Below are 50,992 nucleotides of genomic sequence, written 5' to 3'. Positions count from 1 at the left end.
TGATAGCTTCAGCACCGAAAGAACATAGATCAATCAATGATTCTATTGTGTTGCAGGGAAACATAAGCTCTCTCCATTAAACAGAAATCCTAAATTAAAAACTGGACCTATTGTGGGGGGCTTGACAAAGTCGATTTGAGGTTATACAATTTCCAGATCCTAAAGAAGAAACACTTCTGGAATATGCTAATCAACTTTTGAGGAGAGCAAAAAGCAATAGTATTGATCCAAAAAAAATAAAAGCACTTACGAGTTTTCGAGAGGTTGACAGATTTGTCTCTTTAGAAAAAAACAAGTAAAGCGTAGACAATATTTAAACACTACAATAATTTTTAGTCGTAAAAAACGGAAGGTTATCATGAAAAAAATAACTCTACTTACACGAATTGTCATATTTTGCACGCTATGTAATCTTTCTCAATCTGTCCAAAGATTGGATGAACATGATGTTTTAGGTGCCAGATATTTTGTTGGACTATCTTACGATACTGCTAAGTTTGAGAATAATCCATTTTATAATGAATATGGTTTTAGACAGCATGATCCATTTGGTGTTTATGTTGACGCGTCTTATCTGCGTCAACATAAAACAACTCATTCAATACCTTCGGAATTAATTGTTCAGTATAAAGATAGTCAATTTAGAGAGGGTCTTTAAGGTCTGATAAATGAATAAACTTGCGGGTTGGAATGTAGAGTTGCGCCAATTAAACCGGAATGTACCGCAGAGCTTAGATTCTAAATTATTTCAAAAAGGAAACAATATTGTGCGAGTAATAAAAAATATATTTTTAGGGTTAATAAGTGTTGTATTTATGATATCTGAAACCTATTCAGGTCGATATGATAATTTGGAGGGAATACTTTCACTTTCCAAAAATGATATTAATCACAAGATGTTTGAGATGAGAAGAAAAGATAAAGCGGAAGAAGAACAATGGAAAAATAAAATAAGATATAAAGATCACCATAAATACATGGTTGAGTTGGCTGGCACCAGATACCAAAGTGAATATTCTAGTGAAAGAGACTTTGTTGTGAGTGCATTAAATGGAAATTTAGAAGAATGTGTATCGCTTCTGGATAGGGGCATAGATATAAATGCAAATAATAATGTGGGGAATGCTATTGGAGTGGCAGCAAGAAATAATCATCTTGAATTATGTAAAGTCTTAATTAGGCGCGGCGCGAATATAGACATATTTAATATTGAGGGTGAAACGCCGCTAATGTTGGCTGCAAAATTTGGTAATGTTGAAATTTTAGAACTGTTAATTATGAATGGTGCTAGCATTCATTTGACAAGACCCGGGGTTAATTTAACATTTATCGATTACCTTACAAAAGAAGTCTGCGATAATAATTCAAAAATGATTAACTTATTAGAACGATATGGATTAAGAAAAACTGAGATTGAAAAAGCAAAACCTTCAGGTCTAATAACAGCTAAAGAAATAAATACAATTTTCGTTGATACGTCTCCTCTTACTGCGCCCAAATCTAACAAGAGCTATAATGATAGTACTTTCTCGCCTGGGTGTACAATGCAATAAGCATTCCCACAGTAGTTCTAATGAGAAAGAAGTGTTAAGCCTCCAGTAGGGGGCTTTTTTGAATTGGTCTTCCCAATTAATGGAGAGAACTTTTTGTTCCCTACAACGGCCAACCTCATTGAATAAACTCAAGCCTCTTGAGGCTAATGAAATTACTTTAAGAGCAGATGGTTTTTAATTTAAAGAGCTTTGAGACCTGACCTCATTGGAATAGCAGCAACAGATCTTGATTAAAGTCTTACCTTCTGTCAGGGTATAAAATGTCTCAACGTTCAACAATTCATCTCGCAAAAAATTCTTTAAATCGTTCGGTAATTCCAACTTCCCAACAGACTTTTGCAACTATCTTTCTATTGCCAAGAAAAATCTCAATTTCTATAAAATGTCCCATAATTTGATTGGTCTCAAGTTTCTTTCGATATATCTTGCCTACTTTTTGATATAGATCCTACCTCATTTTCTTGACCTGCTAAGAAGTCAGGACAGTATCTTACTGATGACTGGCATAACTCTAAGAACCAAAGAACATACGTGCATTTTCTAAAATATGATCAAACTGCTCCGAACATTCATAGTCTTTCTTGACATATCCCTTATCATCGAGCTTAACATTTTCTATAAAGCTACCGCCCAAGAAAGCTTGGTAATCTTCCCCGTTTTTTCCTCCAATATTTGTTTTAGGAAAAAGATTAAGGAAATTTCGGCCAACTAAGCCAGTTGGAGTTTTGAATTCATTGCCAGGAGCAATTAATATACTATTATTATAACCAAGCCCCTTTGAGTCTTTATCCTGATTACAAAGAAGCATATAATGGCCGAGAGTTGGTGCATACCTATTTTCTTCTCCCGTTAATCTTCCTGCCAGAGCTCCAGCACAGTTAAAAACGATTTTTGAAGAAATTTCGTCAAAGGAGTTAATGTGCTGTTGCTTAATAACAATTTGATGTCTATTTAGTTGTTTATGAAGAAGAGATTGAAAATGAGCAGTATTGACAAACATTCCATCTTTATAACAGTACATATTGTGAGATTTATCCGTATCTTCAATTTGCAACCTTACTTCAAACCCCGGAGACATAAGGTCATTTTCTACATAAGTTTCTAGGGCTGGGCTTTTACCCCCAACACGATAAATAGGTAATCTTCTAACTGTCTCATCGGTATCCTCTATAAAAGGGTGTGTGCCACTGGTACATTGGGAAAATCTTTTAAAAGATTTAATGCAGAATTCTTTATATCTAAGAGATTCCGGATGCTGGCTATCAATGGAAGCTGCAATAAATCCACCCGCATTTGGTGTCGCTGAGGCAGTCATTTCGTCTGTTATCATGATTATATTTTTATAACCACGCGTTTTTAAGTGCAACGCTGATAAACTTCCAATTAGTCCTGATCCGACTATCGCAATTTCAGTTTCCTTGCCATGCTTAAGAAAACTACCCATCTCTTTTTCTAAGCGTTCGATTTGATATTCTACCGCCCCCTCTCCTATTGTAATCCCTGATCCCCCAAAACCACTTGTCGTAATTACAAGCTGGCCACCATGAGATTTAAATCCTAGATCATATGGTTCTTTATGCCCTGGACGAACACAAATTCCTTTCTTTTGTATCCTATCTACATCTAAGCAGGGCGCCTTATAATAGTGCGTAACTATTTTACTTTCTTCTTCCTCCGCTAGAATGAGGGAATTTGAATAAAAAGTTACAATTAATGTAATGAAAAATTTTAATGGTCGTTTGTGTATAAAGGATTTTAAATTAATCATGGCACTCTCCTGAAGTTGAATTTATCAAAACGGTTAAAAAACTGTCATTGGCTATTATTGATTAACTCGAGCTCTTTGTTAACAACCTTTAAGCGCGAATTCATCCAAGCAATTTTGGGATGAGTCTTTTGATAGTATTTTTGATGATTTTCAAGACTATGTTCAATTAAGGCTTTTGCTTTTTCGTAATTTTTTAAATGCAAATAAATATTACCCAGTTGTGCCGAGACCCATGAAAGTCTTATATTATCCTGTTTGAATATATTTTTATGAAGCTGGACACTTTCTTCAAGTAAAATTCGGGCTTTTTCATGATACCCCATTTTGCTATACGTGTTTGCCAAGTGCATCATAACCCAGGGAATTCCAACATGATTATTGGGAAGACATTTCTTATAAATTGCGAGGCTTTTCTCCAGTTGACTTTTGGATATTTCAAGCTTACCTATTTCTCGATTAACGATGCCTAGATGGGCAAGAACCCAAGAAATTTCAATATGATTTTCTGGAAGATGTTTCTTGAGAAGAACAAGGCTTTTTTCTAACAAATCACCTGCTTTATCATAATTGCCAATATTGTAATTAAGAATGCCTAGGTGCGCTAAAGGCCAAGACTTTCCAACATAGTCGTCGGGAGAATATTGATCATAAATTTTGAGACTTTGTTCAAGAAGTACTTTAGCTTTCTCATAGTATCCAAGTTTTCTATAAACATTTCCCAGGTGACAAGAAGTGCGGGCTATATAATTGTAATTATCTGAAAAGTGCAGTTTAGAAATTCTAAGAGCCCTTTCTAACAATTTCTTCGATGTATAGTAATCTCCCGTAATTCTGTATACTGCTCCTAAATGTATTAATGCCAAAGGAACGGCAGGATGGTTTTCAGGAAAATTCTGTTCCAAAATATCTAGACTTTTTTGGTGAAATTCTATTGATTTTGTATGTTCACCAAGAATTGCATAAAGACTTCCTAAGTTTGTTAATGTACTAGCTATATCATTGAAATTTTGTGGTAAATACTTTTCATAAATTGCAAGGCTTTCTTCTAATAATTTTTTAGATTCTTCATATTTACCTAAAATCTTATAAAAATTACCTAAAGAATTTAAGGCCATTGAAAATAATTTATAGTCTTTTGGGAGATGTTTTTTGGATATAACAACACTTCTTTCAAAATAATCTTTAGCTTTCTCATAATTTCCTAAGTTAAAATACACACTACCCAAATATATTGATAACCTTACAATTCTAGAGTGATTAATATTTTGTAAATTATTAAAATATTCAATATTATTTTCTAAATAATTTTTTGCAATAACAAATTTGTTTTCATAATAATATATTATACCTAACTCACTAGTAATGATGTGCTTATACTCATCGTTGATAAGATTTGTAAAACTTAAAAAAACATTAATGTGACTTACAAAATATTTTAGCTTTAAAAATTCTTCTTTATCTACAGCATCAATTATATAATAGGCAAAGATTCTTGTAATGCGCTTCAATAATTCGTTTCTTTTTTCTAGAGGTAGTGCATCTAAAAGATAGGGTAAAATAATCGCTTGCGTGCTTCGATGGAGAGAAAATGTATTATTCTGCGATGATAAACTATCCTCACCAGTCAGCAGTGAATATTTTTTTAAATGATAGATAAAATTATCAACAATAGTTTTTTCTTTACATCTGTGCAATAAGTCTCTTGGAATATTTTGAGAGCCTATAAGGCTTATAAAGAGCAATAACTCAGAAAAATCTTTGTTGGCATTAGTCAATTTTTTTAATGAAGTTGCAATAATATTATAACGAGTTTTCGTATAGTTGGTTGAGTCTTTAAGAACATTTTCCTGCATTTCTAAAAACTCATTATTACTTGTCTTCAAGAGCATTAAGTACTCTTCATAAGAAGTGCTAGTTGCTTTTAAATAATGGGCTGCCAAAGAAACATCTAGAGGAAAAGAGGGTATATTATTTAAAAACTTCTCTATCTCCCCTTTGTTAGAAAGAGAGGAGGAAGGCCCAGAACTATGATTCATAATTTTTAAAAAAAAATTTAATTTTTCCGACGGTTCTAGCTCCCCTACCTGTATGGCTAATTGTATCTGGCTATTATTTTGAATATGACTGTCTCTTGTGGTCAGAATCACTTTTCCATTTCCCCACACATTTGGGTCCGAGGGAAAATATTTTTGAATATCGCTAAATTTTTCTACGTTATCAAAGATCAACAACCAACCTGTTCGTAACTTCAGAGAATCTTTTACCAATTGAATTATTTTCTTATCTTTTTCCGCTGCCATTTTAATACCTTGAAGCTCGCGCATTACCTTTTTTTCTTCATCCGTTTTTAAAAGAGCATAAGCAAAATTTTCAAATGAATTCCTAAGACTTTCTTGAGTTTCAGCATTTATTTCCCAAACAATAGGTGATTTTTGAGAGCGTGCATATTGACGAGCAAGTGTTGTCTTCCCTGAACCACCGGGTCCGATAATAGCAATAGTTTGGATTTCAGGTGTATCCTTAAAACTGTTTGAAATTTCAGCAATAAGATCGGTTCTATTCAAAAATGTGGGTTTAGAAGGGATAGGTAAGTCAGACCGAACGGAAGCTTCCCGGATTGGCGACCTCTTTATGGAAAAAATACTCCCCCCCAAAAAAGTAGTTGAAAGAATAATGAGTAGAAGGGAAGTTAGAAACCTAAGTTGCCATTTTCTTTGATAAAGAATATTAAGAAATTCAGTTTTAAGATTCCCAAAATATGATTTTGTATTTTGGATTGGCAGATAAGACTGAGTTGAGTTTGATACAATAGATTCACCAGTTTCGCCGTTATGACGCTGAATCTTTACTAGAAAGTCTTCAAAATCATTCTCTGGAAGAAGGTGCATTAGGATTTTGATGAAAGAATGATAATAGGTGCTTCCATTTCCCAATGAAACTGTGGAAAATGTTTCTGAAAAATAAAAGGGTGTAAGAGCATTTTTTGTATTCTCTTTTAAAAATATGAGAGAATCAGAATTTTCGCATTCTTCAAAAGTGAGTGAAGATATCAGCAAGTTATTCTCTACTTGTTTGTTTTTAAGCTCAGTCTGAAGGGCTTTGGGAATTACATACCGATGGTGCTTTTCTGAGCTCTTACTCGTTTCTTCCATAAAGGAGTCTAAAGAGCATGAGCCCTTTAGGCTTTGAACCGTGACTAACATACCTGCGAGTTTTAGATGCGTTTCGAATTGCTGTACAAGTGCTGAGCACTCATCATTTCCTTGCCAATAATAAATTGTAAAAGAAGGGGGTTTTTGGCGAATTTGAGCTGAAATGTCATTTAGCTTTTTCTCGAAGACGCTCCGGATCATCAGAAACTGACTTCGACGAACCTCGATATAGCAATTTGGCGGATCGATTAGGAAAACTTGTTAATATGTTTGAGTCTATGGGCCAATTAACTCAAGCTCTTAATGTTGTTATCACGAAGCAAACTGACATGACAGATACAATCTTTCAAAATGTTAGGGACGAAGCAGAAGGTGACAATGAGAATCACTTAAATCGGAACCCTCGTGTTATGGAGCTCGTTCGTTTCTTGGCAAACCATGGACCGACAAGTGTCTCCTTTTTTCCGAAACCTCTTCAGGTAGGTGCCTACCAAAATCCCAACTGTTTCCAAAGAATATTTAGGAATTTGGGTCATGCCACTCCTGTTAACACCCCAACTATTAGAGTTTCTGTGTCGCCTCAAGCTCGAGAAATTGTTAGCACTTTAGGTCAAAGGTTCAATACCTCTTTGACAGACTATATCAGAAATCAACAAGCACAACTGATTATCGACCACTGTACTCAAAGAATTAGCCATTTCCCTCTAGGGCCTATTGCGACATTGAGGGCGGAATTTGCTAATCTCCTTGGACAACTTCAAACTGTCACTCAGCTTGCTACTCCTGATAATCCAATGGATTTTGCGAATCGTTTGAACAGCATTCTCCATGTGGACAATCTGTCCCACAGAATCTGCACTCTGAAATTCTTAAGAGATATTAACAATGCAGTCACCTATGATACTGCAGCTTGGGCTGAGGCTCTTAGAGTAACGATTCAAAATATTACTTCTCTCACAGTAGCACCCCAATGTGAGTACGGTAATGGTACTCTCTTATTAAAAGGGAATTTACTAGGCTCGAGTGATGTTAATCGAGCACTAGTTGCAAGGATCAACCAACATGATACACGACCAATTCTTGCCTTAAGGGTATTTAGTTTGAACACTCTGCTGATTGACGAAAACTTGACGCTTCCAGGAACTTTGGTAGCTTTAATCTCGCCTCACACTCGAGTCTTTGGGCAAAGAATCATAAACCTTTGTGGCGCACATGGTGCTAATGGTCAGGATGGGGGACCCGGCCTTCCAGGTACGCCAGCTAGTCACGGACAACATGGAGGCCATTTATTTGGGTTTTCTAGTGTTTACGAAAACATTAATGGTCTTTCTGTTCTTACCACGGGTGGTAATGGAGGACGTGGCGGTAATGGTGGCAATGGTGCAGATGGTATTCCAGGGATTGATGGAAATTTGGCTAAAGTAACTGAGAATAGGAGTGTTCGTTATCAATCTGGCAAATACCCGGAGATAGATGAATTTTGGGAATATCATGATCAGGGAACCGATGGAACTCCTGGCCAAAATTCTGGGCAAGGAGGGAGAGGTGGATTAGCTGGGAAAAATGGCACAGTTCTCATTGACGGTCAATGGAACAATGCAATTCAAAATGCTGTTGCTACCGAGGGGGATAATGGAATTACCGGTGTAGCAGGTATGGGGGGGAAACATGGACAGCATTGCACTGGCACTAAGAAAGAAAATAGCTGGAAACCCAGAAGGGGTGATTGGCAAAAAAACGGTGAGCATTATACAGTAGTAAGAGCCCATCTTCCCCGAAATCCAGCATCTGCTCCAAACGGGATTAATCCGCAAGGCTTCAATGATGTCGGTCAATCAAATCAACTTCTCCAAATCCCTCTCAACGGGGATGCTTTAAGGCAGGAATATAGCGATTTCTACAATGCGCAAGGAGCGGCAAATCCATTTGTTCGATCATTCCCTAATCTTCAATAGGAGAATGGATACGGAGCCTTATAGAAGCAAGATCGGGGGTAATCCAATGAGGGGCAAAACTTTTCTTATAGAATACCAACGACTTAAAGAGCGGCTTTGTGTTTAGAGCATATTAACAACCAGGAAAGTATGAGAATAATTTTACAAAAGGAAAATAGAAGATGAAAAAAAAATCACTAATCACATTAACTCTTTTGGGTGGAATTTTAACATCCTACCCACAAAGCATTTTAGCAGCAGAAAGAGCTGTTGATCCCGCTGCCCTGGAGGCTTCTGTGAATCGAGTCCAACAAAGAGTCCAAGACTTTGCTGAAGTTCATCCAGACGCAATCTGCTCAGTCGTGGTTATCGGAGCACCTAGAATTGGCAAAACTTCTCTACACCATCTTCTAGCGAACAAACCGATTATAGCAGAACAGGCAAATCCCAGAGAGTTAAGACTCCATGTTGATGCAAATAATCTATTGCCGGGTTTTAGAATCAGTCATACAGGTGAGCGGGGTACTTTAGAACCTTGTATGTGGTATGATCCACAAAATAGGCTCAAACTTTTCGATTTTCCAGGAAATAATGATCCAGAAGGACCTCAACAAGTTATTCTGAATGCTATTTTTGCTCATCAATTAATTCAGAATCAAGCAAATGCAAAAGTATTATTTGCTCTGGCTGAAAATGACCTTGATGGACCAGGGTATGAGAACCTTTCCGAAAAATTCGGGAGATTAGTTGATATGTTTGAATCAATGGATCAGTTGAAACAAGGGCTTAATGTTGTCATCACTAAACACACAAATTTACCAGAAACAATTTTCCAAGAAGTTTTACAGGAAGCGGATGCAAACCATCGTAATCTTCTAAACACCAATCGAGATGGAAAAGTCATCAATCTTATAAGATTCCTTGCGGCTAATGGCGCAACTCGAGTTTCGTTTTTCTCCAAACCAACTCAATTAGGAGCTTATGACCGACCAGCAGATCGCCTGCGGATTCTAAATAATCTGATTGCAAACACCAATCCGATTGCTTATCCCAGAGTGAACATTGCCGTTACACCCCAAGCGCGGGAGCTTGTTGGAAATTTAGGGTTAAGGCTTAATGCATCTCTTGCAGAGTATATAAGAATAGAAGAAGTAAGATTGATAACAAATCATTGTATGCAAGAGATAATCAATCTAGCCCCAAACGACATCACCGCTTTAAGAACAGCAATGGGAAATATTGCAGGACAACTCAATACGATTGTTCAACAAATTTCCCCCGATAACCCTTTGAATTTTAGCAATCAACTCAATGGACTACTCCAAGCAGATCGTATTACCGCTAGGATTAATACGATTACCTTTCTAAAAAGGATTAACGATGCAGTTAACTATGATACTCAAGCTTGGGGAGCGGCACTTAACGGTGGAATTCAGCAAGTGACTTCCTTAAGTGCTGCCCCTGCAGCTAATGTTCAAGGAATTCTTCCTTCCTATGAATATGGGAATGGCATTCTAACATTAAGAGGTACGATTCTGGGAACAAGCGACGTCAATAGAGCTGTAGCCCAATTGAGAGCTAGCGGAAATAATAATCCCATCAACACGTTGAAAGTTTATAGTTTCAACACCCTTCTAATTGATGCAGACCTTAGATTCCCGGGAACACTAACATGTTTATTGTCTCCTCACTTACGCGTAGTCGGCCCAGCAAGAATCCTTAATCTATCAGGAGCCCATGGCACAGTTGGAGATAATGGAGCTATGGGAGTTCTTGGCGTTAATGGGGGCGTAGGTCAACCCGGATTACCTGGAACTCATGGTCAACATGGAGGCCATTTTTATGGAAAAGCCCATACATATGAGAATATTAATGCTCTTACGGTTAATACCATGGGGGGCAATGGAGGACGTGGGGGCAATGGTGGCAATGGTGCAAACGGTATCGCAGGGAATGATGGGGTTTTATTAACAATCACAAATACATCTCAAGATAATGGTGAATACTCACTTGGGAATAACCAGTCAAGAAGATTCTGGGAAACCCACCAATTTTATGGAGACAAAGGAACCGACGGAACTCCTGGGCAAAATTCTGGGCAAGGAGGGAGAGGTGGATTAGCTGGGAAAAATGGCACAGTTCTCATTGACGGTCAGTGGAATAACCCGATTCAAAATGCTGTTGCTCAAGCAGGGGGTAATGGAGATCCCGGTATAGTAGGTGTGGGAGGGACACATGGAAGGCATTGTCAGGGAGAGGTTGTTATTGGCACAGAACAATACACACTTTTCAAGAATCAGACTTTGCATATAGGCCCTACTAAACCAGTTGAGAAAACTATAACAAATAGGGGCTATATTGCTCGAGATCCGGAACGGGCTTCCTCTGGGATTGTTCCACCTGGTTTAAATGATGCCGGTCAATTAAATCAACTTCTACAAATCCCTCTCAACGGGGATGCTTTAAAGCAGGAATATAGAGATGCCTACAATGCACAAACTGCTGCGAACCCATTTGTTCGATCATTCCCTAATCTATGAGGGATTGATTGAGAAAGAATAGACATTATGAATGACTCAGGAGGAATAAATCTCCTGAGTCTAAATAAACACTAGGAAAACCGGGATCTTCAGATTTATTTTCCTTATCTGTTCGATCGTGAACAAATGAACAAAATTGTATAATTTAAGGAGAAGGCCAATGGTATTAGAGAAAAGAATTCAAATGCAAGACAAATTTAGATTTTTTCAAGTAAAGGCTAAACTTCTAATTTTTACTGCATTGATAGGGGCAAATATTCACTCAATCAAGGGTGTAGAACCCGACGCTAATGAATGGGTAAAAAGGATACAACATCTCGCGAGTGAAAGATATACGCCAGATGCTGAGGAGCCTCAAGTTCGCTATCAGCACCAAGTGGAATTTGGCGTTTCTCACAATGACGTAGATCATGTCACCACCATTACGGCCTCTAAATACTATGTTAACGGCGATCAGCAAAAAGTACCTGTCGTTGAACAAAATGGGAAAAAACAGGAATCATTTCGTCATGCAGTCGTACCAAGTTCTGTAAAAACCTATTTCAGTCCCCAAAAAAGATATTTTGATGGAGCGCAATTATATAAAACAAATACCGTCTGTAAAGATTTTGTATACCCCGTTCAAATTCTTGATATTGATGGCCTTGAAGATTGGCATGGATACTCATCAAAAGAGTTGGCACACGGAGACGTTCTCACAACAATGATCTTATCCCCTGACACGGAAGAACTTGGTGAATATTATGACACATCTCCTTGTCAAACACACCTCCTACCAAGTTCTTACCTCTATAGTGATGGGAAAGTATTCTATCTGACTCGAGTTTATAGTGAACAATGGCATCCTATTGATAAGTTCGGACTTCCATCAAGAAGAACAAACCCATTACAGGTTCAATATGTTCTAAAAACACACAAAACACTAAAATTATCGGATGGATATAAAATCAAGGACTTTGATGGGGATTTCTTAGATGAAGGTTTTTATTCGATTGAAACTAAAGAACTTGTTCGAAAAGATGGAAATAGAAAGTTTAAATACTCCTTTGAAAATACGAACTCTGGTTCTGTAGAACTTCTGCCGCCTGTTTCTGTTGCTTGCAGTTCTGCTGAAGAAAGGCAGGATTTATACCAAGAACTCATAAATAGTAATTTTCTTTCACCATATCTTACTTCTCTAACATTTCTTGGGGACAGCACTCCCACAAGAGATCCAAATGAGTTTGTGAAGCTTGTTTCCCTTACAAAGAAATTTCCCAACCTAAGCTCTGTGGAAGTCTTAGGGCGGAATTTGATGGCCGATAGTCAATTGTTGTTAGCTCTGTCTGATGCTCCTGTGAAGAATCCAAGCCTTCTGACATTGATTAGGAGTTGCCAACAAGATACTCAGTATCTGGAAACACTTGTGAATAGTGGTAGAATTTCAACACTTTCAGCAGATAATCAAGTTATATCATTATCTGCCCTTGGAAATTTTGCTATTTATCTGACCACAGTTCACTTACCAAATTGTAAGGGGCTAATAGACAGTTTGTTTTCAACTCTAATTCAAGGACAATTGCGAGATGTCAATTTGGAAGGTTGTAGCAATATTACCAACGCTTCTGTGTTGAACCTTTCCGATAAAAATCCAGCATTAGAGGCTCTAAATCTCTCAACAACAGGTATTGTGGAGTTTTGCAAGAAAGAGGGGGGGAGATCTTCTGCAGTAACGTTTAGAAAGCTCACAATGTTAACGCTTAATGATATGGGTTCGCTTCTCGAAATTAGTCTAGAAGCGCCCTTACTCACCGAGCTCTCGGCAGACAATTCAATAAGGTTGGATAGATTAACATTGAGGAGTGCAGCTAACCTTCAAAAATTATCTTGTCAAAACACCCAAATTTTGGCCGCAGACCTTTATCGAATTTTTGATCTTAAGAAGGGAATATTCAGCCTTAACGTCGGGGGATGTTCGACAATTAGGGGGATGGATAGGAAAGTGCTTGAAACATTTTCAGATGAATACACCGAGAAGAAGTTTTATGCCAACGAAGCTGGAGTTAATGATGATCAGGTATGTGCCCTGGCGCTTAATACAAAACTCACAAATATTTCGCTATCCAACAATCCTGGAATTACGATCAGAGGCGTAATCGCTCTAGGACAGAATCGCACGTTAAAGTCTCTATATTTAGATAGAATGAGTTTTCATGAGACAGTTTTTCTCACCTTACTTGATGGTCTTAATAACAATTTAACCCTCACGGTTTTGAGTCTTGGAATAAAGGATGGGAATATTAGCGTTGGAACCAAAGCTCGACTTGAAGCTCTTAAAAGGCAAAATTTCAAGCTCATTGTGAATTAAAATGGCATTTAGAAAAGAGGAAAATAAAATGGATATGTCAATTCCACTAAAGCAAATCCTTATGGGTAAGTTGAAGGCATTCTCTTATCGTGTTCTGGTTTATTTTCTTTCTTTCCTTCAAGTCATGTATGCCATGCCTGTTGATGCGATGGAAGCGATGGTTAAAGAAGGAACGATTTTGGTATCCCCAAAAAACGCTCTTGCTGCTGAATCTGGTCTTTCCATCCTTCAGGTTAGTCCCAACAAAGAGGGGTTGTATTCTTTAGCCTTGGATCCTGATTTGTGGAAAGCTGACAGAGCACTCGTTCTTTTAGATGGAGAAAAGCCTATTGGGATGGTGAGTTCTGAGAAGGGTCATCTTCAATTTATTGGTGGTAAAGCCCCCATCGTTCTGGATGGCCGGTTTTCATCGCAATCAGAACTAGACAAAGAAAATCAACCGGGAGTAGAAGAAAGCGCAATCTTGAGCGCTTTGTCAGAGCAAATTAGCTCTCATGCCTACGGACCGCTGACTGTTGTGACAAAGGGGTTTTTAAAAGTCTTAGGGGGGATTTTTTCGCAAGAAGCCACCTTTGATGCCGAAAGCCTTTCCTTAGATGGAAATATCGCCTCCCACGCTCCCTGGAAAGGATGGAGTCGTAAAGGGGATCTTACTCTCGAAGGATCATTTCGAGGACTATCGGATTTATTGTTAAAAGGTAAACGCATTAATAACAATCAATCTACATGGGCACAGTCGATTCATTTAGATTTTCAAGAAGGACACAATGGACAGAAAGGAGATTTTAAAGCCGAACAAGATGTTCTTTTAGGCGTTTCGCTCTTTGAAGCCGCACCAGAAGATAAGCCAGGGTTTCGGTCTTTTACGAACCAAGGGGCCATGAGATCAAAAAGATTAGTTCAATTGATGGGAGATCATTTTGAAGGTGATAAGAATTCCCGAATATTTGCGGGTGTCTTACATCGTTTCCAAGGAGGAAAATATTCCAATTTGGGAAATCTCTACACTCCAAATATTTCGCTTATTCAATGTAACTCTGCCTATTTTGGCAATGAATTTGTCTTTGAGGGAGATCGATTCTTTACGACGACAAAAATGAGACTTGAAACAGATGCTGTACAGGGCAGATCGGCTGCAAAAATCACGGCGGCTTCTAAAGTCATGCTCGATAGTCAATCAACCTTGGTTCATAAAGGAAATATAAATGTACGAAAGGTTCCTGAGTCACAGCTTCCCTATAATCAATATGATGTTGGCCCTACCTTAGAAACATCTGAACAACCAAAACCGCAATCATCTCTGCCCTATCAAATTAACGAATATAAGAAAAAAATGGAGTTACTCAGCCTATTAAAGGGAAATGGGGTATTCTTGAGTGCTCCGAGCCTTCGTCAAGAAGGAAAAGTTTCATCTTATACAGGCGAAATGAAATTTCATGGCAAAAACATACTCGTTTCTGGTTCGACTCAGCTCGTTGACCATTTTCAACAAAACAAAATTGATATTCAAGGGGTTGATGCTGTATTAAACGGAATCTTAAAAGGTGGATACCTGACCTCAATCAATCTTGAAAATCATTTACAGTTAAACGTGCAAGAGTTGAGTACCAAACATTTGCATGCTCAAAGCAATACGGCATCCTTAAGTGGATCTGTGGTGGCTGACAGAGCCAATATCGAAACCAGGACAATATTAACTCAAGAACCGTCAAGTCGCTTCACGGTAAAAGATGCCTTATTAAGAAGCGGGAAGTTCCTAACATCTGACGGAATTAATACGATTGAGAATTGTTTGACCCTTCAAGCTCCTGAACTTCTTCATATGGGGCTTACTCAAGCTTTGCAGTTTTTTCTTTTGGGTGAAAACGTGAATTTATCTGGGGAGGTGCTGGTTAAACTGATCAAAGCCCAAGCGGAGAGTACGTTTTCTCATCATGCTCAAACAACGGCATCACATGCACAGTTTGAGGGTAAAACTGTCGGCCTCCATAAGACTATTAATGCGGATTCACTCGTTTCAACCGCAAGGGATTCCTTGCAAACGGATGCAACAATACAGAATGCCAGAGAAGTAAGTCTAAGCGGTGAAAATTCCGTAAGAGTTGGGGGGAGCCAGGAACACTGTGGAGCGGTGGACATCAGGACAAAAGGACAAGGATTACTTACTGGTGTGATTCAAAGTCGTTCGCTTCATGTTCAAGGGCAAGACTTAGGTGCATCCGGTCATAATGATATTTCTGAACATTTAAGCATGGTAGCTCATAGAAACCTTGATGTTTCATCAGATGATACAGCCACTATCCTTCAATATTCTGCTGGAAGGAATACTTCTCTGTCTGGCAACAAGACGGGTGGTAGTTTAGTGTCTGTTTCTCAAGGTTCAGCAAATATAGCTGCTAACGTAAATCTTACTGGCAACGCTTTTTTTCAAGGAAACGAATCATTAGCAGTTACTGACCGCCTTAAAGTAGGTGAAACGGTATATCTGAATTCCAATGGTGCAGTTTCAACATCTGCAATAATTAAAGCTCATAACCTTGGAATTCAGGGTTTTGATGCAAAGATGACCGGGGAAAACAATATAGCAGCTGCTTTGGAAGTAAATGTCCGACACGACCTTGAGAATACTGGAGCAGACAAGGCTAAGCATCAACACTATTCTGCTGGCAATACTATGGACCTTGCAGGTCCCAAGGAGGGATCAACTTTTGTAGCTATTGCTCAAAATCGTTTGAAGTCAGAGGCGGATCTCAAGACAATAGACTTGACGCTTTTACGGGGTGTTAATGAAGCGTCAATAGGAGGTGAAATCAAGTCTCAAGGCAATAGCCACATTGAATCAAATGGCTTAGCTAGTGTTACGGCAAATGTGACAAGTAACAACCATAGTGTGCAGGCAAAAGATGTAAGACAATCAGGGAATGCAGAAGTTGCCAATCTGTTAAGGGTGGACGCCAGTGGAGAATTAGAAGCCATTGGAAATGATCAGGCAAAAACCATCCAATATACGGCTGAAAGTCAGATGGCGCTTGCTGGAGATAAAAAAGGAGAGAATTTAACCGCGGTAACCCCAGGTCATCTAAAATCAACAGCTAATGTTGAAATGACAGACAAACTCCATATGGAGGGAGCAAAATCACTGAATGTTGGTGAAAAGGCCATAGCGTTAGAAAAGACAACATTTAAAACAGGCGGCTTAGCCAATATTTCTGCAGATATTCAAACAAAAAATATTGGTGTTGCAGCCGAAAGCGCTGATTTGTCTTGGAAAGCAACCGCAGAGAGAACAACCGTTGTTGCAAATCAAAATATTGACCATTCAGGAGATACAAATTCAAAAGACATTGATCTTAGCGGCAAAACTGCGAATTTAGGGGGAGTCGTTAATAGTGATGGCACCCTAGCAGCTCAATGTGATGATATCGCGACTACCTGGAATGCAGATCTGAATAAGCTTACAGTTGATGGAAATAATTTAGCCCTCGGAGGAGAAACTAGGGCAAAAGAAGCTCTTCTCCATTCGCAAGATACATTGCACCTTAAAGATTCCGTAAATATTCAAGATCTAAAAGCTCGTGCGAAGCACCTTGTTCAAGATGGAGAATTGGGTGGGAAGAAAGCATTCCTTGTTATAGATGAATCGACAAAGTTTCGAGGTGATGCGGCTTTTACCGAAAGCCTAGTTAATAAAGCAAAGAGTATAAGCCTTGAAGATGCCCAACTTAAGGCACCTGTCTTGGGACTCCTTGCAGACCAAATGGCTGCCAAGAATAGTTCGCTAACAGCAGATGTGGCTTCAATTGAAGTAAAAGAGGGGAAGCCCGATCTTAGAGACCTGACTATAAAAGCTAATGAACAGTTCAACCTAAGGGCTCCAGAAGCCCAGATTGATCCCAGCAAAATAACCGCTGGTTTGATCAAACTTCACTTAGCCAAGTATGAAAATGGCATTGAGAGCGTCAAAAGACTGATCGATGAATTGGTGCACTGTGACAGCGTTTGTATAGATGCTCGTGATTTAACATTAAACTTGAATCTACCGACCGTTTGGCATCGAAATGTTGCCTTAGCACTTTATAAAGTTGCCATCAACGCATCATTAAAAAGTTCTGGTTCCATTGAGGTTGTATCAGAAACGGGAATTGATGTTTCGGATTCCATAATGGGAAAAAATATTCATCTTCAAGCACTTAAAGAAAATATTAACCTTGATCGAGCGCTTTTAGAAGCGTTTGAAGATGTTTATCTCACAGCCAATGAGGGGGACGTCAACGCTGAGGGCAGCCTTATTAGAGGAAGAACTGGAAATGTTGCTATTGAAGCTGGTAAAGATGTTCTCTTAACTTCTTTAGTGGATCGAGAAGGAGAATCTCAGAATTACAGAGACAAAAAAATCCAAGCTGGCGCTGAAGTTGGAAAAAAACTGGACATACTTGCTGGTAGAAACATTCGATTTACAGCAGTTAAAACGAGATCTGGAACGGAAACTTCATTAAATGCAGGTCAACATACCGTTGACGCTTCTCTTCCTCTTGAATCTCAAGAAATAAGCGAGACAAAGTCGAAAAAAAAGAACACCAACACGCGGGATAAAAAAGTTGAGCACGAAGTGTCTTGCCACGAAACAGGTGGTGCTTTTACTTCTGTGGCTGGAGGATACCAGGATCTCCATGCTCCAAAAGTTAACGCAGAAGAAACTGTATTAATTAAAGGGGGACAAGGGGTAGTAATTCATGATGTTAACAATACTCATGAACACGAATCATCCTCCAAGAAAAAGGGCAATGGGCTAAAGAGCACGAAGAAGACAAATACAAGTAGCATTGACTCTCGATCTCAAGGGGCGAATCTGTCGAGCAAAGTATCAGTAGATATTGATTCTGGTGGGGATATTGCCGTTACAAATCTTGCAAGTCACACTCCCAAAACAACTCTTGCAGCCCTTACGGGGATTGTTAAAATTCTTCAAGGAACGAATCACTCCTCTTCGTCTTCAATGAGTTCGAGTAAAAGCGTTGCTTGGCAAAAACAACAATCTCGTGTGGAAGAGCATCGAACCTTTGCGGCATCTAAATTTGACGGAAAACTTGAGATCAAAGCGAGAGAGACTATCGTTCAATCTGTTCAAGGCCAAACTCTAGATTTTCTGAAACAATTGGATAATCATAACGGAAAATTAACCTATGATATTCTGGAAGAGTTTCATCACGTTAAATCTCAAAAAACTCAAGGTCCGACGCAGGCACTTGCAGCTGTTGTTGCCTTGGCTGTGAGTATTTGCACAGCAGGAGCAGGTTCTGCCTTAGGGGGCATGATAACCACAGCTGGTGGCTTAACTACCACAAGCGCAGCAGGAGTGGTTACTTTAACAACTACTGGAACTGTTGTTTCAAGCATGACAGCTGCCGCTTTTACCTCTGTGTGTTCACAAGCTGCTCTTGCCCTATTAAGCAATGAAGGGAATGTACTTAAAGCTGCAAAAAGCCTTGCAAGCAGCGATACTTTGAAATCGATGGGCATTTCTGTTATGACTGCCGGTTTAACGGCAGGTATTGGAGATAAGTTGGGCATTGAAACAAGTGCTTCCAAACTAGCAGCCATTACAAAGGTAGATATGAGTGCCGGCATTACAGCACACTTAAGAGCAAACCTTTTGAAAGGTGCTATTAGTGGCGGTATGGGTATTGCTCTGGGGGGTGAAAATCTGGATGAAGCCCTGATGCAAGGTCTTCGGGGTTTGGCAGCTGGTGTAATTGGGGGAGTAGGTGCCAATAAACTTGGTGAAGCTTATAATATCAATACGCAAGACATAGATGCTGTTTCTCATAAGCTTCTTCATGCTTTTTTAGGAGGTGTGACCGGAGGAATATTAGCCAAAGACATTGCAAAAGGGGCTCTTGCAGGAGCTATTGGAGCGCTTGTTGCCGAAACTGTAGCCGATCTTCTTGCACCAGATAAACCATCATTGATTAAGAAAATTGAAGCCGCCCGAAAGGCAAAAGGCTCTGACTTGAGTTATCAAGAAGTAGAAAGTATTTCTAGGCCAGAGTTGGATGTTTACGCCAATAAGGCAGATATTGCTGCAGATTTGAGTAAAATAATAGCTGCCACAAGTGCCTTACTAACAAAACAAGATGTTAATATTGCTATTGGTACAGCGACCAATGCAATTGAGAATAATTTTTTGCCTGCTGTATTTTGGGTTGGAATGACTGCATGGAAGATATATAGCGTATACGGAATATGTGAAAGGCTTGTTGAGGCATGTGAAAACAATGACAAGGAAGCAGCTGCAAAGATTATCTTGCTGGATGTAATCCCTACTGTATTAGCGGGAACAAAAATTGGACCGGCTTTTGACGCAATTGGCGTTGCCGACGAAATTTATGCATCTTATCAACAAAACGGCATAGAAGGTGCTGTTATGTCCCTTATGGTCAACGGAACCAGAATGATACAAGGAAAAGGAGTAAAAGGTAATAAGGCAAACCACAATATTCCTCAAAAACCAGGAGCGGACAAACACGGAATTCCACCAAAATCAGAAAATATTGAAGCTCTAGATTTAGCAGGGACAACCAAACAACTTTCTAAAGAATCCTCTTTGACAATTCGCCCAGGTCAAGAGTGGAAGTTAAAAATTCAAGGAAATGCCCAAAAAACAAAAACACCAGGCCATGCCCTTGAGTCGGCAAAGCAAGCGATTAGGGATGCTAAGGATCCTGAGATTGGTGCCGTATATCTCAATAACGGTTACCATAAGGCTTTGAGAGCACATGGAATTGATACAAAATTAGAAAGCAACCGACTTCCTGATGTACTAGCTGTCTCAAAAGATGGTAAAAAAATGAGAGCGACAGAGATACAGTCCAAGAGTGATATTGAAGACGTATTAAGGGGAAGAAATTTAAAAGTTCGTGATCAATTAAAACCAAATGATGTAACATTGGAAGTAGATGTTAAGAAAATTCCTACATGGGATTATAAAAAAGGAATGCCAAAATAATGATTGGATGTTTGGCTCTATATGATTTTGATGTGACTCAGTTTAAGATTAAAGAGTGGGTTGCGTATGGGGAAGAGTGGATGGCCAAAAATGGGTACCCACCTAATACCATAGGTTTTTCGCCACAAACTAAATATGTTCTTTTTAATAACGGAAAGCAAAGGCTAGAAAAAGAAGGATATGAAAGAGAAACTATTTCTTTTAATGGGGGGGGAGAACCAAAAACAAGTTATAATTGGATGCTAATGGCCTATTTTTCCATTGATCATAGAACGACATATTTATGCTTTGATGAAGACACAATTCCCTTTTCTTATGGAGTGTTAGAACAATTACTCGTTGATCTTTGTCAATTATGCTCCCCAAAGTATGGGATTGGATTTATGCGTGATGAAAAACATGGCCCAGATGCGTATGCAATTGGCTTCTCTCAGGGTTTAAAACTTGCTTATGAGAATCCAGAACACGGTAAAGAAAGAGAGCGAATTTCCAAGTGGCTTGATGTTTATAGAGGTAAAGAAGGTTATCAAACCGGTGACCTACGCGATATCTATCCCTTTAATGTCCTCAGTCAGGCGCATTTGAATAGACTGATCAATGGTCATCGATTCCAAGATTGGGTGCAAGCCTCAACAGAACGTGGTCAATTGAAACAAATTTCTGAGACGGTTTCGACTTGGTGGGTGGAACCAGAAAATATCCCCTATGTTCGCGAGGTCTTGGCGCCAAGTGGTATGATTTTGTGTCTTTAGATTTAGCTTCTCCTTTTGTATCCATATAACAGGTAATATCTTCGAACCGCCGGCCCCATAGTTGCGGCCGCCTCCTTGTTTGGGGATCAGCAACCAAATTATCAAGCTGTTAGGGCACGGTCATGCATGGACCTGCCGCACAAGTCAAGAAGTATTTTTTGATGTAGTATAAAGCATCAGTCATGCATCCGGCCTTTTTTATAGAGGTGTTATTGATTCTCTTGGAACTAATGGATATTCGAACCTTCTGTATCCCTTCATATAAGCGGCTTTACATATAAGCCCTTATATTCGCGAATTCTGCAAAAGGGATTGACTCTTCCCCATCAGGTTATATTCTTTCGTGCTCACCTGGTAGGTATTCCTTTAACTCTCCTGTTTATTAACACTTTCTTTTACACTTGTTTGAGGCAATTGCCTTCTTCAAAGCTGTCTTCTTGTAGTTATCTTGGTAACAATATCCCGAGGATAATAAAGCCAATACAATCCGAGTCATCTTATTGGCAAAGGCAACAATACTTTTATTGTGGCCTCAACGATCAGCAACATTTTTGGATCATGTCAACAAAGGCGATAAGCTTTCTTGTTTTTTATGCTTAAGAGTTTTCAAAACAGAGTGAGCTCCAGGAATAAGAAGAGACTGCAAATACCTTTCTTCTCGCTTACTTATTCTTCCCAGCTGTACTTTAACCGGTAGAGTATTATTGAGAGACTAAATCTAGCCAAGCTGCTAATGCCTGCCATGATTAGAAGCACTTATATCGCCAACTTTTCCAATGAATGCTTTTGCTTTGGCGCTGAGTTTACCTAAGGAGGTGAGAAAGTGGCTTACCCAAGTTGGGGTGAAAGATAACTTACATAACACCGGAAAGTTCTTGGGAAAGTGGTATAATGAACGATTTAACGATTCATTACGGGATGAATTATTGAATGGTGAGATATTCTATACCCTGAGAGAGGCTAAGATATTAATCGAAAACTGGCATTACCATTACAATGAGGTCAGGCCACATAAATCACTGAATTATAAACCACCTGCCCCAAAGTGATCACTTCAGTCTCAAAAGACCAGAATTTATTCAATGGTTCTGGCCAGTTGCAAAGTACTATAAGCTCACTCCGTTAACAGGAAAGACTAATTTAAAAAATGGACCACTTGCTGGGGGCTTGACAGAAGCCTGCACATTATAAACGGAGGTTTTATAAAAAGAGGATAGTTCAGGGGGCTTTGAGGAAAAATGATTGAGAAAATTTTCATCTAAACCTCTTTCAGTTTCACATCTAAAAATGGAAGGAAATTGTATTCTAGATATTTATGCATTCCCTGTGGAATTTCGCCTAATGCCGACAATTTGCCGACAATTTGTTTGGGACTGAAAAAGTTATTTCCATGAAATCCGCTGTTTGATTGGTGGGCGCTGCAGGATTCGAACCTGCGACCCGCTGATTAAGAGTCAGCTGCTCTACCAACTGAGCTAAGCGCCCCCCCTTGTGAAATAGCAGAAACGAAACGCCTTTGTCGACAAAAAAAGACCCCTCTTTCAAGTTTTTACACGAACTCTATCAAAGGTAGGTATCTGAAGCCTAAAAACAAAAACAAAAAAAGGGGAATGTCCAAATTTTTTTAATCTATCATCTGGGTATGAAAACCCTTTTCTCGCAAGGCTTCAATAATAATTTTGGCATGTTCCTGGTCACGAGTTTCAACAACGGCATCCAGTTCTGCCATCTTGACAGTTATGTGGTTAAAGAGGCGCTGATGACTGATCTCAAAAATATTACTTCCCGTATCGCCAATAATTTTGGATATCTGGCCCAATACTCCCGGCGCGTCATTAATATCAATTTTTAGGCGTACAAGATTGCCATGACGCACAAGCCCCCGAAGAAGCAGAGACGATAGGATGCGAGAATCAATATTGCCCCCGCAAATTACAATACCAACTTTCTTGCCCGCAAAAGTGGGAGCATAGGCCATTAACGCGGCAACACCTGCAGCACCCGCTCCTTCCACAGTAAGTTTGGAATGGATTAAAAGATCTTCAATAGCCGCCTCAATTTGGTCTTCGGTGACAATCAAAATATCGGATAAATATTTCTTTAAAATCTCTCGGGTGATGATCCCGGGAGATTTCACAGCGATGCCTTCCGCAAGGGGAGAGGAAAAAAGCTCTAGAGCTGGAAACTTACGAGTGGGATAGAGGATTTGTGCCATCGCGGGACAATAGGCAGATTGCACGCCAATAATCTCAATTTTTGGATTCAAAGTTTTAGCGGCTATGGCCATCCCAGACGCCAATCCCCCTCCCCCTATCGGAATAACCAAGACATCTAAATTTGGAACTTCAGCCAACATTTCGAGGGCAACCGTCCCTTGTCCTATAATAATATCCGGATCATCATAAGGGTGAATCAGGGTGAGCCCTTCTCGTTTGGCAAGATCGGCTGCAAAAGTTCCAGCCGCGGTTAAATTTTCACCCTCAAGTATAAGGGTGCACCCCAGACTTCTGGTGCTTTCAACTTTAGCAAAAGGTGTACTTTTAGGCATGACAATCGTGGCCGCTATCCCCATAGATCGAGCAAAATATGCCACACCTTGAGCGTGGTTCCCTGCTGACATGGCAATCACCCCTTTTTGCCTTTGATCAGCTGAAAGTTGCGATAATTTGATAAATGCCCCTCGCACTTTAAAAGAAGACAGGAATTGCAAATTCTCTAACTTTAAGAACACACTCGCGCCTGTCTTCTCACTCAACCATGGCGAAAAGAGAGTCGGCGTCAATAAAACCACATCCTTTAAAGCTTTTGCAGCTTGCTGAATATGGGACAGGGTAATTTCTGTGGCCATTATTAAAGGGCTTTGAGAAGACGATCAGCGCTGCTTTTATCACATATGCCAGTACTATCTTCAATATTAAGTACCGTTACAACACCATCTTTCACAAGCATGCTATAGCGTTTCGATCGCAAGCCCAATCCGGCTCCTGACCCGTCAAATTCAAGCCCAACGGCCTTGGTAAACTGACCATCCCAATCTGCCAATAAGGCCATATCTGGATGTGAATTTGTTGAATCACCCCAAGCTTTCATAACAAAGGGATCATTGACAGAAAGACAGACAACCTCGATACCTTTCGATTTAAACTGATCCATAACTTTATTAAATCCCGGCAAGTGAATTGTCGAGCAAACAGGCGTAAAGGCCCCTGGAACAGCGAATATTGCAATGGTTTTCCCTTTGCATAAGTTTTCCATATTAACATCTTGGAAACCATCACTTGTGACTTGTTTTATTGTTGAATTGGGAATAGGATTACCGACTTTAATGGTCATGAAAGAAACTCCTCATTAGTATTTTATCAAGTTTAGCATATCCTCCTTGAGCTACGAAGGAAAGGGCCACGTTAATCGTATGGAAAGGAATTGGGGGGTAAACTATAAAGAAGGTAGACTAACAGAAAGACAATCGATCGTGGCAACAGAGCAGGCCCCCTATTTCTTAAAAGACAACTACGATTTAACGGGCAAGCTATTGATTGCTATGCCTTTCTTGCCAGATCCACGCTTTTCTCATGCCGTGATTTACATTTGTGGACATGATGCTCAAGGGGCTATGGGGCTTATTGTTAATAAAGGCCTGCCTGCGGTCACCTTTGAAGAATTGCTGACTCAAATGGAAGTCAAAATCACAGAAATAAATAATTCTGTTCCCATTCATTATGGCGGTCCTGTAGAAGTGGGTCGAGGATTTGTCCTCCATACCAGTGATTATGTTAGTGAATCAACCGTTCTCATTGAAAATGGCTTTGCAATGACAGCAACGTTAGATATTTTACGCGCCATGGCCATAAATGAGGGTCCCCGACAAACCCTTCTCGCTTTAGGTTACGTGGGGTGGAGTTCAGGACAACTGGAACATGAAATTCAAGAAAATGGCTGGTTAACAATCGATGCAACTGCAAGCCTCATATTTGATACCGATCTTGACAATAAATGGCGTCAAGCCTTGGCAAGTTTAGGTATTGATCCCGCAGGTTTATCTTTCGAGATTGGTCACGCCTAACCCCCTATTCCCCCCTTGACCACGATTTTATTTTATATAAGATCGAGGAAATAAGGAGAAGCGCCATAACACCTCATAATTATTTTGATCTAGACGTCCAACTGGAGTCATCCACCATTCTTGTGCAGAATCTCCCCCTCTGTCAGGTTCGATTAAAAGATGATTGTCGATTTCCCTGGATTGTTCTCATACCACGTCGTTCAAATCTGGTAGAAATATTTGACCTAACCCCAGAAGATCAGAGTTTATTGTGGGGTGAAATTGTGCAAGTGAGTGAACACATGAAGCAACATCTTCATGCCCATAAAATAAATATAGAAATCTTAGGAAATCGGGTTCGTCAACTTCACATTCACATTATTGCCCGATATGAAAATGATGATGCCTGGCCCAACTCTGTTTTAAATTATGGAACGCCAGAACCCTATCTCGAACACAAAATGATCCAACGAATTCAAGACCTTACTTGTGATTAACTCATATTATTTTGTTAATTATATTTACTTACAAAATGGAAACAAGAAAGTCGTTATTAATATATATGAGCTGTAAAAAAAAGCTAAACAACTTAAAACTGAAAAAATAACCGCAAAATGCATCCAACATTCGTACGGTTTATTTGTATTATTTTGCTTATTTAAAAGAATAGTTCTATATAAAAAATAGGCGCAAAAATTACTCATAAACGCTAGAAATAAACCAATTATGTAATTGATTATAGGCCAAAAAACTATGTAATAGCATTTCTCAAAAATTTTAATATTACTTAGAATTGCAACTATTGCCCCACCGTTTGAAAGATATAGAAACTTTAAACCCAAAAGAGAGAAATCATTAGTTGCTAACAACCATTCTTTATTATCAATACTCATTTCAATTCCTATACAAAGTGATAAAAATTATTATAAAGTAATAAAATTAATAATTTGTATATGAGGAATTATTAAAGAAGTTTTGGGAAAACAGAAGTTCTAATTATTCTCTAATAGATCGAATGACGCTTTGATTAGGCTTTTGGTATAGGGGCTGGTGGGCTTTGTGAAAAGTTTTTCGGTTTCTTGAAGTTCGACAACTTGTCCCGCTTTCATCACGAGGATGCGATGGCTCATTGCCCGCACAACCTTCAGATCATGACTTATAAATAAATACGCCAATTGATAGCGCTTTTGTAAATCCCGAAGAAGCGCGATAATTTCGGCTTGAATAGATCGGTCAAGCGCAGAGGTGGGTTCATCCAAAATAAGTAGTTTTGGTTTTAAAATAAGGGCACGTGCAATGGCAATACGCTGACGCTGACCTCCTGAAAATTCATGGGGATATCGATGGCTTGCCTCTGGCGACAATCCAACTTCTTGAAGAATAGATTGAACTTGATTTTCAATTTCCAATTTTCCAATTTGCTTTTGATGAATCTCTAATCCTTCCGCAACAATTTGACCAACAGATAATCGCGGATTCAAAGAACTGAAGGGGTCTTGAAAAATAATCTGCATTTGGGGTCGCATCGGTCGAACAGCGGCTCTTGATAAATGCTGCAACTCCACCCCACAAAAATTAATTTGCCCTTGGCTTTCGGTTAATCGCAAAATTGCATAGGCGAGCGTGCTTTTGCCAGATCCACTTTCCCCCACAATACCCACCGTCTCGCCAGCAACAAGAGACAAAGAAACATTCTCTACAGCTTTGACATCGCCAGTGCCACGGGTCATCCACGATTTTTTTTGCCCCCTAAACGTCACCTTAATATCTTTGACTTCAAGAATGTTGGCAGCTTTACGGGAGATAGCTGACGGGTGTCCTTTCGGTTCAGAGTCGATTAAATGCTTTGTATAAGAATGTTGAGGATTTTTTAAAACTTTTGACGTTTGGCCTTGTTCAACAATATGACCATTTCTCATAACAGCAATGGTCTGGGCCATCTTAGCAACCATTCCCAAATCATGGCTAATGAGTAATAACCCCATCTGGAATCGTTTTTGTAAATCACTGATCAATTCAAGAATACTTGCTTGAATCGTAACGTCCAAAGCTGTGGTTGGCTCATCTGCAATCAATAGTTTTGGTTCGCAAGCTAATGCCATAGCAATCATAACACGTTGGCGCTGACCCCCTGATAACTGATGGGGATATGCATTCAAACGACTTATTCCATCTGCAAAACCAACCAAATTCATCAATTCCACAACACGCTCTTTAGCTTGCAATTTGCTCATCCCTTTATGAATTAAAAGAGGTTCCGCAATTTGCTTTTCAATGGTATGTAAAGGATTTAAGGCTGTCATCGGCTCTTGAAATATCATCCCAATTTCATGACCACGTATTTTTCTTAAAGTATTTTCTGGCGTATTGAGAAGCTCTTGCCCTTCGAAAAGAATCGAGCCTGTTGGATGAAACGCCATTGGATAAGGAAGGAGGCCTAAAATGGATAAGGCACTCACCGACTTACCGGATCCACTCTCCCCTACCAAAGCGAGGGTTTCTCCTTGACTCAGCGAAAAGGATACATTATTGACCGCTTTTGTAGTCACATTATTCGGGCTACGAAAATGGACGGATAGATCTTTCACTTGCAACAATGTCATCGAGCCATCACCTTACGGGGGTCAAAAGCGTCTCGGATTGCCTCTCCAATAAAAATGAGTAAGCTTAATAAAATAGCCAGCGAGAAAAAACCTGTTAACCCTAACCACGGGGACTGAACATGGTTTTTTCCTTGAGTTAAAAGCTCGCCTAACGATGCCGAACCTGGTGGTAAACCAAACCCCAAGAAATCCAAAGTTGTGAGTGTCGTGATAGATCCATTCAAAATAAAGGGCAAATACGTCAACGTTGCAACCATGGCATTGGGTAACATATGTCGCCACATAATACGCCAAGTCGGAACTCCCAGAGCTTCGGCAGCCCGAACATAATCAAGAGATCTTGTGCGGAAAAATTCCGCTCGAACCACTGCAACCAAACTCATCCAACTGAAAAGCAGCATAATTCCCAAAAGCAACCAAAAATTTGGCTCAATAATGCTCGACAAAATAATCAATAAATACAAAATGGGCAGACCACTCCAGATTTCTATAACGCGCTGGAAAATGAGATCGAGCCGCCCGCCAAAATATCCTTGTACTGCACCCGCTATCACACCAATTATGGAGGAAAAAAAAGTCAAAATAAGGCCAAAGAAAATGGAAACACGAAAGCCGTAAATCAAGCGGGCTAAGACATCGCGCCCTTGGTCATCTGTTCCCAGCCAATTCTCGCGTGACGGAGGGGAGGGAGCGGGTTCTTCTAAATTAAAATTTACCGTGCTTATATAGAAAGGCACGGGAGGAAAGAGCATCCAACCCTTCTTTTCAATTAGTTTTTTAACGTAACTATCGCGATAATTTGTTGCCGTTTGAAATTTTCCGCCCCACTGAGTTTCCGGATAAGTCTGCAGAATAGGCATATACAATTTGCCTTCATACGACACCAATAAAGGTTTGTCGTTAGCAAGAAATTCGGCAAACAATATGACAAAAAACAAAACCCCAAAAATCCACAATGACCAATACCCCCTGCGGTTCGCCTTAAATTGGGCAATTCGTCGATGCGTCAGAGGGGAGAATGTCATGCTCGACTCGCTGCTAAGTCTATGCGTCGATCCACCAGCATATATGCTAAATCTCCCAACAAGTGGAAAACCATTCCCACAAGGGTAAACATATATAGAGTTCCAAACATAACTGGATAATCTCGATTCGTTGCAGATTCAAAACCTAACAATCCCATTCCGTCTAGGGAGAATAAAACTTCAATAACAAGGTTAGAAGTAAATAGAATGCCAACGAAAGCCGTAGGGAAACCAGCAATAACAATCAACATGGCGTTGCGAAAAATATGCCCATACAATACACGACGCTCACTCAATCCCTTAGCACGCGCAGTTATGACATATTGTTTATTGATTTCTTCTAGAAATGAATTTTTTGTTAAAAGAGTCAACTTCGCAAAGCCCCCGATGACCATAGCCAAAACGGGGAGTGTTAAATGCCAAAAATAATCGCCCATTTTACCAAGGAAATTTAGCTCTGCCCAGTTATCAGACATAAGCCCCCGGAGCGGAAAAATACTCCAAAAGCTGCCACCGGCAAATAATAGGATAAGAAATAAGGCAAATAAGAACGACGGCACTGCATATCCAACCACGATAATCCCACTTGTCCAAACATCAAATTTTGATCCATCTCGCACGGCTTTCACAACCCCTAAAGGAATGGAAATAAGATAGACAAGGAGAGTCGTCCACAACCCCAAAGAAAGCGAAACGGGAAATTTTTCCCCAATTAACGAAATAACACTTTGGTCTCGAAAATAACTTCGTCCAAAGTCGAAAGTCAGATAATTTTTTATCATATGAAAAAAACGTAAATGTGCGGGTTTGTCAAAGCCAAATTGAACTTCCAGCTCTTTAATAAAGGCGGGATCAATACCTTGAGCGCCGCGATAGCTGCTTTCACTGCTTCCGCCCCCCATGGGGTGCGTCTGTGTCTCAGCTTGCCCGCCGCCTAAGCGCATATCCACATCAGAGGCTTGACCTCGAATTTTAGCCAAAACCTGCTCCACGGGACCGCCGGGAGCCGCTTGCACGATGATGAAATTAACCAGCATGATCCCAAACAGCGTGGGAATGATGAGCAACAAACGATGTAAGATGTACTTTAGCATTAGTTCTATTAAATACCAATTTCTGGGCTCGTTAGCCACAAAAAAACTAAAAACAGAGAAGATTAAAAAACTTAGAGGCAAGTTTGGCCCCAAAATGCCCCATGTCCATTCTTTATGAAAAATATGTGTCCGCATAAAGGTTTCAATAATAATTGAATTATGATTTTTTAATAAGATAAATATTAAAATTTTTAAATTTTTAATTTATTAAATTTATAATTTATATATATGACATTTTTTTATTTGTTATTAACCAAAATAATCAATGAATGATTCTAAATAACTGAATTTCATGCCCTTATAAATATACATAAATTTTTCACTTGTTTATTGTGTGAAAATTCTTTAAACATACCCATGATGTATTGCGGGCTTAAGGTTATTATTAATTTTATAAAATAAATTTTTTGTAATTGAACTAAATATTATTAAGGATTTTTTGATGAAAACGAAGTCTTTTTCTCTCATATTATTACTTACTGTTATGAATAATGTATACGCCACAGATCAATTTTCAGCAAAAAAAGAAGATGTTATTCCCGTATTATTACCCGTCAAGGATGAACCGGATCCATTAACAAAATTAAGGTTATACGTCACAGCAACAACGACAACATTGTTAAATAAAAATCAAGAATTAAAAGACCAACTGCAAAATCTTTCCCTTACCCCTTATAAAGGTACACCCGTAATTCTTAACTCTTTTCAGACGAAAACAGCCTTAACAATAGGAACTGATTCTATAACCGAAATTTTCGCAAGTCTAAAGAATGATGTATTTACTATCCTGTCTAGCATCTTAGCTGAAAATGCGGCATTAGAAGCTGAGCTTGCTCAAGCGACCTCTAAAAAAGAAACTCCCTTGCCAGATGTGCAAAATAGTCCTGCATTTATCTCCGTCTCCACAGTCTCTCCAACCCTAAATCTTCCCGGATTATATGAATTGGTACCATGGAAAGATTTAAAATCAACGACCATGCAGTTTGCGCAGGATCTGTTGTTCGAAAATAGGGAACTGAGAAAACAGTTTAATGGCAGACCGATTCCCGCTTCTCATACCGCACATAGCTTCTTTTCTTTTGCCTCTCATGATAGTATTGAGATCAGCGGGAGTCTTTATGTAAGCAAAATATTTTCCACATTAAAGAAAAATGTACTTGGATTTCTTTCTGGTTTAATTGATGAAAATAAAGAATTAAAATACCACCTAGCTAATGCGGATAATACCACCGAACCACTTCAAAATGAAAAAGATATAGAACAAGCTAAACTTATAGACACACCAGTTGATTCTGAAACAACGACTTTGCCGGCTCCAAAAGAACAAGTAGAAGAAAAAGATGAGGTGATAGCCGCCACGACCGTTAGTTCGGCAACTCCTCCGAAATTTGCTAAGCTGCAACGCAGCACACGATCATCAAGCCAACGACTTGTCTCTACAGGAAATGCCAGATTCGACAATTTTGTGAAATCGCTGATTTGGCAAGGAAAAGATCTGGATACTCTAGAACCTCATATCAAGGCTAAGTTAACGGAAATCACAGGACCTCAATTTACAATTACTGCTTTAGAAGAATCCCTTATAAAACAGTTAAATGAAGCCCCAACACTTGAACAGGCCTCAAGTCTCCTTCGCAGTCAAACGAATTCACCCGCAGTTTTAAGATCAACAACTCACAGTCGAAGAGAATTAATGGAAAGACATGACAGCAATTTAGCCCAGCAGAGGCTTGATACCGCAGCACACGAGAAAGCTCAATCTGTCGCCAAATATACACGACGCTTCTTAATGGAAGGAAAAATAATACCCGGGTGGGGGGATAAATTAAACAAAGACGATAGAGAGGCTTTAGAATCTGAAATTAGACAAATTGTTGTCGATTGTTATGACGGCGTGATTCCAAATTTTTGTGGAAAAATGGAAGGCCCCCTAGAAGATTTCATTCTCTTAGCAACAACGCAAACATCATGGGAAAAATTTCGAGCTGCAATGGTTAAAGCCAGAACAAACATACAATGGGAAAAAGCTCAACAGAGAAATGAACGCCGCGAAGCGAACGCGCCTCTGATCGAATCTAAAACTATAAATATTGACCATCATATGATGTTTTCGACCACGAACACATCGGTTATGGAAAACATTCATCTGCCCGAAACAGTTAAGAAAATGAAATTACATAAACCCGAACATGTAGAAGTTAGAGAAAAATTTGAGCTCCTGATCAGCACACCAACGGCAACGGGATTTGTGTGTGTACCCCTTGCAGATCAAGATCATTATATGCATCTCACGATGAAAGCTTTTTGGCTCCGAAAGTCTCCTTTAAACTCTTTAACAGATCAATATGATCCTATAATCTTGACTGCAAACCATGTTGCGAAAGGAATTATTGAGGAATTTGTTAGGCTCACACAAGGAGAATATGTATTATGGTTGCTCAGAATAAGTGGGGAGCGGTATTTCTTTGCAATACCCAGGAATCCTCGTCTTACTGTCATAAGTTTAACCCTCCCTAAGGGCGACCAAAGACTCAACGGATATATTCTACAGCGTATTGAATCCGCCCAAAAATTTACAACAGAAATGGTCTGCTAAAACAAATAGCGAATTCCAAGAGAAACCATGGGTACATTCTTCAAGGATTTATTTTTATTGATCAAATTCATTGTGTGAACTTTGGCAGTCTCCAAAACGGTAGCATTGTTCTGACCCGTTCCCGTTAAATTCACACGGGAAACAACCTTTCCTTGAAACCAAAGTCCAGCATCAGCACTTATACTAATACCTGAGTTACCCAGAGATCCGGTATCATATCCAATTCCAAGATAGGGAGCTAAAGCTCGTCGATATTTATATTTTGCTGAAATGGTCCCATATATATTTGCGGGTTGCCCAAGAAGCGTACCGACAATTGCTTGAGATAGGTGAATGCGATCAAAGTTATAGCTAAGACCACCCGACAACCGCAACCCATTTTTCCACAAATGCCAATCGATCATGAGACCAACTTTCTGAGGCTTGATTCGTACACGATCATAACGTTGACCATCTCTAGTGTAGGTACGATTATAATGACCAATTTGACCCAGGAGACGAAGCTTAAAGGTATCATTAAATTCGTAACCCAATTCAAGAATTCCAGAACGTACGTATGCGCCCCGTATTCCCAAAAACCACCCCTTATGACCTGCTATAGGAGACCTTGTTGCTTCTTTTGACGTTGCCACCGTTTTTTCGGAGACCCTTAAACCCTCCTGATTATTTTTTGCAACCAACTCACTCTTTTTTTTGTTATCAACAGATTTCAGCGTTTTATCTTGTTGACCTTTAGGAGATGAAATTTTGGACTTTTCTTTCCCTTTAGCTTTCTCAAGAAGCGCTTTTTCATCTATCCCTTTTGCAATGGGTGCTTTCTCGCCAGGAACAATATTTGATCCCTCCTTTAGCTTTTCATTGGTTATAGGAATTGATTTTTCCAATGGTTTTGTAATTTTCTCTTGAGGAACAACTGAGGCAAGTGTTTTCGCCTCTGTGGTATTACTCCCCAAAACTTCTGTTGTAAGAGACATATTTAAAAGAAGGCATAGGACAGATACAGTTAATTTGGTTGGCAATCTCATGAGGTTAATCTCCACAATTTATTTAAAAACTTAACTAACTATGTAAGCAATTCTGATGAGCATAGCAAGCAAGAAAGATTGCCTAACAATTTTAAGTCTTTTTCCTCACGTCATATTGACCTTTTAGATAGGCAGGAACACCGATCAAAAAACCAACACCAACATAGACGAGCGTCCTTAATTCCGCGCCATAAATTGCAAAAAAAGCATAGAGAATACTTCCCCCGATAGCTAAATGTAAAGTCGGGTTAAGTTTTGCATAAATATTATTTTTTTGATCTCTAAATAATATATATGTCGACAAAGAGGACAAAAGGTAAGCAAAAATTGTCATGACAGAGCCAACTTCAACAACCATTTTCACTTGATCTGCCATCGTATGATTTAAAGTTAAAAACATCAGAATAGAAGCCGCAGTACTTGAAGTAATTAATCCAAATACAGGCGTCCCATTTTGACTTTCTTTCGCAAAGACTTTGGGGAACAACCCTTCTTTAGCCATAGAATGGGGCACTTGCCCTTGAAGTAAAACCCAACCATTAAGTCCACCATAAATGGAGATGAGAATACAAATAGCTATCACAGGTCCAATCCAAGATCCAAAAACCAAGACGGCGGCATCAACGAAAGGCGCAGGGGATGATGCCAAAATTTGCGCGGGTATCAATCCAAATAAAACAAATGTTGTGAAGAGATAAACAATCGCAACTAGTCCTGTACCGAATAAAGTTGCTTTAGAAATCGTGCGACCAGGATTTTTAACGCTATCTGCAGGGACTGTGGCGGATTCTAATCCAATAAATGCCCACAAAGTTAAAGCAAATGCAGAATTCACACCCTGGAATAGGCTCGTATCCGGTTGATGGGTGGGAAAATAATTATCTATGTTAATAAAGAATAACCCCACAGAAGGAACAATAATAAGAGGGCATAATTTTAAAATTGTGGTTATCAATTGCACGCGCCCCCCTGCACGCAAACCTAGACAATTGATAATCGTTGCCATCCATAATACGCTTAAAGCTCCGACAAAACTTAAAATACGATTTTCCCGTAAAATGGGAATAAATAACGATAAATAGCTGATAAAAGCGATGGAAACAGCGGCGTTACTCGTCCATCCCATAATCCAATATCCCCAGCCCATTTGGAATCCGATAAAATTACCAAATGCATCACGACTGTGTGTATAAGGACCACCAGATCGAGGATAAACCATAGACAGACGTGCAAACACGTAAGCCAAACATAATGCTCCAATTGCTGTGGACGCCCATCCTAAAATACTTATTGAACCAATGGCGCCCAAATTGGCGGGGAGAAAAAATATGCCCGTGCCAATCATGTTCCCAATGACTAATGATGTTGCGGTCCAAAAACCAAATATTCGATGATTTGAGGGTTTTTCATTTTTTTTCACGTGACGGTTTCCTCACCAAAAGCAAATTTCTGATTCTTACCTTTTTGTTGTGTCGATGTCTCTCTTCGAACAGCCACAATACTTATTAAAATAATGGAAACGCCTATTATTTTAATGAAGCTGAGAGCTTCCCCATAAATTAACCATCCTAAAATAGCCGCCATAACAGAAGCAAGGAGCATAACCAAAGCCCCATAGCTTGCAGGAATTTTACCAAAAGAATAGGCTAAGAATCCCTGGCCCATAACGTGTACCAACAAACCTTGCCCCAGAACACTGCACCAATCATTCGCTGTTAATGGCCAAAAGGATACTTGAAATAAAACTCCAAATATTCCCATCCCCGTCAAAGAAACGATACTTGTCCAGAACATTAACAGACCTGTTGAAAATCGGCCCCGAATTCTTTTAACAGTAATAACATAAGCCGTAACCATTACACCTGAGAGAAGAGACACAATATCTCCCATAAGATTATCCATACTAATATGAAAACTTTCAAAGCCAAGAAGAGCGCACCCCATAAATCCACTTACAGCGGTAAGGAGCGTGCGCATGGATTGTGTTTGTGAAAAAACCAACCACATTACCAAAGGCACAAAAAATGCGGATGTATTATTAAAAAGAGTTGCATTAACGATGGCTGTATAATCAATTGACCAATTCCAAAGCGCTAAATCAAAAGAAAAAAATGCCCCGGCAAGCCCGATGATAAAAGCATCGTTGCGGGTAATCGGCTGTTTTTTTTGTGTTCCTTTATCTTCTTCCCATCGCATCCATATCCATAACAACGGTAAAGAAAAAAGAAGCCGATAAAACCCTGTGGTCATAGGACCAAGATCGGATGCCTTGACAAATATGGGCGAAAACCCAGTTAAAATACTCCCGACACAAGCCATAAAAATTGAGAACAAAGGTAGACGTGTAGTCGGAGAGTGAATTGACATTTTGATTTCTCGATTAATAAAAGAAACTAGATACCATTATTCCATAAATAATAATTTTCTGCCCATGTCCGCTGTAAAGCATCATCCAATTCCGCTAAAGAAATAGAAACACCTAAATCTTTGAGGGAAGTTACGCCATATTCCGTTAAACCACACGGGATTATCCCTTTAAAGTGGGCAAGATCAGGATTTACATTAATAGCGATACCGTGAAAACTAATCCAACGACGTAACCGAATACCAAGGGCCGCAATTTTTAGCTCTCGCCCCTCATGCTCAACCCAAATCCCCACACGACCACAACGACGCTCCCCCTTGATGTCAAATACCGCAAGAGTATCAATAATCCATTGCTCCAAGGCCGTTACAAAAAAACGAACATCCCGTCTTCGTTTTGACAAGTCCAACATCACATATGCAACACGCTGACCGGGTCCATGATAGGTATATTGCCCCCCTCGACCTGTCTCATAAACCGGCAAAGTCTTTCCATCAAGGAGGTCAGATTGTTTAGCACTACTACCTGCCGTATAAAGAGGAGGATGCTCCAACATCCATACCATCTCAGGGGCCGACCCTTGGTAAATAGCCTTAACACGATCTTCCATCGTAGATATGGCTTCTTCATAAGGGATTAAACCTTTAGAAATACACCAGTCCATCATGCTTCTTATCCCAAAACTTTTAAACCAGCAGATACCGTCAACACACTCCAAAAAATCCATTTGGTATGATTATAAGGAGTCAATTTGCTTATGATGTTTGTAATCGCCAAAGCAATCAATGCCGGGTACGCTACGTCTAAAATAGTTCCCAAAACCACCATAAGCTTTGAAAATCCCAGCAATGAAATGGCAAAGGTAATGGCCATTGTTATAAAAATTGCCTGCGGTCGCTTTAAACGTTCATTGGTTAGATCTTGTGTTAAAAAATCTACAAATAATGTTGATAAAATCACCGCGGTTGCCAAACAACCAACAGCCAAAATAACAGCAATAACGGGCTTTGCAAAATATCCCAAAGCTTGCCCACCAATTGCCACCAACAACTGCTCTGGTTGAGCATTTTGCAAATAGGGAGCATATTTTGCACCCAAAGCAATGAAACCAATATAAATAATTGTCAGCAGAAAAGCGCCGATTACGCTGGCCGTGAGGCTCATCTTAATTAAAGTTTTGTGATCATCCTGACTCGTTAAATGATTACGCAAATAGTAAACGATAGCGCTTGAGAAAAACAAAGCTGCCATCAAATCCATTGTTTGATACCCATTCAGCAAGGCATTCGTGAAGGCTTTTTGAGAAGATAAATCCCCTTGAGTCGCATCATGCCCAAACCACAGTCCAAACAAAATTAAGATAACAATTCCCCCTAATTTAAAGGGCGTTAAGAAAAGACCAATAATGTCTACAATTTTGCTTTTCGTCCAAATACAGGTAACAATTGCCCCACAAAACAAGAAACTAAACAGCTCAAAAGGCAAAGTGGGAACCAGTAAATTGAATCCCCCAAAAGCAACAGTAATACATCGCGGCACAACACCAAAAGGGCCTATCAACATTAAAATAATGGCAATTATGAGAAACGCCGGGATTTTACCGAGTTTTTCAAAATAGTGACGATAATTTCCATCAAATAAAATTATCCCTACCAGACCTAAGAAAGGCATGAGAACTGCTGTAAGGACGAATCCCAAGATGGCTATTGGATATTGATTTAAGGACTCTTGGCCAACAAGTAGGGGGAAAACCAAATTGCCGGAGCCAAAAAACATAGAAAACATCGCGAATCCGGCCGTTAAAACAGTTTTATAATGTGTCATTTTGCATCTCAATTTCTTTCAAAGTATCAAATTATTATGCGGTTTATCCTGTCGATTTTTGTATCCGGAGGAAGCATAAGGGACAATAAATTTTAGGTTGGGGAGAATAATTATATGGCCTGTGAGGCCACAATAATTTGAGACACACGCATGCCGAAACGCACCACCAAAAGGGGGCGTAAATTTGCACAAAAGTTAAGGTATACGCTCTGATTCATAATTTATCTTTACCTTATCGCAGAATCTAGTGTCAATATTTATATGGGAAAATAAGAGCCAATTTTCAAGTTTTTACAATAAAATCCTTGTCGAAAACCTAAGAGTTGAGTAATCTCTGATCATTGTTCACAGGAGAGGTGGCCGAGTGGTCGAAGGCGCACGATTGGAAATCGTGTATACGGCAACGTATCGAGGGTTCGAATCCCTCTCTCTCCGCCATTCTCAATAGGTAGGGTTTTTACTCTACCTATTGAGAATAGCAATGAAGCTTCGAAACCTCGATTATTTAAAATTTAGGTTCGAGCTGAAGCAAACGCAAGCAACGCGCGCCAGCGCGATAATCCTTCTCCTCGCCATTATTCATTTCTTAAACCCTCCTACCCAAGCCTTGTATACCCCCTCATCCTCAGATATAAATAAAACCATGACGGATATCCCTTTTAAAATTGAGTCGCCCTTTGCCCCCGCCGGGGATCAACCCCAGGCGATTGACACAATTGTAAAGAACCTTCAAAACGGCGACAAAGACCAAGTTCTTCTCGGGGTTACAGGGTCTGGGAAAACATTTACAATTGCCCATGCGATTCAAGCTGTTCAACGCCCCGCCATTGTCTTAGCTCCCAATAAAATTCTTGCTGCCCAACTCTACGGAGAAATGAAATCCTTTTTTCCCAACAATGCAGTGGAATACTTTGTTTCCTATTATGATTACTATCAACCAGAAGCCTATGTTGCCCGCACAGATACATTTATTGAAAAAGAATCCTCCATCAATGAACAGATCGACCGGATGCGCCACTCGGCTACACGATCATTATTAGAACGCCCTGATGTCATTATCGTTGCGAGTGTTTCCTGTATTTACGGCATTGGTGGCGTTGAAACTTATAGTGAAATGATATTGCCCTTAAAAGTCGGTCAATGGATGGAAAGAAGTGACTTTATTCGCCGTCTTGTTGAATTACACTATAAGCGCAATGACCTTTCCTTTGTCCGCGGGACCTTTAGGGTTCGAGGTGATGTGATCGAATTATTTCCAGCCCACTACGAAGATAGAGCCTGGCGGATCAGTTTTTTTGGTAATGAGGTCGAATCTATTCAAGAAATGGACTCTCTCACCGGCGAAAGATATCAAGTCCTCGAGGCGATTCGTATTTTTGCCAATAGCCATTATGTGACTCCAGGCCCTACTATGCAGCAGGCCATTAAACAAATTCAGCACGACCTAACCATTCGTTTAGAAGAATTTCATCAAGCCAATAAACTTCTCGAAGCTCAACGGCTTGAACAACGCGTAAAGTTTGATGTGGAAATGATGGCTGCTACGGGAACTTGTGCCGGTATTGAAAATTATTCGCGATATCTTACAGGAAGAGCCCCTGGTGAACCTCCCCCTACTCTTTTTGAATATTTACCCAAAAATGCAGTCCTTATTATTGATGAAAGCCATGTAACTGTGCCGCAACTGAACGGTATGTATAAAGGGGACCGATCTCGTAAAGAAACGTTAAGTGAGTATGGTTTCCGCCTGCCTTCATGTAAAGATAACCGTCCATTAAAATTTGAGGAATGGGAAGCTTTACGCCCCCAAACCATCTTTGTTTCTGCTACACCTGGACCGTGGGAATTAGAGCAAACTCATGGGGAATTTATCGAACAAATTATCCGCCCCACAGGCTTAATAGACCCGGTTTGTACGATAAGACCTTGCGACCATCAAGTGGATGACCTCATTGCAGAATGCCGTGAAACTGTAGGCAAGGGCATGCGCGTCCTCGTCACGACGCTTACAAAAAAAATGGCAGAAGCTTTAACGGAATATTTGGCAGAAGCGAACTTTAAAGTTCGCTATATGCACTCCGACGTAGAAACCTTAGAACGTATTGAAATTATTAAAAATTTGCGACTTGGTGTGTGCGATATTCTCATTGGGATTAACTTGCTTCGCGAAGGGCTAGATATTCCAGAATGCGGCCTCGTTGCTATTTTAGACGCAGATAAAGAGGGGTACTTACGATCAAAAACTTCTCTCATTCAAACCATTGGTCGGGCTGCTCGAAATGTTGATGGCCGCGTCATTTTGTATGCGGATAAAATGACTAAATCAATGTCAGAAGCCTTAAGCGAGACAAATCGCCGCCGAGAAAAACAACAAGCCTACAACATTACCCATGGAATCACCCCAGAAACCATAAAAAGATCTATTACAGATATTTTGGGCACTGTTTATGAGGCAGACCATCTGACGATTGACGTCAACGACGCGCCCCACTTGGTTGGAAAATCTTTGAAGACACACCTGGCAGACTTAGAGCACCGTATGCGTGATGCGGCTGCCAATCTCGAATTTGAGGAAGCTGCCCGATTACGAGATGATATTCGCCGCCTCGAAGCGCAAGATTTGGGGCTCACCAAAAAGGCTGTTTAAAGTTTGTCTTTCGATTGGCTAGCTTGTGATAGCTCCGTGGGTAATTCCTCTGTCTCGAGTATATTAGAAACCCGTGGAATAGAGCCTATCGGTGTATAGAGTCTTTGCATAAGAATTTCCATCCATTGAGCATCTAAGGCTGTTATTTGATCCCACACAAACTTACAATGAGCTCTGTTATCCGTTAGTAATTTTTCTAATCTGACACGCTCTTCGTCAATAGCTTTAGCATCCCTCCCTTTTTCAGGTCGGAGTATAGCTTCGTATTTTTCAATATGTAAGTTGCGCAATTGACGACTTAAATCGCTTTCTTCATCCCAGTAAAATTTCCTTAAATCACGAAGAACTTGGAGTTGATCGTCTATTTCCATTTTGCGCTGGTCTTTTTTCTCTCTTTCATACAATTCAGCGGAATGTTCCAATGCCTTTCTTGTATCTGCTTCTAATTGAGCTGTTCGCTCTGATTCCGCAAGGACTACTTTCAAATCTCTCTCATAAGATTCTTGTAATGAAATGGCTTTGGCAAATCCAACTAGAGTTCCCGAAAGATTGAGCTCAGTGCGAAATAAACTTTCTTGTGGGACTTGTGTTAAGGGCGGCGTATCTAATAATTCAGTTCTAGTCAAGGTTGCTGTCGTAAAAGGCTGCTCTACTTTTTCAGTTTCGATTGATTTCGTTTTATACGTGAAAATAAAAGTAACACATACTGCAAATAGAAGATTTATATTAAATTTAATTTTCATAATTCACCCCCCTTGATTAGCAATGATTATTAATTAGATTAATACAATTATGCTAAACTTAAATATCTACTATACTATATTTACAGTATAAAATCAATGTTTTTGTAACCATTTTATTTTTTGTTATTTATATTAACTTTAAAACGGCTGAAATTTGCCTTTTATACGCTTAAGATTGTCAGCAACTCTTAAAAGGTATAATACTAAAGTTAAATTTTCGTTAGGGGATAAAAATAGTGACAACAAAGAAAAACATTGTGGTTAAAGGGAGGCCAGCAGCTCGATTGGCAGCGGTTCAAGCCCTTTATCAACTTGAACAAGAACCGACAACACCCCAAAAGGTAATCGTAGAGTTTCTAAATTATCGATTTACGGAAGTTGTTGATAATACAAAATTTATTACCCCCGATAAATCTTTATTTGAAGACATTGTCATCGGTGTTATGGACCGGATGGCAGATTTAGATTCTATGATTTCATCTACTTTGTCGGAAGACTGGCGAATTGAGCGAATGGAATCCGTTGTCCGGGCCATATTGCGAGCCGCTGTTTTTGAGCTAAGCCGGGATACATCAGTGCCCGTTCCTGTTGTAATTAATGAATATATTGAAATTACGAAATCTTTTTGTACAGGACCAGAAGTTGCTTTTGTCAACGCGTCATTAGATGCGCTAGCAAAGCTTCTCCGAACCGCAGATCTGCAAGAATAGCCTAATTAACGGCTTATTTGATTGGGAAACTATCCTTTAGAAGCGGAAGAGTTTCTCATCCAACGGCACACCAATTTCAACATGATCTAAAACCACGTGAGTTGTATTGCTTTGTGCGTCTAGAAGTGTCCACTCTTGGAGACGGAGTAAAGGTGTCATAACAAAAATTAAGGTCAGTGTTACACTGTCATCTCCCGGACGACGAACGGTAAGGAATATTTTATCTTGTTTCAAATCCAAAGTTTCTACTTGCAAATCATTAAAAAAATCAATTTTGTGGCGCAACAAAAAACTGGCAGGTGTACTATCGATAGAATAGTCGCTCACATCTTTACTGACTCCATCTAAGTGCCTTAAAGTCTCGCCATTAGCGATAATTCTGTCATAGCTAGGGGCGGCATATTCCAAACGCAATTTGCCAAAACTCTCTTTTCCTAAGCGCTTCAGATACATTTTACCCGTAGATTTCGTCTTGTCAGGATTTGTCTGAGAAAAATTAGCACGAAGGGTTTGAATACCATTCAAATAGCTTTGCAGTTTTTGAAGCTGCTCTTTTTGTCCTTGAATTGGTTGCTTTGATGGCAACGCAAATGTAGGAGAATAATTAGCTATCGGGAGCATTAACCCCCCCAACAAAAGGGCTGTTTTCAATAATATTTTCATAAATTTCTCTTTCCTTAGATATTATAAAGGGAAGTAAGAGCAAGCATTTTTCAATTTTATTTTACTATATAAAATTTATCAGAATAAAATACGGCTAACCCTTATTTATCATAACAAATACCTAGTAAATTTATAGCCTTTTGACACCAAATGAGCAAGAATATTGTCGGTCCATTTAACAGTTTTCCTAATTTTTTCTTCTTGATAAGTAATAATTAATATCTTCACAACTCGTTTTAGATTTATAATCCAGTAAAAATAGGAAATTAGAAAAAATGACTGAAAAACTAATTGATTTAATGTTTTTGCAAGGGCGTACCTATTCAAATTGGCTTGATAAGCCTGTGGACGACGAAATCCTTCAAAAGGCGTATGATTTAGCGAAAATGGGCCCTACAAGTGCTAATTCTTGCCCCATGCGCATTGCTTTTGTTAAATCCAAAGAATGTAAAGAAAAACTAAAGCCCCTTCTCGACGAAAGTAATGTGGGGAAAACCATGGCTGCTCCTGTTACGGCTATTATTGCGTATGATCTTACCTTTTATAATAATCTTCCCAAGTTATTTCCGCACACCGATGCCAAAAGTTGGTTTGTGGGGAATGAAGAGCGCACTCAAATTACAGCTTTTCGCAATAGTTCCTTACAAGGGGCATATTTTATTCTTGCTTCACGCTCTTTGGGGTTAGATTGTGGCCCAATGTCCGGATTTGACAATGCCGGGGTTGACAAGGCATTTTTTGCAAATAGCTCCATACGGTCAAATTTTTTATGTAACCTGGGATATGGAGACTCCTCCAAGCTGCACCCCCGAAATCCCCGCCTCACGTTTGACGAGGTTTGCAAAATCCTATAGTCTAGGAAAAGTGAAAATGAAGATGAGTTTTAAAGTAAGCCAGCAATTACATGCGCCTTATTTTTATACTGAGTGATTGTTATAAAAGATGTTTCAGGTAACGGCTACAAAAGTATATCCTTGGTTTGTATCATTACTAATAAAACATCCCTTCTGGTTAAGTTTCCTACTTGGTTGCCTCACCCTCTTTGCTATGGCCCCCTACCATATTGTATTTGTTCTGCCCTTTGCTTTTTCTGGTTTTTTAATAGTTCTTCAAAATACAAAATCCTCTAAAACAGCTTTTTGGGTGGGATGGGTTTTTGGATTTGGCTACTTTTTAGGGGGACTTTATTGGATTGGAAATGCACCCCGCACTTTAGGAATGTGGTTTGCTGTGCCTTTTGCGACTGCAGGGCTCCCTTTAGGGTTAGCCATTTTTCCAGCAACCGCCACTTTCATAACTTTTAAATTGACAACAACCCCCCTCAGTCGAGTCTTCGCTTTCACCGCTTTTTGGTCACTCTTTGAATGGCTTCGGGGCCATGTTTTAACTGGCTTGCCTTTGAATTTGCTTGGTTATACTTGGGATATTTCCTTACTCCAAGTAACCTCTGTAATCGGTATCTATGGCTTAACAGCCCTTACCACACTTGCTGCTTGTATTTTTGCTTCTAAACACAAAGGATGGATCTCAGGCGTTTTTTTGACCTTAGGTGTACTTTGGCTATGGGGAAATGATAGGGTCACGCAAGCTCAAGGTTTATCTCCTGCCCACAATCCTGAAATCAATTTACGGATCGTCCATGCTAATATACCCCAAGAAACCAAATGGTTAGCTGAACATTTCCAAGACAATCTTAATCGATATATCTCTTTATCTCGCAAACCCGCCACAAAACCGTTAAATGCGATTATATGGCCAGAGTCAAGCGTCACAACATTTGTTGAAAACTCTCCAATCCTCTTAAAAATACTAGCCGAAACAGCGCCCCCGGAGGGTATTTTAATATTTGGGGCTCCTCGAGAAGTTCAAGGAAAATTAAAAACCAGTATGATGGGCATAGATAGGGAAGCAAATTTAGTTGGTATTTATGACAAATCTCATCTCGTTCCTTTTGGGGAATACATGCCTTTACGTTCTCTAATCACGATAAAAAAACTAACTTATGGGGATCGAGATTATACCCCTGGCCCCGGTATTCGTACCGTTTCATTTCCTGGCTTGCCCCGCGTGAGCCCCCTCATTTGCTATGAAGCCATTTTTCCTCATGCCGTTGTGGACCAAAAAGATCGTCCTCAATGGATGCTTAACACAACAAATGACGCCTGGTTTGGTCACTCTACAGGACCCTATCAACACCTTCAAAGTGTCCGAGTGCGTGCCATTGAAGAAGGAATGCCCCTTGTTCGTTCTGCCAATAATGGCATTTCAGCTGTAATCAATTCATTTGGAGAAATTTTATATCGCCTAGAATTAGATGATATAGATTTTATCGACTTTACTTTGCCAAAACATTTGAATTATGATACGTTGTACGGACGATGGGGGGACCTTCTCTTCTACGGATTATTGGTTGTATTGCTTGTTCTAACAGTCGCCTTTCATCCTAATCAGAAACGAAAAAAATAGAATATTTTAAAGAGAGAAATACGGATATGTTGAATCAAGAAATATCTCCTTCTAAAAAGGGGAAACCGCATGATGTTGATATCCACGTTGGAGGTCGTGTTCGACTTCGGCGATCAGCATTAGGATTAAGCCAAGATCAATTAGGGGCTGCGATCGGTCTTTCCTTTCAACAAGTACAGAAATATGAACGAGGTGCCAATCGTATTGGAGCAAGCCGCCTCTATGAAATGAGTAAAATTCTTCAGACGCCAATTTCTTATTTCTTTGAAAACTATGGTGATAATAGCTTAGCAGAAGATGGTAATTCTCCCTACCAAGCAGACCCTGTATTAAAAAGAGAGACTCTTGAGCTGATGCGGGCATACCATCAAATTATAAATCCTAAACAACGGAAAAAGATTTTGAAACTTGTCCAGGCATTGGCCGAAGATTCCCAGAGAGAAAGTAACCAAGAAGAGGGTAAACGTAAACCAAAAGGGCATTCATAAGAATGCTCCCTTCCCACCTCTCGATAGAAGGCAAGTCACTGCCTCTGGTGGTAAAAGAAAATTCCAAAGCAAAACGGTTAACACTTCGCGTAAATCTAGAAGCAGGGGGAAAAATTATTTTAACTCTCCCGCTCTTTTATTCCAAAAAACAAGTTTTTAATTTTTTAGAAAAATCTAAACCATGGCTTGAAAAACAAGTTGCAAAAACAACACCGAAACAACTATATGTTGACGGGATGCTTTTGCCCATCTTCGGGAAAGATTATAAGTTATGTCACAAAATCTCCAAATCTTATCGCTCTTGGTGGGAAAACGATCATCTGTTAATCCATGCCCCAAGCGATAAGTTTGAACAGTCAGTTCAAAAGTCCCTCCATCAAGTTGCCCGACAATTTTTGACGCAACGCACCACGATTTACGCGAACAAATTGGCAAAACCAATCAATCGCATTACCTTACGGGACCCGCGTAGTCGCTGGGGAAGTTGTAGTGCAAATGGAAATATCTCCTATTCTTGGCGACTCATTTTTGCGCCTGAAAATGTGGCAGATTATGTCTGTGCTCACGAGGTTGCCCACTTGAAAGAAATGAATCATAGCCCTAAATTTTGGAAAATTGTGGAAGGTTTTTGCCCTGATTATAAAACCTTACGTCACTGGTTACGCCAAAATGGAAAAACTCTCTTTCAATATGGGATAGAACAATAACCCGAACTTTACGGGCTATAAGAGAGGTTTGAGAATTTGGAATGAACAACGGCACAAGGATAGATGTGTGTTAGAAAATCAAAAAATTTTGCAACTCTAAATTTAAACTTGAAGTTTTGATTCAAAGTTGCATGATAAGGATCAAAGATCGCATTTTAACCTGGTGTTAATGATCCGCCTTTTCCTTCGCATTCACCTTTCTTAACAAACATCCATTCTTTTTTATCATTATCCACTTTTGAATGTCCCATGCAATCATGACCTGGTATTGCACAATCATTTTTTCCGGCCTTAGCTATTCCATAGCACTTCTCTTGATCTTTTGTATCACCTTCAGCTTGTGTTGAAGAAATAGCAACAGCGGCGGATAAGGCGGCAAAAAAATAAGATTTCATTTTCCATTACTCCTGTAAATGTAATATATAAACACTAATATTTAATACTCGACTATTGAAGCAGATCATTTTTTTTGAAGTTGCGCAAGAGGATGGGGACGTTTTGAAAAAATCAAACACTATAAATAACAAGGTATTAGAGACAAATCTCTTACAATGGTATGACACCCACCAGCGAGTTCTTCCCTGGCGATCCGTTTCGGGATATCCCCCCAATCCCTATCAAATTTTGTTAAGCGAAATTATGCTGCAACAAACAACTGTTGCAACTGTTAAAGATTATTTCTCAAGATTTGTCCAACGGTGGCCGACCATAGAATGTCTAGCCCAAGCTACCCTTGATGATATTTTTCATGTGTGGCAAGGGCTGGGATATTATAGTCGAGCCCGTAACCTTCACACGTGTGCACAAATTTTGGCCCATGACTATAAAGGGGTCATTCCTTCAGATGAGAAAACTCTCTTAACACTGCCAGGAATTGGTCCTTATACAGCTGCCGCAATTGCTGCAATTGCTTATAATCAGCCCACTATTCCTGTTGATGGAAATATTGTGCGCGTATTTTCTCGTCTTCTTTGTCTTGACACACCCTTACCATCTCTTAAAAAAGAAATTCATAGTCTTGTTAGAAAAATGATCCCTCCTCGTAGAAGTGGAGATTTTGCTCAAGCTTTGATGGATTTAGGTGCAACGATTTGTCGACCTCGAAATCCTCGTTGCGAGATATGTCCGTTACAAACAATTTGTAAGGGATACATTCAAGGAATTGCTCAAAACCTTCCCATACCTGCTCCCAAAGAAATTAAACCTCAACGATATGGAATTGTTTTTTGGTTAGAAAATAAGGATCAAGAAATTTTGTTGGAGAAACGCCCAGCCAAAGGTTTATTAGCCGGGTTGATAGGTTTGCCCACAACGCAGTGGCGAGAAAAACCTTGGGGCCTTACCTCTAAAGAAATGCTTCCTTATGCACCAGAAGGTGTCGAGATTTGGAAACCCTTACCAAAAATAGTATCTCATACCTTCACCCACTTTCACTTGGAATTGCAAATTCTAAAGGGAAAATGCACCCGACCCATTTTCGGAATTTGGAGCCCCCTCGAAAATCTTAAATCTTATGCTCTCCCAACGGTAATGAAAAAAGTAATTCAAACCGCCACTGATCACTCAGTTTAGTTTGGACAGCCTTGACTTTTCTCCCCCCAGATAAAGGCCATTAGCCCCATCAACATGAGAAAGAAAAAATATAGATAGGGAACATAAGCCAGACCCGTTGTTTGCCATAATAATAGACAAACAAAAGGTGTTGTTCCTGAAAAAAGCATTGATCCCACTGTATGACCCAAACTCAAACCTCGAAATCGAAAACCAACATCATATTGATGAAGTAAAAACAAATATCCTGGCGTAATAAAGAATCCGATGCTTATAGTCGTTAAGATCATTAAGGGAAGGGAAATTGTCTGTGCAGTGATGAGCACTGTATTCAAAGAAATTAAAATTAACGTCAACAAGCCACCAATTTTAGCAACCCGAACAAGTCCCCAATAATCAGCAACCCAACCTGCAAAAGGCAAAATTATAACATAGACACACGTGAAGAAAAAACTATGAAGTGCTCCTTCATGAGGAGAGAGCAGCCCTAAAATCTTTGACAAATAGGTTCCTTGAAATAACAGATAAAAGTGATAGGCCCCTCCCGCAGCCCCACAAATCATAATGGTACGCGCGAGAGCTTTCCAATGTGTCTTCAGGATTTGCGATAAAGGGACAAGTTCATGATGGGTCTCTTGATAAGCCAAAAATGGGGGTGTTTCTACCAAGTAGCGCCGTAAAGCAAAAACAATGACACCCAGCATGCTGCACCCTAAAAAAGCCAACCGCCACTTTTCTCCCGTTGCCGGAATTTGAGAAGCAACTAACGAAGCGAAAGCTATGCCTAAATAGGCTCCACATCCCACAAACGTAGTCATAAGACATGGATATTTCTTGCCAAAATGTTCAAAGACATAAATTCGCACACCATCCGATTCTCCAGCAATAAATATACCCTGGAACATTCGACATAACACAAGTGCAACAGCTGCTTTCCAGCCCCAAGAGTCATAGCTAGGCAAAATTCCAACAATGAATGTTGGAAAAGAGATACCGATCATACTGTAGCGTAAGGATATGCGTCGTCCCCATCGATCCCCTAAATATCCGAAAATCAGTGCACCTAAAGGTTTAGACAAAGATCCCACAGCGAATACACCAAAGGTTTTGAGCAGCGCCGCAGTCGAATTTCCCTCGGGGAAAAAATGAAGAGCTAAAATGGGGGCTAAAAATCCATATATAGCATATTCAAAATACTCTAAAATTGTTCCCAAAATTGATAGGAGAAAGACCGGTAACTTAACGGGAGAAATATTTTGGCGCTTAGGATTAACAGCTTGAAAATTAGATAAAAATAATTGCTTTTTTGCACTATGATTCATGGCACTCCCTCCGCTGGTACGAACCAGATCAGGTTATAGGGTTAAGCGACCATCGCTCTCTCAGCTGAGACATTAAAACTCAGCACCCCCGGCAAGTAACTGTATCCTATCGATCACCTTAGTGAGTGTCAATTTGAAAAATTTTCCTGTTAATCAGAAGGTGGGGTTAGAATTTTTTTAACAATATTCTACTTTTCTCAACATAACCTAATCATGTAAGTTAGTCTGTGTTAACGAAAAACGAACCTGGCGTATGCCATTAGCAAAAATAAAAAAAGAAAGTCGTAAAATGTCAAAATTATACTTGAATTCAGATCTATTTTTTTTATTAAAAGATGAGGGTATCGTCTTGTGGGACTATCAGAAGCATCAACAATTTTCCCTTAACTCATCTTATTTTGAACGGCTAATTGCTTACTCTCAAGGAAAAGAGGACGAAGCCGATGAAGCTTCTGCTGACATCGACCACCATTTGGTTAAGGAAGGCATTTTGGTTCCCCAGGCTCCGACACAACCTTCCTGGAATTGGGATAAACTCTCCTACATTTTTCATATAGGCACTCGAAATGTTGTCAACGATGAACACACCTCAAAAGAAGAGTGGATTGCAGATTATGTAGCGGGATGCGAAGAGGCAATAGAGCGAAAAATTGAGGACATATATGTGAAGAGGAAAGGAGTATTTTTCCCCTTACCCTCTCCTAATTTAGAATTATTAAACCAAAGATCTTTTCAGGAGATTTTACAACAACGACAAACTGTTCGAAATTTTGATGGACAACCTGTTTCGTTGGAAGCTTTTAGTACACTTATATTTACTACATTTGGTTTGTTTCATGGTCCCTGGCATGATTTGACAGAGGCTGGTCTGAGAGAATTGGGTGTGCGAAAAACAAGCGCATCGGGTGGGGGACTGCACCCGAATGAAGCTTTTATCACCATCCATAATGTTGTGGGTATTGAACCCGGAACTTACCATTATGATGTAGAACGCCACGGTCTTGTTTCTATAAACAACGCATTGTCCGATGACGAGTTATCCGCTTTTTGTATGGGTCAACCTTTTGGTGAAGGTCTTGCATTTGGAGTATTTATCGTCGCCTTCTTTGCAAAATTGTGGTGGAAATATCCCCACTCTCGAGGCTACCGAGTGGCATTGTTAGACGCCGGACATTTGTCCCAAACTTTTCAACTTGTCGCCACTTCCTTGGGAATTCTTTCATGGATGACAGCAAACATTCATGATGTAAACGTTTCTAGCCACTTAAAACTTGATGGGGTTCATCAAGCCCCTTTACACTTCTTAGGAGCAGGTTATGGTCAAAAATCTGCAGTTTATAAGGGATTTAGAGAATATTTTGAAAAATAGGAATGCCAAATTCTTTCGGGGAAAAAGGTAGCTATACTTTGTGGTTCTGAAAATATTGACGAAAATTACATCAACAAACATCAAAATTTTAGTTAGAAATTCTTCTAGGTTTTTCTAAATTTCTTTTTTTTCTTCTCCTTTTTCTTTTCCGTCCGAGCCTTAGCGCCTTTTTTCTTTTCTTGATTTTTTCTTGCCTTCTTAGTCTCCTTTTCCTTTTTACGCTCCTTGGCCTTCTTTTTCTTTTCTTCTTTCTTTTTCTTATGATCTTCGCTCTTCTTTTTATCGCTCTTTCCCTTTTCCTTTTTCTTTTCTTCCTTATGTTTCTTCTTTTCCTCTTTTTTCTTCTCTTTTTTTTCTTCTTTCTTTTTCTTATCTTCAGCTTTCTTTTTTTTCTTCTCTTCCTTCTTTTTTTCTTTCTTCTTGTCTTTCTCTTCTTTTTTGGCCTTCTTTTCTTCTTTTTTCTTTTCCTTCTTCTCAGCTTTCTTTTTATCTTTCGCTTCTTTCTTAGCTCCTGCATTATCCGTCAAATTTGAATTGCTCATACCGCTACCACTGCCCGCACCAATACCCCCAATACCAGATCCACTCATTCCTCCGCCGATGCCACCTCCCATTCCACCAACACCAGTCATGCCTCCTCCGATGCCGCCTCCCATTCCACCAACACCAGTCATTCCTCCTCCGATGCCGCCTCCCATTC

Annotated in this window: 36 protein-coding genes, 2 tRNA genes and 1 riboswitch; of the genes, 21 read left to right on the top strand and 17 right to left on the bottom strand. The window is 39.7% G+C overall.

What is annotated here, in order from left to right; genetic code table 11:
* Nucleotides 1-358: 358 nt before the first annotated feature.
* Together FJX03_07930 and FJX03_07925 are read left to right on the top strand one after the other, a co-directional pair.
* A complete protein-coding gene (locus FJX03_07930) occupies nt 359-658 on the top strand; it encodes a hypothetical protein (protein ID MBM3633608.1) in 300 nt (99 codons plus the stop codon).
* 10 nt (nt 659-668) lie between these two features.
* Entirely contained in the window at nt 669-1,553 is an 885-nt protein-coding gene (locus FJX03_07925) for an ankyrin repeat domain-containing protein (GenBank protein ID MBM3633607.1), read from the top strand.
* A gap of 511 nt (nt 1,554-2,064) precedes the next feature.
* Here FJX03_07925 and FJX03_07920 read toward each other — a convergent pair.
* Together FJX03_07920 and FJX03_07915 are read right to left on the bottom strand one after the other, a co-directional pair.
* Nucleotides 2,065-3,321, bottom strand: a complete 1,257-nt coding sequence (locus FJX03_07920) for an FAD-dependent oxidoreductase (protein MBM3633606.1) — start codon at nt 3,319-3,321, stop codon at nt 2,065-2,067.
* A 44-nt stretch (nt 3,322-3,365) separates the two neighbouring features.
* Nucleotides 3,366-6,674 (bottom strand): tetratricopeptide repeat protein, encoded by a 3,309-nt coding sequence (locus FJX03_07915; GenBank protein ID MBM3633605.1) that lies wholly within the window; start codon nt 6,672-6,674, stop codon nt 3,366-3,368.
* A 65-nt stretch (nt 6,675-6,739) separates the two neighbouring features.
* On the opposite strand from FJX03_07915, the gene FJX03_07910 reads away from it, so the two are divergent.
* From FJX03_07910 to FJX03_07885, 6 genes are all read left to right on the top strand, one after another.
* Complete coding sequence (locus FJX03_07910) at nt 6,740-8,428, top strand: hypothetical protein (GenBank protein ID MBM3633604.1); 1,689 nt, start codon at nt 6,740-6,742, stop codon at nt 8,426-8,428.
* A gap of 161 nt (nt 8,429-8,589) precedes the next feature.
* Nucleotides 8,590-10,947, top strand: a complete 2,358-nt coding sequence (locus tag FJX03_07905; GenBank protein ID MBM3633603.1) for a hypothetical protein — start codon at nt 8,590-8,592, stop codon at nt 10,945-10,947.
* A gap of 160 nt (nt 10,948-11,107) precedes the next feature.
* Nucleotides 11,108-13,294 (top strand): hypothetical protein, encoded by a 2,187-nt coding sequence (locus tag FJX03_07900; protein ID MBM3633602.1) that lies wholly within the window; start codon nt 11,108-11,110, stop codon nt 13,292-13,294.
* Between the two features lies 1 nt (nt 13,295).
* Nucleotides 13,296-20,300, top strand: a complete 7,005-nt coding sequence (locus tag FJX03_07895) for a hypothetical protein (GenBank protein MBM3633601.1) — start codon at nt 13,296-13,298, stop codon at nt 20,298-20,300.
* Nucleotides 20,300-21,052, top strand: coding sequence for a hypothetical protein (locus FJX03_07890; protein MBM3633600.1), 753 nt, complete (start codon nt 20,300-20,302; stop codon nt 21,050-21,052). The genes FJX03_07895 and FJX03_07890 overlap by 1 nt, the downstream gene beginning before the upstream one ends.
* Before the next feature lie 776 nt (nt 21,053-21,828).
* Nucleotides 21,829-22,101, top strand: coding sequence for a transposase (locus FJX03_07885; GenBank protein ID MBM3633599.1), 273 nt, complete (start codon nt 21,829-21,831; stop codon nt 22,099-22,101).
* Nucleotides 22,102-22,461: 360 nt separating this feature from the next.
* Here the strand turns inward: FJX03_07885 and FJX03_07880 are convergent.
* The 3 genes from FJX03_07880 to FJX03_07870 form a co-directional block, all read right to left on the bottom strand.
* Nucleotides 22,462-22,537, bottom strand: a tRNA-Lys gene (locus FJX03_07880).
* 139 nt (nt 22,538-22,676) lie between these two features.
* Nucleotides 22,677-23,900, bottom strand: coding sequence for a threonine ammonia-lyase (locus tag FJX03_07875; protein ID MBM3633598.1), 1,224 nt, complete (start codon nt 23,898-23,900; stop codon nt 22,677-22,679).
* A gap of 2 nt (nt 23,901-23,902) precedes the next feature.
* Nucleotides 23,903-24,385: a peroxiredoxin gene (locus FJX03_07870; GenBank protein MBM3633597.1), complete on the bottom strand. Its 483-nt coding sequence runs from the start codon at nt 24,383-24,385 to the stop codon at nt 23,903-23,905.
* A gap of 79 nt (nt 24,386-24,464) precedes the next feature.
* Between FJX03_07870 and FJX03_07865 the strand changes: the two genes are divergently transcribed.
* Nucleotides 24,465-25,115, top strand: coding sequence for a YqgE/AlgH family protein (locus tag FJX03_07865; GenBank protein ID MBM3633596.1), 651 nt, complete (start codon nt 24,465-24,467; stop codon nt 25,113-25,115).
* Entirely contained in the window at nt 25,091-25,591 is a 501-nt protein-coding gene (locus FJX03_07860) for an HIT domain-containing protein (protein ID MBM3633595.1), read from the top strand. The genes FJX03_07865 and FJX03_07860 overlap by 25 nt, the downstream gene beginning before the upstream one ends.
* A 495-nt stretch (nt 25,592-26,086) precedes the next feature.
* Here FJX03_07860 and FJX03_07855 read toward each other — a convergent pair whose 3' ends face one another.
* Genes FJX03_07855 through yejB form a run of 3 tightly spaced genes read right to left on the bottom strand, consistent with a single transcriptional unit; the run spans nt 26,087 to nt 29,816 of the window.
* Nucleotides 26,087-27,697 (bottom strand): ABC transporter ATP-binding protein, encoded by a 1,611-nt coding sequence (locus FJX03_07855; GenBank protein ID MBM3633594.1) that lies wholly within the window; start codon nt 27,695-27,697, stop codon nt 26,087-26,089.
* Nucleotides 27,694-28,722 (bottom strand): ABC transporter permease, encoded by a 1,029-nt coding sequence (locus FJX03_07850; GenBank protein MBM3633593.1) that lies wholly within the window; start codon nt 28,720-28,722, stop codon nt 27,694-27,696. Before FJX03_07850 ends, FJX03_07855 begins: the two co-directional genes overlap by 4 nt.
* Nucleotides 28,719-29,816, bottom strand: a complete 1,098-nt coding sequence (yejB, locus tag FJX03_07845) for a microcin C ABC transporter permease YejB (protein MBM3633592.1) — start codon at nt 29,814-29,816, stop codon at nt 28,719-28,721. Before yejB ends, FJX03_07850 begins: the two co-directional genes overlap by 4 nt.
* Before the next feature lie 442 nt (nt 29,817-30,258).
* Between yejB and FJX03_07840 the strand changes: the two genes are divergently transcribed.
* A complete protein-coding gene (locus FJX03_07840) occupies nt 30,259-32,412 on the top strand; it encodes a hypothetical protein (protein MBM3633591.1) in 2,154 nt (717 codons plus the stop codon).
* Here the strand turns inward: FJX03_07840 and FJX03_07835 are convergent.
* The 5 genes from FJX03_07835 to FJX03_07815 all read right to left on the bottom strand — a co-directional run bounded on the left by FJX03_07835 (nt 32,409) and on the right by FJX03_07815 (nt 37,626).
* Entirely contained in the window at nt 32,409-33,437 is a 1,029-nt protein-coding gene (locus tag FJX03_07835) for a hypothetical protein (protein MBM3633590.1), read from the bottom strand. The genes FJX03_07840 and FJX03_07835 overlap by 4 nt on opposite strands.
* A gap of 91 nt (nt 33,438-33,528) precedes the next feature.
* The gene (locus FJX03_07830; protein ID MBM3633589.1) at nt 33,529-34,857 is read right to left on the bottom strand and encodes an amino acid permease; all 1,329 of its coding nucleotides are present in this window, start codon (nt 34,855-34,857) and stop codon (nt 33,529-33,531) included.
* Nucleotides 34,854-35,804 (bottom strand): DMT family transporter, encoded by a 951-nt coding sequence (locus FJX03_07825; GenBank protein MBM3633588.1) that lies wholly within the window; start codon nt 35,802-35,804, stop codon nt 34,854-34,856. Before FJX03_07825 ends, FJX03_07830 begins: the two co-directional genes overlap by 4 nt.
* Before the next feature lie 26 nt (nt 35,805-35,830).
* Entirely contained in the window at nt 35,831-36,466 is a 636-nt protein-coding gene (lipB, locus tag FJX03_07820; GenBank protein MBM3633587.1) for a lipoyl(octanoyl) transferase LipB, read from the bottom strand.
* Nucleotides 36,467-36,474: 8 nt separating this feature from the next.
* Nucleotides 36,475-37,626: a hypothetical protein gene (locus FJX03_07815; GenBank protein ID MBM3633586.1), complete on the bottom strand. Its 1,152-nt coding sequence runs from the start codon at nt 37,624-37,626 to the stop codon at nt 36,475-36,477.
* A 350-nt stretch (nt 37,627-37,976) separates the two neighbouring features.
* Between FJX03_07815 and FJX03_07810 the strand changes: the two genes are divergently transcribed.
* Nucleotides 37,977-38,064, top strand: a tRNA-Ser gene (locus tag FJX03_07810).
* A gap of 43 nt (nt 38,065-38,107) precedes the next feature.
* On the top strand, nt 38,108-40,273 hold the full coding sequence (uvrB, locus tag FJX03_07805; protein MBM3633585.1) for an excinuclease ABC subunit UvrB: 2,166 nt from the start codon (nt 38,108-38,110) through the stop codon (nt 40,271-40,273).
* Here uvrB and FJX03_07800 read toward each other — a convergent pair.
* Nucleotides 40,270-41,016: a hypothetical protein gene (locus FJX03_07800; GenBank protein MBM3633584.1), complete on the bottom strand. Its 747-nt coding sequence runs from the start codon at nt 41,014-41,016 to the stop codon at nt 40,270-40,272. The two genes, uvrB and FJX03_07800, sit on opposite strands and share 4 nt — an antisense overlap.
* A gap of 227 nt (nt 41,017-41,243) precedes the next feature.
* Between FJX03_07800 and nusB the strand changes: the two genes are divergently transcribed.
* On the top strand, nt 41,244-41,726 hold the full coding sequence (gene nusB / locus FJX03_07795) for a transcription antitermination factor NusB (GenBank protein ID MBM3633583.1): 483 nt from the start codon (nt 41,244-41,246) through the stop codon (nt 41,724-41,726).
* 36 nt (nt 41,727-41,762) lie between these two features.
* On the opposite strand, the gene FJX03_07790 is transcribed toward nusB, so the two are convergent.
* Nucleotides 41,763-42,389 (bottom strand): outer membrane lipoprotein carrier protein LolA, encoded by a 627-nt coding sequence (locus FJX03_07790; protein ID MBM3633582.1) that lies wholly within the window; start codon nt 42,387-42,389, stop codon nt 41,763-41,765.
* 275 nt (nt 42,390-42,664) lie between these two features.
* On the opposite strand from FJX03_07790, the gene FJX03_07785 reads away from it, so the two are divergent.
* From FJX03_07785 to FJX03_07770, 4 genes are all read left to right on the top strand, one after another.
* A complete protein-coding gene (locus tag FJX03_07785) occupies nt 42,665-43,243 on the top strand; it encodes a malonic semialdehyde reductase (protein MBM3633581.1) in 579 nt (192 codons plus the stop codon).
* Between the two features lie 88 nt (nt 43,244-43,331).
* On the top strand, nt 43,332-44,855 hold the full coding sequence (lnt, locus tag FJX03_07780) for an apolipoprotein N-acyltransferase (protein MBM3633580.1): 1,524 nt from the start codon (nt 43,332-43,334) through the stop codon (nt 44,853-44,855).
* A gap of 26 nt (nt 44,856-44,881) precedes the next feature.
* Entirely contained in the window at nt 44,882-45,343 is a 462-nt protein-coding gene (locus FJX03_07775) for a helix-turn-helix transcriptional regulator (protein MBM3633579.1), read from the top strand.
* 2 nt (nt 45,344-45,345) lie between these two features.
* Nucleotides 45,346-46,050 carry a M48 family metallopeptidase gene (locus tag FJX03_07770; GenBank protein ID MBM3633578.1) on the top strand — a complete coding sequence of 235 codons (705 nt, stop codon included), beginning with the start codon at nt 45,346-45,348 and terminating at the stop codon, nt 46,048-46,050.
* Nucleotides 46,051-46,205: 155 nt separating this feature from the next.
* Here FJX03_07770 and FJX03_07765 read toward each other — a convergent pair whose 3' ends face one another.
* Nucleotides 46,206-46,445: a DUF2282 domain-containing protein gene (locus FJX03_07765; protein ID MBM3633577.1), complete on the bottom strand. Its 240-nt coding sequence runs from the start codon at nt 46,443-46,445 to the stop codon at nt 46,206-46,208.
* Between the two features lie 121 nt (nt 46,446-46,566).
* Here FJX03_07765 and mutY point away from each other — a divergent pair, with 121 nt between their 5' ends.
* The gene (gene mutY / locus FJX03_07760; protein ID MBM3633576.1) at nt 46,567-47,622 is read left to right on the top strand and encodes an A/G-specific adenine glycosylase; all 1,056 of its coding nucleotides are present in this window, start codon (nt 46,567-46,569) and stop codon (nt 47,620-47,622) included.
* Here mutY and FJX03_07755 read toward each other — a convergent pair.
* Nucleotides 47,619-48,923: an MFS transporter gene (locus FJX03_07755; protein ID MBM3633575.1), complete on the bottom strand. Its 1,305-nt coding sequence runs from the start codon at nt 48,921-48,923 to the stop codon at nt 47,619-47,621. The genes mutY and FJX03_07755 overlap by 4 nt on opposite strands.
* Nucleotides 48,911-49,023: riboswitch (TPP riboswitch) on the bottom strand. (Overlaps the previous gene by 13 nt.)
* A gap of 153 nt (nt 49,024-49,176) precedes the next feature.
* Here FJX03_07755 and FJX03_07750 point away from each other — a divergent pair.
* A complete protein-coding gene (locus FJX03_07750; protein ID MBM3633574.1) occupies nt 49,177-50,292 on the top strand; it encodes a SagB/ThcOx family dehydrogenase in 1,116 nt (371 codons plus the stop codon).
* 260 nt (nt 50,293-50,552) lie between these two features.
* Nucleotides 50,553-50,825, top strand: a complete 273-nt coding sequence (locus FJX03_07745; protein MBM3633573.1) for a hypothetical protein — start codon at nt 50,553-50,555, stop codon at nt 50,823-50,825.
* Nucleotides 50,826-50,992: the final 167 nt, after the last annotated feature.

Source organism: Alphaproteobacteria bacterium, from assembly GCA_016870095.1.
Classification (GTDB): Bacteria; Pseudomonadota; Alphaproteobacteria; order Paracaedibacterales; family VGCI01; genus VGCI01.
Note: the sequence above shows the minus strand (reverse complement) of the source record. Positions and strands in the feature narration are given on the sequence as shown.

What these genes read in the sequence shown, in the direction of transcription:
- FJX03_07930 (MBM3633608.1), top strand. Translation starts at nt 359, where the DNA reads ATGAAAAAAATAACTCTACTTACACGAATTGTCATATTTTGCACGCTA.
- FJX03_07925 (MBM3633607.1), top strand. Translation starts at nt 669, where the DNA reads ATGAATAAACTTGCGGGTTGGAATGTAGAGTTGCGCCAATTAAACCGG.
- FJX03_07920 (MBM3633606.1), bottom strand. Translation starts at nt 3,321, where the DNA reads ATGATTAATTTAAAATCCTTTATACACAAACGACCATTAAAATTTTTC.
- FJX03_07915 (MBM3633605.1), bottom strand. Translation starts at nt 6,674, where the DNA reads ATGATCCGGAGCGTCTTCGAGAAAAAGCTAAATGACATTTCAGCTCAA.
- FJX03_07910 (MBM3633604.1), top strand. Translation starts at nt 6,740, where the DNA reads ATGTTTGAGTCTATGGGCCAATTAACTCAAGCTCTTAATGTTGTTATC.
- FJX03_07905 (MBM3633603.1), top strand. Translation starts at nt 8,590, where the DNA reads ATGAAAAAAAAATCACTAATCACATTAACTCTTTTGGGTGGAATTTTA.
- FJX03_07900 (MBM3633602.1), top strand. Translation starts at nt 11,108, where the DNA reads ATGGTATTAGAGAAAAGAATTCAAATGCAAGACAAATTTAGATTTTTT.
- FJX03_07895 (MBM3633601.1), top strand. Translation starts at nt 13,296, where the DNA reads ATGGCATTTAGAAAAGAGGAAAATAAAATGGATATGTCAATTCCACTA.
- FJX03_07890 (MBM3633600.1), top strand. Translation starts at nt 20,300, where the DNA reads ATGATTGGATGTTTGGCTCTATATGATTTTGATGTGACTCAGTTTAAG.
- FJX03_07885 (MBM3633599.1), top strand. Translation starts at nt 21,829, where the DNA reads ATGAATGCTTTTGCTTTGGCGCTGAGTTTACCTAAGGAGGTGAGAAAG.
- FJX03_07875 (MBM3633598.1), bottom strand. Translation starts at nt 23,900, where the DNA reads ATGGCCACAGAAATTACCCTGTCCCATATTCAGCAAGCTGCAAAAGCT.
- FJX03_07870 (MBM3633597.1), bottom strand. Translation starts at nt 24,385, where the DNA reads ATGACCATTAAAGTCGGTAATCCTATTCCCAATTCAACAATAAAACAA.
- FJX03_07865 (MBM3633596.1), top strand. Translation starts at nt 24,465, where the DNA reads ATGGAAAGGAATTGGGGGGTAAACTATAAAGAAGGTAGACTAACAGAA.
- FJX03_07855 (MBM3633594.1), bottom strand. Translation starts at nt 27,697, where the DNA reads ATGACATTGTTGCAAGTGAAAGATCTATCCGTCCATTTTCGTAGCCCG.
- FJX03_07850 (MBM3633593.1), bottom strand. Translation starts at nt 28,722, where the DNA reads ATGACATTCTCCCCTCTGACGCATCGACGAATTGCCCAATTTAAGGCG.
- yejB (MBM3633592.1), bottom strand. Translation starts at nt 29,816, where the DNA reads ATGCTAAAGTACATCTTACATCGTTTGTTGCTCATCATTCCCACGCTG.
- FJX03_07840 (MBM3633591.1), top strand. Translation starts at nt 30,259, where the DNA reads ATGAAAACGAAGTCTTTTTCTCTCATATTATTACTTACTGTTATGAAT.
- FJX03_07835 (MBM3633590.1), bottom strand. Translation starts at nt 33,437, where the DNA reads ATGAGATTGCCAACCAAATTAACTGTATCTGTCCTATGCCTTCTTTTA.
- FJX03_07825 (MBM3633588.1), bottom strand. Translation starts at nt 35,804, where the DNA reads ATGTCAATTCACTCTCCGACTACACGTCTACCTTTGTTCTCAATTTTT.
- lipB (MBM3633587.1), bottom strand. Translation starts at nt 36,466, where the DNA reads ATGGACTGGTGTATTTCTAAAGGTTTAATCCCTTATGAAGAAGCCATA.
- FJX03_07815 (MBM3633586.1), bottom strand. Translation starts at nt 37,626, where the DNA reads ATGACACATTATAAAACTGTTTTAACGGCCGGATTCGCGATGTTTTCT.
- uvrB (MBM3633585.1), top strand. Translation starts at nt 38,108, where the DNA reads ATGAAGCTTCGAAACCTCGATTATTTAAAATTTAGGTTCGAGCTGAAG.
- FJX03_07800 (MBM3633584.1), bottom strand. Translation starts at nt 41,016, where the DNA reads ATGAAAATTAAATTTAATATAAATCTTCTATTTGCAGTATGTGTTACT.
- FJX03_07790 (MBM3633582.1), bottom strand. Translation starts at nt 42,389, where the DNA reads ATGAAAATATTATTGAAAACAGCCCTTTTGTTGGGGGGGTTAATGCTC.
- FJX03_07785 (MBM3633581.1), top strand. Translation starts at nt 42,665, where the DNA reads ATGACTGAAAAACTAATTGATTTAATGTTTTTGCAAGGGCGTACCTAT.
- lnt (MBM3633580.1), top strand. Translation starts at nt 43,332, where the DNA reads ATGTTTCAGGTAACGGCTACAAAAGTATATCCTTGGTTTGTATCATTA.
- FJX03_07775 (MBM3633579.1), top strand. Translation starts at nt 44,882, where the DNA reads ATGTTGAATCAAGAAATATCTCCTTCTAAAAAGGGGAAACCGCATGAT.
- FJX03_07770 (MBM3633578.1), top strand. Translation starts at nt 45,346, where the DNA reads ATGCTCCCTTCCCACCTCTCGATAGAAGGCAAGTCACTGCCTCTGGTG.
- FJX03_07765 (MBM3633577.1), bottom strand. Translation starts at nt 46,445, where the DNA reads ATGAAATCTTATTTTTTTGCCGCCTTATCCGCCGCTGTTGCTATTTCT.
- FJX03_07755 (MBM3633575.1), bottom strand. Translation starts at nt 48,923, where the DNA reads ATGAATCATAGTGCAAAAAAGCAATTATTTTTATCTAATTTTCAAGCT.
- FJX03_07750 (MBM3633574.1), top strand. Translation starts at nt 49,177, where the DNA reads ATGCCATTAGCAAAAATAAAAAAAGAAAGTCGTAAAATGTCAAAATTA.
- FJX03_07745 (MBM3633573.1), top strand. Translation starts at nt 50,553, where the DNA reads ATGATCTTCGCTCTTCTTTTTATCGCTCTTTCCCTTTTCCTTTTTCTT.